Genomic DNA, 48,493 nt, shown 5'->3' with positions numbered 1-48,493 from the left:
CATGGCCGATGCATTCCTTATCGGCGCTTTGGTGAAGGGGTGGGGCGAAGTCTCCCACGGTCTGTACTGGCTAGAGTCAGATGCTGGCTTTTAGTCCCACCACCCCTACAAGTCTAACCATACAAGCTGGCTTGCCAGGGATAGCTATTTAACACTCAACAACTAGGTTGATCGTTAAACGGTTATCTCAGGCAAACCAGCTCCCACAAAGGTCTAGTTATTCTTAGTAGTAGCGGTCAATCACTTTAACTTGCGAGTTGTCCTTGAACGACTCCCAGGCATTGTTAAGTGTATCGAAGACCTGCTCGATAAAGTTGCGATCGGCAGCTGCTTTTTTACCAACATAACCCTGGCCGCGGCGGTACATCTTCAGGCGCGCCGCCAGTTCACGGTTATTGCGGTCGAACTCGGCTTCTTCGGTATGGGGCGCCAGGCAGTCAATTTGCACTTCGCCCGATTTGCCAATCCACAGGATATGGTCGTCGAGTGTGTCTTTCTGCGCTGCGAACATCTCAGCCAATTCATCAATAGTTGGTTGGTTGTTCAGATTCATGTGTAAGCCCCTTGACCAGTTGGCGATCTTCAGTTGATTCGTTAATTCACGTTAGTTGTCTCCGGCTATGAAAACCGGGCGTCAGAAACGGTCTGCCAAATACGGGCAGGGTCTTGAACCTGATGCATGTAGTGTTTCTGATGAACTGCTACGCAATGGTTTCATAACGAAGACAAGCAGCATTTGAGCTTCTTGTACCGATCCTTTCGGGCCGGTCAGCTTCATCAATCTGCCTTGTGGGCAGTGCACATCCGGAAAAACAGCTCGGCGGTCAGACGAGCTTGTTCAAAACGCTTGTTACCAACGCTCCCGATCCGGGAGACGCTTGAATCATGCAAGCTCAAAATGGTTACGTCAACGGTTATGTAGTGATTATTTTTGCTCACTACATATTTTCTGCAGAAGAGAGGGGGGGCTGGGGAAAGGTGACTTGGGCGTCACTTTTTGTGCCGGGGAGTCGAGGGGTTGCGCTGCTGTGGGAGCTGGCAAGCCAGCTCCCACATTGGATTTGTGGTGCTTAGGGGAATGCTATTCGCCGCGGATGTACTGTTCCAGTTGCTGGATCAGTGCCGCCTGCTCGGCGATGGCTTCCTTGACCAGGTCGCCGATGGACAGCAGGCCCAGCAGTTCTCCGTCTTCCACCACTGGCAGGTGGCGCAGGTGGCCATCAGTCATGATGCCCATGCAATCTTCGACGCTTTTGTGGGTGTCCACGGTGATTGCCGGGGAACTCATCACCTGGTGGACCTGGGTGGTCGTCGAGGACAGTCCATGGAGAATCAGTTTGCGCGCGTAGTCGCGCTCACTGATGATGCCGACGACCTTGCCGTCCTTGACCACCGGCAAGGCGCCGACGTTCTTCGCTGCCATCACCACCAACGCTTCAAACACGGTGTGATTCCACTGGATGGTATGGACTTCCTGATTCTTCTGGTCCTTGGACTTGAGCAGTTGTGCGACGGTCTTCATGGTGTCCACCCCGGTTTTGTTATTAGGCAGTGCCTACAGAATCCTCGACCGCTGGCGCCAGGGCAAGAGCCAAAGCGGCGTATATCCGCTTGAAAAGCGTCATTACCTGACTTTTTTTGCAATTTCAGCCCTTGTTTGCCGGTTTTACCGCCCGTTTCGGGCTGGCGGCGGTCTTGCGCTTGGCCGGCTTGCGTTTGTTTTTCCAGGGGGTGGCACCACGACCTGCCGGGCTGGCCTGGCCGCTGATGGTCATTTGCATACCATTGCAGCGGGCCACTTGCTTGCTCATCCAGGCGGCCTGTTTGGCGACAAACTCTTCCAGGCTCATCTCACCGCTCTGCACCATGTCCAGGGCCTGCTCCCAGATGGCGGTGGTGCCGGGATCGGCAATCGCCCTGGGTACCGCGTCAATCAGGCTGAAGGCCGCCGGTGTGGCAGACAGCGCCTTGCCGTTTTTTATCAGGTAACCACGGTCCAGCAGGCCCTGGATGATCCCGGCCCGAGTCGCCTCGGTACCGATGCCGGTGGTGTCCTTGAGCTTTTGTTTGAGCAGCGGGTCTTGCACCAGTTTGGCGACGTTTTTCATCGCCTTGATCAGGTCGCCTTCGGTAAAGGGCTTGGGCGGCTGGGTCCACAGGTCCTTGAGGTTGACCTTGGCCACAGCGTAATCCTGGCCTTGCACCAGCGCCGGCAAAGGCTGCGGCGCCGGCGCCTCACGACCTTTGCTCGGGGCCAGCGCTTCGGGCAACGCACGCTTCCAGCCGGGCTCCACCACCACTTTACCTACGGCGCGCAAGGCTTCGCCGGCACAGTCGAAGTCCGCCTGGGTGCGGTCGTATTCGTGATTGGGCAGGAACTGCGCCAGGTAACGGGCGCGGACCAAGGTGTAGACGGCGCGGTGTTTGCCGGTCAACTGCGCAAGATCTTTGCCGGCGCCGGTAGGAATAATGCCGTGGTGGGCGCTGACCTTGGCGTCGTTCCAGGCGCGGGAGCGGCGCTGCGCATCGAGGTGTGGCATCAACGCGCTCACCGCCGGGTCGGCACGGCCCAGTGCCGCGAGAATCGTCGCCGCGTCGCCATGCTGGCTCACGGGCAGGTAACCGCAGTCGCTGCGCGGGTAGGTGATGACCTTATGGGTTTCGTAGAGGGATTGGGCGATATCCAGGGTTTCCTGGGCGCCGAGCCCGAGTTTCTTCGAGCAGATTTCCTGCAGGGTGCCCAGGTCAAAGGGCAGGGGCGCCACTTCGCGCATGCGTTCGGTGCGCAGCTTCACCAGGCGTGCGCTGGCCGCGTTGCTCATCGCCGTCGCCGCGTGTTGTGCCCGCTCCGGGTTGAGGCAACGGCCCTGGTCGTCACAGATATCGTCGGCGGCGCGCCATTGCGCGATAAAACGCATCTGCTGGTGCAGCAACTCAACATCAATGGCCCAGTAAGCCACCGGGACGAAGTCGGCAATGCTGCGGTCGCGGTCCACCACCAGGCGCAGGGTCGGGGTTTGCACCCGCCCAACGGGCAATACACCTTGATAGCCGGACTGACGGCCGAGCAGGGTAAACAGGCGGCTCATGTTCATGCCGATCAGCCAGTCGGCGCGGGAGCGGCCCAGGGCCGAATGGTAGAGGCTGAAGGTGTCTGCGCCAGGCTTCAACGATGCCAGGGCCTTGCGGATCGAGGCATCGTCGAGCGCCGACAGCCACAGGCGCTGGATCGGCCCGCGATAGCGGCAATGCTCCACCAGTTCGCGGGCGATCATCTCCCCCTCGCGGTCGGCATCGGTGGCGATCACCAGTTCTCGGGCTTCCCCCAGCAGGCGCTTGACCGCCTTGTACTGGCTGGCGGTCTTGGGCTTGACCGTCATCTTCCATTTTTCCGGGACGATGGGCAGGTCGGCCAGCACCCAGCGCTTGTACTTGGCGTCGTAGGCATCGGGCGGGGCGGTTTCCAACAGGTGGCCGATGCACCAGGTGACGGTGACGTCCGTGCCCAGCCAGCAACCGTCGCCCCGGCGCCGGGCGCCGAGCACGGCCGCGATATCCTTGGCCTGGGAGGGTTTTTCACAGAGGAACAGCCGCATGCTCAGCCCATTCGTTACACAGTTGAATGGGCGAAGGATGGGCAAAAGAAGGCAATTGAGCAACCTTTATCTGGATGGATATACAGCAATTTGTGTGGGCGGCGGGAAACCAATGTGGGAGCGGGCTTGCCCGCGATAGGGGGGGGGCCAGTCAGTACATTCATTGACTGACCCACCGCTATCGCGGGCAAGCCCGCTCCCACAAGGGATTTACAGGGTTTGCGGGATATTAGTTTTTATCCAGATCCACGTTCTTGGTTTCCTTCAGGCACAGCAGCCCGACGATCAGGCTCACCCCGGTAATCACCACCGGGTACCACAGCCCGTAGAAGATATCGCCGGTGTACACCACCAAGGCAAACGACACGGTCGGCAGGAACCCGCCAAACCAGCCGTTACCGATGTGGTAGGGCAGGGACATGGAGGTGTAGCGGATCCGCGTCGGGAACAGTTCCACCATCAGTGCGGCGAGTGGGCCGTAGCACATTGCGGCGATCAGGATCAGCGCGACGATCAGCACCACCACCATGGTTTTGTTGACCTGGGCCACGTCTGCCGATTTCGGGTAGCCGGCCAGGGTCACGGCGCCGCGCAGGGCGTCTTCGTCGTAGTCGTCGATGCGCACATCGCCGATGCTGACTTGCACCGCGCTGCCGGCAGGTGCGGCTTCGCTGCTGTAGGGCAGGCCCTGTTTGACCAGGAAGGTCTTGACCTTGTCGCATGGGCTGTCAAACCGCGCCTTGCCCACCGGGTCGAACTGGAAGGTGCAGGTGGCCGGGTCTGCCAGCACGGTGATCGGGGCCTGGCGGCTAGCCTGGTCCATCGCCGGGTTGGTGTAGTGGGCCAGGCCCTTGAAGATCGGGAAGTACAGCGCGGTGGCCAGCAGCAGGCCGACCATCAGTACTGGCTTGCGCCCCCATTTGTCCGAGAGCCAGCCGAAGAAGATAAAGAACGGCGCGCCAATCACCACGCTGATGATCAGCAGCATATTGGCCAGGGCCGGGTCCATCTTCAGGAACTGGGTGAGGAAGAACAGTACATAGAATTGCGCGGCGTAGAAGGTCACGGCCTGGCCGGCGTTGATACTGAACAGCGCAATCAACACCACCTTGAGGTTTTGCCAGTTACCGAACGACTCGCGGATCGGGGCTTTGCTGGCCTTGCCTTCCTCTTTCATTTTCAGGAACGCGGGGGATTCGTGCAGGCTCAAGCGGATCCAGGTGGAAATCCCCAGCAGCACGATGGACAGCAGGAACGGCAGGCGCCAGCCCCAGACTTCAAACTGATCGCCCGTGAAATAACGGCAAGCCAGTACCACCAGCAACGACAGCAACAGGCCGAGGGTCGCGGTGGATTGAATCCAGCTGGTGTGGAAGCCGCGTTTGCCGGCGGGGGCGTGCTCGGCGACATAGGTCGCGGCGCCGCCGTATTCACCGCCCAGGGCCAGGCCCTGGAGCATGCGCAGCACTACCAGGATGATCGGCGCGGCTATACCAATGCTGGCGTAGGTGGGCAACAGGCCCACACAGAAGGTCGCCACGCCCATCAGGACGATGGTGGCGAGGAAGGTGTACTTGCGTCCGATCATGTCCCCCAGGCGGCCGAACACCAGCGCGCCGAACGGCCGCACCACAAAGCCGGCGGCAAAGGCCATCAGGGCGAAGATAAAGGCCGTGGTGTCGTTGACCCCGGCAAAAAATTGCTTGCTGATCACCGCCGCGAGGGCGCCATAGAGGAAAAAGTCATACCACTCGAACACCGTCCCCAGGGACGAGGCGAAGATGACCTTTTGCGACTCCTTGCTGCTGACAGTGGCGCCAGGCATGGCGTCCAGGGGTTGAGCACGTTCTGACATGGGGTAGCCCTCACAGTGATTATTTATTGTTGTTCCACTGTCGGCGCCAACTTCAGCGCCGCTCTTGTCCTGTAGGTGCGAGCAAACTCGCGCCTACAGGTCATGCCGGTGTTGTCTGTTCTCTTTCGGGGGTGAGGTTCCTTGTTTGAGGGGACAGAATCAGTTGCGCGGCTTTTTCCGCGATCATCAGGGTGGGTGAGCAGGTATTGCCGGAGGTGATGCGCGGCATGATCGAGGCATCGGCGATGCGCAGGCCGGGCACGCCGTGCACGCGCAACTGGGCATCGACCACCGCGTCTTTATCCGGGCCCATGCGGCAGGTGCCGACCGGGTGAAAAATCGTGGTGCCGATCCGCGCCGCCGCCTCTTGCAATTGTTCATCGCTTTGCAAGGCCTCACCGGGCAGGTATTCCACCGGGTTGAAGGGGCGCAGGGCCTGGGCGCCGACAATGCGCCGGGTCAGGCGGATGGCATCGGCGGCCACGCGCAAGTCTTCGGGATGGCTCAGGTAGTTGGGCTGGATCAATGGCGGCGTCGCGGGATCGGCCGAGCGGATATCAATGCGTCCGCGGCTCTGCGGGCGCAAGTCGCAAACCGACGCAGTAAATGCCGGGAACGCGTGCAGCGGTTCGCCAAAGCGTTCCAGCGACAGTGGTTGCACGTGGTATTCGAGGTTGGCCGAAGTCTGTTCCGGCCCCGAGCGGGCGAAGGCGCCGAGCTGGCTGGGCGCCATGGACAGCGGGCCGCTGCGGTCATACAGGTATTGCAGGCCCATGCCCATCTTGCCCCACACGGAGCCGGCGATCTGGTTCAGGGTGCGGGCGTTTTCCAGCTTGTAGATCAGCCGCAGTTGCAGGTGGTCCTGCAGATTGCCACCGACCCCTGGCAGTTCGTGCAGGACCTCGATGCCCAAGGGCTTGAGGATGCTCGAAGGCCCTATCCCGGAGCGCTGCAGGATGCCGGGCGAACCCACCGCCCCGGCGCACAGGATGATTTCCTTATGGGCTTTCCAGGTCACCCCTTGCCCTAGCTGGCGGCCCACCACCGCACTGGCACGGCCGTTTTCCAGGAGTACACGGTCGACTTCCACGCCGGTGAGCACCGTGAGGTTGGCGCGCTGGCGGATGGGCTTGAGAAACGCCTTGGCCGCATTCCAGCGTACGCCGCCTTTCTGGTTGACCTGGAAGTAGCCACACCCTTCGTTATCGCCCTGGTTGAAGTCGTCGATGCTGGCGATGCCACTTTGCTTGGCGGCTTCGCGGAAGGCGTCGAGGATCGGCCAGTGCAGGCGCTGTTGCTCCACGCGCCACTCGCCGCTGTCGCCATGTAGGGGCGAGGCGCCGGCAAAATGGTTTTCGCTTTGCTTGAACAGCGGTAATACATCGTCCCAGGCCCAGCCGGGGTTGCCTTCGGCGGCCCAGCCATCGTAGTCGTTGGCCTGGCCGCGCATGTAGATCATGCCGTTGATCGACGAGCAGCCGCCCAGCACCTTGCCCCGTGGATAGCTCAGGGCACGACCTTGCAGGCCGGGTTGGGTTTCGGTCTTGAAGCACCAGTCGGTGCGCGGGTTGCCGATGCAGAACAGGTAGCCGACGGGGATATGGATCCAGGGGTAGTTGTCGCGCCCGCCCGCTTCAAGCAGCAGCACACGATGGGCAGGGTTGGCGGACAGTCGATTGGCCAGCAGGCAGCCCGCAGGGCCGGCGCCTACTACCACGTAATCGTATTGCGCAGGTGCAATAGTCATCTGGGGTCTCGCTTGTTTTTCTTATTGGCTCCATCCTAGTTGTTAGTTTTCGTCTTAAAAATGTTAGTTTTTACCCAGCTGCTGTGCGTTTTTAAACAGCGCTGCGCTCATGGCCGAGAGGGGGGTGACATGTTCGACTGGAATGACCTGCGGTATTTTCTTGAGTTGCAGCGCAGCGGGCGCCTGCTCATCGCCGCCCAGCGCCTGAAAACCACGCATGCCACTGTGGCCCGGCATATCGAGGCCATCGAGAAAAGCCTCGGCACCGCGCTGTTTGTGCAGCATGCCCAGGGGTACGAACTGACGCCGTCGGGCGAAGCACTGCTCAAGCATGCCGAAGCCATGGAGAACGTTGCACTGCTCGCCGAAGAAGAGCTGACCCACTCCGCCGCGCCCCTGGGCAAGATTCGCCTGGGGGTCGCCGAAGGCTTGGGGGTGATGTTCCTTGCCAGCCGCATGGGCGGCCTGTTCGAGCGTTATCCGGGGCTGGAAGTGGAACTGGTGGCGGTGCCGCGTTTTGTCAGCATCCTCAACCGCGAGGCGGAGATCAGCATCCACCTGGAGCGCCCCAGCGTCGATCAACTGGTCACGCGCAAACTCACCGACTACCGCCTGGCCCTCTATGCCAGCCGCAGCTACCTGGCGCGCACGCCAGCCATCGAGAAACGCGAAGACCTGGCCGCCCACGCGTGGATCGACTACGTCGACGACCTGCTATTCAGCCAGGAACTGAAACTCCTCAGCAGCTTTTGCCGCAACCCCCGGGTGGTATTCCACAGCACCAGCGTCATCGCCCAGCACCAGGCGGCGCGCTCGGGGTTGGGGATTGCCGTGTTGCCGTGTTTTGTCGCCGCTGGGGACCCGGACCTGGTGCCGCTATTGCCGGAAGAGGGCATCCAGCGCAGCTACTGGATCAGCTCCCGACGCGAATTGCACAAGTCGGTACGGTTGCGGGTGTTGTGGGATTACGTGGTGGAGTTGTGTGCCAAGGAGCAGGGGCTGCTGTTGGGCGCGTAGCGAAGGGCAAGGGGGATCTACAGAGATCAAATGTGGGAGCTGTCGAGCCCTAGCGAGGCTGCGATGGCGGCGGTACTGCCAGCATTGATGTTGACTGACCTGCCGCCATAGCAGCCTCGCAGGGCGAGACAGCTCCCACATGGGACTGTGTGTGGGCTTAGAGTTTTACTGTCTGGTGTACCTGTTCACCACACGCACGAGCATCGTTGATCATCTTTTCAAACGGCGCGCTGACGATTTCATCATGGCTCAACCAGCGCACTTTCTGGGTCAACCGGTAGTGGTAGCGCAAGCCATCCTTGAGCTGTTCGCCATCGAGTTCCAGGTCATACCACGGCGAGTGGATCTTGCAGCCTTGAACCGGCTTGTCCATCTTCCCGCCGGTCAAGGTAAAGGTGTAGTCGACGGTGTCCGGGTTGCCCATGTACAGGTCGCCCCGTTGCCCGTTGCGGCGGTAGTTGAGCAGGCCGTCCCATTTCTCTTTGAGCGACTGGTCGGTGTAGACGTAGCCTTCGTCGAGTTTTTCCAGGGCGCCCAGGTCGGTCATGCTGGCCTTGACCGTGTAGCTGTCGGGCTGCACGAACCCGGTGGGCTGGCGGGTGACCTGGCAATCGCTGATCTCGCGGCCAAAGTTGTCGCAGATGTTCTGGTCGGTGGCGGTAGCCCCCTGTTCGCGATCAGCCATGCTCAGTTGCATCAGGGGCAGGCGGCTGAAGGTGACGCTGGCGCGGGTCGTGCCATTGCCCTGTTTGTCGTAATGCACCTGCTTGTCCAGGCGGATGCTGGTGTCAGGGCGTGCCAGGGGGATATGTTCCTCACGCACCCGGCCCTGGGCATCGTTGACCAGTACCCAGCGGTCCTGGATATCGGGCAGGGTCTGGCCTGGAGCGAACACCGGGTTGGTCGGGTCCAGCCACCACACCTGGCCGGCCACTTCGGCGCGCACGATGGCATGGTTGGGCGCACCGGTGCCCGGCACCAGCAGCGAATCCACCACATCCCCACGGCTGACCCAGGCAGTCTCGGCCTTGATCCCGCTGGCCTTGAGCATGGCGGTGAGGAGGATGGACAGGTCCTTGCAGTCGCCATAACCGTGCTGTTCGATCTCCTCCAGGTTAAACGGCACATAGCCGCGATCGGTGGCACGCCAGTCACCCAGGTAACGGTAATGGTCGTTGATGTGCTGCATCAGGCCGGCCACTTGCTGCGCCGGGTCCAAGCCCTTCACCGCAGCTACGGCGGCGGCACTGTCAGCCGGCAGCTTGGCCGCGAGGATCTGGTTGTAGCGCTGGGCAAAACCGCCGAAATGTTTTTGCACATCGAGGCTGCTGCCCACTTCGATCCGTGGGATCAGGCGGATATAGGCGTGGCCCGATTCGTTGATGTAGTTGAGATAGGTCGGCGTCTTTTGCTCGATATCCAGGGTCTTGCGATTGACCGAGGGGGTAATGGTGAAGCCGTCCATCAACTCGGCGCGCCACTCGATCGGCCGTTCTGCGGTGAAGCGCGCCTTGAGCCGGTCGCGCCGCGCATTGCTGGGGCCGAACTGCAGGGCGTAGTGGAACTCGGTCATCAGCGGCTTGGCGGGGTGATGTTCGCGCACGGTGTAGCGGATCTGCGTGCCGACCCGCAGGTTGGGGAAGGCCAGGGACGTTTGCTTCAGCCTGGAAAACCCCTGGTCAGGGTTGGGCGCAGTGCGCGTGTCGATCTGTGCTTCGCCGAGCAGCTGTGGCTTGCCGCCGGGCTGGGTGGATTCGGCGTGCAGCACTTCAAAACTATCGCCTTCGGCATAGTTGAAGTCGATTCGCGACAAAATTTCCCGGCCGCTGGGCTTGAGAATGGTGTAGCGGTAGGTGGTGGTGCAATCGGTGCTGGCATCACGGTTGAAGTGGCAGTGCAGCTCGGATTCGTTGGCGAGTGCAGCTTCGGCCATGGGTTGCAACGCGGCATGAGCAGTGTGCGAAACAAGCCCCAGACTGGCGCAAATCAAAGGGCAGTAAAACGAGAAACGGTGCATGGGCGCCTCAGGTGGAACATTGACACAGATACCCTGGCGGGTACCAAGAAGGCGGCAGATGATAATGGATCGCAACACCAAAAACCAGTATTGTCGGACAATAAATATCGCTGAAAGGCCCGAGATAGAGCCTTCGTCTTGGTAAAGGTGGTCAGTCGAGCAGCTCGAAGTCGCTGCTGGCCAGGCGTTCGCCGTTCACCAGCACATGCACCGTATGCCGGCCGGGGTAGTGCTTGCGCGTGGTCATATCGCGGATATGTTGGCCACGCAGCAGGGTATGCCGTTCACCCGCGCCGAGGGTAAAAGCCTTGAGCTTGAACACTTTGGCGGCGCTATGGCCTGCGCTTTTTACATAGTCGATGGCGTAGTCCACCACCAGTTTTTGTGGGGCGCTGGTGGTGGATTCGAGGCTGAACGACAGGTTGATCCGCTCACCCAGGCGAATCACCGGGGGCTCGACCTTGAACTGGTGGATTTTCACCTCGGCCCGCGCCCCGGCCCCCATGATCGTCAGCGCGCGGGTGTTGCCTTGTTTGATCAGGCTGCGCAGGGCGTGGCGGGCGATCCAGGCGGTGTGGGGGTTGTCCAGGGACCAGCTTTCGATGACATCCAGCACCCAATCCGGATGGTCCTTGGTGATGTCATTGAGGTGGTTGGCCACAGACTTGCGTACATACAGACTGCTGTCGGCCTTGAGGTTCTCCAGGATCGACGCGCACAGGCGCGGATCAGCCTGCACCTGGGCCAGGCGAAACGACCATGGCAACCTCGGCCGCGAGCCCTCGCTGGCGAGGCGGCGTACGTGCTCGTTGTCATCCAGCGACCACTGCTGCATCACCGCCAGGGTGCGTTCGAAATCCTTGAGCAGAAAGGCCCGCACAGCAAATTCGGCAGAGCCAAATGTGGTGAAGTACTTGAGCGCCGCCATTGAGCGCTGGAAATCATCCAGGCCATAGCTGGCCACATAATGCCCGAGGAACAGGCTGACAAAACCACTGTTCAGGCGCGGGGCCAGGGCATACAAATGTTCGAGGGTTTGCGGGTAGTCCAGGGGCATCACCGCGTGCAGGCTTTCACTGACCCGAGCCATGCGCTGCATGACCGACAACCCGGCCAGGTCACGCTTGGCGTGCTTGAGAAAGCCCTGGGCATCGAAGGGCGGGTACACCGCGCTCATCTCATCGGCGATGTGTTGCAGGCGTTCGACGTTGAAGATTTCCTTGAGGGCAGGGGCGCTTTGGTCGGTCATGGGCAGTCCGCAGGAGAGGGCGATGGTCGGGCTTTTTCAAAGTAGCACCTTACTCAAGGCCGCGAAGCTCAAAATGTGGGAGCCAGCTCCCACAAGGAATATGCAGGGTGCTCGGTATCTACAGGTACCAGCGATATTCCCGCGCATTGATCTCCTGCTGGAAGGCCAGGTGATCCTGGCGTTTGTTTTCGCAATAGACGTCGACAAACTCCGCCCCCAAGCCCTCGCGCAGGATCGGTTGTTGCTGCATGGCGCGCACCGCCTCGAGCATTTCCAGGGGGAAGTCATGGCCGCTGGTGCGGTCTTCGTTCAGCGGTGCGATAGGCTCCTGTGCGGCGTCCAGGCCGTGCTCCAGCCCGACCAGGATCGCCGCCAGCACCAGGTACGGGTTGGCGTCGGCACTGGCCAACCGATGTTCGATCCGCAGGTTGCGCGGGTCGGACTCGGGAATGCGCACGCAGGCGTCACGGTCCTCATAACCCCAGCAGGCCTTGGTGGCCGCATTGACCGTGCCGCCCAGGCGGCGGAAGGCGTTGTGGTTGGGCGAGAAAATCGGCATGCAGTGCGGCAGCAGTGCCAGGCAACCCGCCACCGCGTGGCGCAACGGCTGTTGCTGGTGCGCCGCCAGCAGGTTGTTGCCGGCGGCGTCATACAGGCTCACATGCACATGCATGCCACTGCCCGGATGTTGCAGGTAGGGCTTGGCCATGAAACTGGCGCGATAGCCATGCTTGAGCGCCACGCCACGGGTACTGCGGCAGAACAGGGCGGCCCAGTCGGCGGCGCGGAGGCCATCGTCGAGGTGACCAAAGTTGATTTCAAACTGGCCGGGGCCCAGTTCGGCAGTGATCACCGTAATGTCGATCCCCTGGGCCTGGGCGGTCTGCACCATATCATCGAGCACCGGCGCAAAACGCGACAGCCGCTCGATATGCAGGGTCGGTTGGTCATCGGGGTCGTCGCTCAACGGGTCCCGGGCAAATTGCGGCAGGCCGTCGTTGAGCTTTTTATCGAACAGGTAGAACTCCAGCTCAAACGCCACCACCGGGTGAATGCCCTTGCGGTGCAGGCGCTCGAGGACTTTGGCCAGGACTTCACGGGGTTCGAATTCGATGGGGGCCTCGGTGCCGTCGGAGGTGATCAGCATTTGCCCCAGAGGCTGGGCTTCCCAGCTCACCGGCTTGAGCGTGCCGGGCACCAGGCGGCGGTTGGCGTCGGGGTCGCCGTCATGGAAGCAGTAGTCGCCAATCTTGAACAGACCGCCCTGGGCGCCCAGCAGCACGGCGTTCTGCGGCAACTTCAGGGGGCTGCCGGCGGCGACTTTTTCCAACATTTCAATCGGGTAGCGCTTGCCGTAGAAACGCCCTGGGATATCCAGGGCGATCAGGTCGACATAACGTACATCCGGATGGTTCTGGCGAAAGGTCCGTACTTCGGCCAGTAACGTGGAGGAATGGCTTTTCACGGGTGACGCTCCTTGGTGTGCCTTAGTTGTAGACCCACAGCACGCGTGCCGGCAGGTCGGTCAGGTTGCCGTAGCGGCAGTGGGCAAAACTGGCGAGGTGAAAGCTGTCGCCCGGGCCGAGAGTCACCGCGTCGGCCTCGCCTTCGACCCACAGGGTCAGGTGGCCTTCGAGTACATAACCGGCCTGCTCGGCGCGGTCGCTCATGGTCTGCTCGCCACTGTTGGCGCCGGGTTCGAGCAGGCTGTCGAGGATCGAAAACGCCCCCTGCATGCTGGGGGAGACGAGGATGTCGGTGATGCCGTTGGCGTAATACACCGTGCGCCGCTCGTTGGGGCGGGTGACCCAATCCACCGCCTTGGGTTTGGGCACGCTGTAGAAATAAGTGGTGGGCACATCGAGGGCATGGCTGATGGCAGTCAGGTCCGCCACGGTAGGTCGCGACAGACCCCGCTCGACCTGGGACAGGAAACCTACCGAACGCTCGATCTTTTGTGCCAATTGAGTGAGGGTGAGTTTCTTATGCTTGCGCAGATCGTGGATCAGGGTCGCCAGGGCGGCAAGTTCTTCTTGTGGTGTCATGAAATTTATGTCGAGAAATTTCATGAAAACTTACAGGAAATATTTCACGCCGGCAATGGTGGAACCCCGTCAGTTTAAAGCGCGGGTGTTTCAAGCCCTTCCGGCATCCTGCATCTCACCTCGGGGATTCCAATCATGGAACCTCGGGGTATTCGCCATCCCAGTCGGGATCAAGGCGCCAGATGCGCTTTTCCAGAGGAGGGTAAGGTGAGTCCAGGCGTTGTTCGAGATTTTTGAACGGCGTTGCGAAAAACATCTGAGGGCAATCTTCCTTGTCACGATATCCAATGAGTGCGCCGTATTCATGCCCGCCAATTTTCCTCAGGGCGCTTGCTACGCTCTGCGGGTTACGTGTGAATTGCGCAGCGGCGGCGTCGGCCAGGTACTTTCGCTGGCGACGGACGCGGGACATGGCAAGGAACATAAGGAAGATCCAGCCCAGACCAACGGGGAGCAAGGATGCGGAGCTCAAACCGATGATTAAAACCAACAGGCCGGAACCTAAGTGTACCCCTTTCATCCGTGTATCAAGACGCATGTCGTTGCTGTGAATCGCGCTGAACAAATGGGCGATAACGCCTTGCATTTCTTCACGGTCGAGAATGGCTGCGGCGCCATAGGTCACACCCATGACCGAGTCCTGCGGGGTGCGTCCGGCGGCAAAGGCGTTGATGCCATCGGCATCAAGCAGGTAAACCATGGGCACCGGGCTGCCGGAGGCGATGGCCATTTCCTCGACAATATCCAACAGCCAGCGATCATTCTCATGGGGATCCAGGCTGATCAGATACCCGCCGTATTGTTCGGCAATGGCGCTGCCGCCGTCCTTCAGCTTGCGGTTTAGGAACCAGTAACTTACCGAGATGAAGAGAAGCATCGCCACACAGATTTCGGCCCAGCCCACGTCGTCGATCGTCTCGGTCGATAGGCCCCATAGCAGTGCCGGGCCGAGCACGATGACCGAGGTCAGCAGCGTGTAATACCTGGAACCGCGCCGAGCTCGATCCTGGTGCGCAAAAAAATTCATGCGGCCATCCGTGGCTGGAATCAGGTAAAGGATACGGTTGGGGCGTTTTGAATCTGCTTGCTGTCTTCAAACACCAGCAAGGTAGCGTCCGAGCCATGTCCGACGGCATCGGCCATCAAGATCGTCGGGAATTGCTGGCGGAAGATGTTGTATTCCATCACCGCGTCGTTGAAAAACTGCCGTGCATACGCGATGCGGTCTTCGGTACTGGTCATTTCATCGTTCAGTTGCATCATTATTTCTGATGCTTGCAGGTCAGGATATTCCTCAAGCGAAACATTCAGGTTATCCATTGCAGTGTTAAGTCGCCCCTCATCTTTGCCTAACTGCACGATTGACCGGGCACTGCCCGGTTCTGCTGCCGCGAGCTTGAGGCAGGCGGCGGCGACGTTGCGGGCCTCGGTGACGGCCACTAGCGTGCCGCGCTCATGGTTCATGTAAGCCTTGGCGGTCTCCACAAGATTGGGGATCAGGTCATGGCGCCGTTTGAGTTGCACTTCGATCTGGCTGAACGCGTTCTTGAATCGATTTCGCAAAGTGACTAGCGAGTTGTAGAGACCGATCAAGTAAAGCGCGATCACACTTAGAGAACCGATCAAGATGACCCAGAAAACGGCGCCGAACATTGGATTTCCTTATCTGTAGGATTAAAGGCGCTGATCATAGCGGATGTCGCCCGTATCGAGCTGCCTTGTCAGAAAGATATGGCTTACTCGCGCTGGTAGGAGTCCACCTGCACCCCGTCAGCATCAAACACATTCACCCGGTTCTCGTCTTTCACATCCCAGATGCTATAGGTCGCGTCGTTACTGTTGTACGGGAAGCTGTACTGGGTATACGACCCCAGTTTTTTCACCACGCGGTTGTTTTTGTCGATCAATACCAAGCCTTCAAACCCATCCATTTCTGCCGAGGCGAGGTTCTTCTGGAAGGGGTTGAGTTTGCTGTAGGTCACGGGCACGCGCAGTTTGCCGTGTACATCAATGGCGCCATAGCGGCTGCCCTTTTGCACCACCGCCATGCCGTTGGAGAACGGGTTGACGTCATCGAATGGCAGGCTCAAAGGCAGCGCCTTGCCCTGTTCGTTGATAAAGCTGTATTTGCGGCTGCCACGGTCCTGGATCAGCAGGGGCTGGCCCTGGACAAACTGGCCGAAGACGGTCGCGCCGGGTGGGTTGAGTTTCTTCATCTGCAGGTTGTAGACGTCGGTCTGTTTCTGGTCGGCGGAGGTGGCGTAGATAAACTCGCCGCTGCCGTTGATTGCGGAGTAGCGCGGTGCCAACAGCTCCTTGCCGCTCAGGCTCCAGGCGCCGTACAACGAGTTCGAGCCATAGGTGGTCTCGCCAGGGCGGGCGATGAACACGTTGCCGATCACACTGGGGTTGACGTACTTCATGGGCACCACGACCTGTAGCTTCTTCACGTCGTAGACCCCATAGGGGCCGTTGGTTTCACGCTCGACAATCATTAGGTCGTCGTTGACCGCGCTGTCGATGATTTCGAAGGGCAGTTCTTTCAACGTTTGCGTACCGGGTACAAAGGCAAAGTACTTGAACTGCAATTCGCTCCAGCCCTCGCCGGAGGATTTTTCGCCGACCATGATGTGGTACACGCCGGGCATCTCGGTGGTATCAATGCGCTTGAAGCGCGGCTTGACCACCCATTGCCCCTTGCTGTCGATAAAACCGCTGCTTTCGCTGGCGCTGTCGTAGGCGATGTAGCGCTCGCGAGGGGTGGTGCTGTTGTGCATGTCCCAATCAAGGGTTTGGGGTTGGAGCGGGTCCAGCACGTAAATCACGATACTGGCGGGGGTGTCTTCGAATTGGTAGGTGGCCTGCACGTTACTCAGCTCGCTGTCGGAGCTGGGCAGGTTGCTGGCGAACTGTTCCAGATGATCCTGCACCGCCGCGGCACTCTTGAAGTCGGCGAAGTTGTCTTCCATACGCAGCAGTTCGTTGTAATAGGCCCGCAGGTTGGCCTTTTGTTCGGCGGTGGGCGAGGAATTGGAGCTGTTGCCGCCGCTGTACAGGGTCTTGCCATCGGCCGTCAGGCCTTGGATCACATAGGATTTGTTTTTCGGCGTTGCCAGTTGCAAGGAGGCGCTGGCGTCGCCCAGATGGGTCAGTTGGTACACCTCGCCACCCTCGGCGGTGGCTTTCGGGTGGGCCCGGTCCAGGACGATTTTATTGAAGCCGGGGTAGGCCTGATACGTCAGGGCCAGGCTGATGCGTTCCAGGGGCTTGTTGAGCTTGAGTTCGGCCTGGGTGGTGTCCTGGTCTTGCTCCTCACTGTCCTCATCCTTGATCGCCACCTCGGCGAACGGCTGCTGCGAGCCGTCGCGAAAGTACAGGGTCTGGATGCGATAGCTGGCTTCGGTTTGCTGATCGGGCAGGGCCCCGCGCTTGAGCACCTCGCGAATCGCCTCGACTTCCAGTTTCAGCCCGGATGCATTGTCGAAGAACAACTGCTGGAACTGCCCCGGTGTGCGCTTGAGGTCGGTCAATGCCGCCTTCAGTTCGGCGGCGGGGAAGGGCACGAACGGCTCCTCATAGTTCAGCTCTTTCTGTTCGCCTGGTGTAGCGGTGGCCGGGCCGATTTCCAGGCGCATGCTTTCGAGCATGGCGATGCGGTTGATGCCGTCGCGCATATCGAGGATCAGGTAATTCAGGCGTTTTTTTGCTTCTGGCAACGGTAGGTCCCGGATGCCATCCACACCGCCCTCATTGAGTTGCGCTTCGCTGTATTCGGGACCGTCAAGCAGGCCGTGGGTGGCGCGGCGGTCCAGCAAGTAATAAGTGGCACCGCCAATCACGGCGATCACGATCAGGGCGCTGGCCAGCAGTTTGGTTCGGGTCAGGGCTGTTTTCATTGTTCTCGGACTCGATGGAGGGCTGGCGCAAGATTAGCAGGCACCGATACCCGTGGCTGTATTGCCGGTGAATGATTGCAGGGCCCTGCTGTCGGAACCTGGGTACGCATTATTTACTGAAGGAATACCCATGAAAGCAACGTCCCTGATTGCCAGCCTGCTGGTTGCCGCCAGCCTGTCCACCGCCAGCGTTACCGTGCAAGCCGAGGACAATCCGCAGAAAACCGTGGAGCCTTCGAACATCAACACCCGAGACTTGAAGGTCGGAGACCGTGCGCCGGATATCCTGGTGCGCAGGGAGTCGGCCCTGGGCGACTGGAAAAAGCGCGGCCTGAAACCGCCCCACGACGACAGCCAGTGGGCGCGGATCAATGATCGTTATGTGCTGGTGAAAATCACCAATGGCACCATCCTCGACATCACCCCTGCCAAATAACGGGTGTGGGGGGAAACGGGCTGATGCCGCTTTTCCCCCCCTTCGCTGCGCGCATTTAAAAATCGCATGCACGAATGCATAAAACAGCCTTTTTTGCTGCTCATCCTGAGGTAAGGTAGCTGCGCAATGCGCCCGTCATGGCGTGTGCTACGACTCTTTTCAGGAAACGAGAGCAGGATGCTGAAAACAATAAAAAACTACCCCCGCAGCGTAAACCTGCTGCTATCGGCCACGCTGGTATTGACCCTGGCCAAGGCGATCACCTTTCCGTACATGGTGATCTACCTGTCCAGTCACTTCGCCCTGGGCATCAGCCAAGTGGGCCTGGTGATCGGCAGCTCGTTGATCGTCGGTTCCCTGTTGAGCGTGTACGGCGGTTTCCTCGTGGACCGGGTCAATAGCTACCGGCTGTTGCTGGGCCTGAGCCTGCTGTTCGTCCTGGGATTCGTCGGCACCTTGCTGGCTCGCGAGCTGTGGCTTTTCTACAGTTGCCTGATCCTGATCAACCTGGCGTATGCGGTGATCGACGTCGCGGTCAAGGCCGGCTTTGCCAGCCTGTTGCCCGTCGACGCGCGCAGCGAAGTGTTTTCCATCAAGTACACCCTGACCAATATCGGCTACGCGGTAGGGCCGTTTCTGGGGGCGATGGTGGCCAAGGTCGATATGAGCTTGCCGTTTGTCTTGTCGGTGCTGCTGGGGATGGGTTTCTTCCTGCTGTACTGGCGCTGGGGCGACCGCAGCCTGGCCACGGTGGACGCCGCGCAAAAACCGGTGCCGTTCCTGGCGGTGGGCCGGGTATTGCTGCGCGATCATCGCCTGGTGTGCTTCACCCTCGGCGGCCTGCTCAGTGCCGTGGTATTCGGGCAGTTCACCGCCTACCTGTCGCAGTACCTGGTGACCACCTCGGACGCCGAATACACCTACACCGTGATCAGCGCCATCCTGACCACCAACGCCCTGCTGGTCATCGCCCTGCAATACGTGATCGGTCGGCAGATCAGCCACCGTCACCTGAGCCGCTGGCTGATCTTCGGGCTGGGAATGTTCATGCTCGGGGTGATGGGTTTTGCGCTGTCCACCAGCGTGTGGTGGTGGGTGGTGTCGATGGCGATCTTCACCGTGGGGGAGATCATCGTGTTTCCCGCCGAATACATGTTTATCGACCGCATCGCCCCTGACCACCTGCGCGGCATGTACTACGGTGCGCAAAACCTCTCCAACCTCGGCGCCGCACTGGGGCCGGTGTTGTGCGGCCTGGTGCTGGCCAGCCTGCCGGCGCACTACATGTTCTACATGTTGGCGGGGTTTATCGTGGCCGGGGGGCTGTTCTACTTTATAGGGGCATCGTTGAAGCCACGCCCGTTGTAGACAAGGCCAAAGCAGCGGAGCTGCGCCCCTGTGGGAGCGAGCTTGCTCGCGATGGCGGTGGGTTAGTCAAGTCACTGTTGGCTGTCTCACCGCCATCGCGGGCAAGCCCGCTCCCACAGGGGTAGGCGTCCCTACAGAAGGGGTGTTGTCAGATGGAGAGCGCGCCGCCCACGGTGTTGCTGTGCAATTCGTAGCGCAGTTCCTCGACCATCGTTGCGACGTCCTGCGGGGTCTTGAGTTTGTTGACGCTGATCCCGGTGACCACCAGGTCCACGCGGCCGCTCTGGGCGTCAAACACTTTCAAAGTCAGTGACGAGTCGCGGCATAGGGTGAATTCGCAGGTCAGCGGCAACAGGGCTTCTTCGATGCAATTACGCAGTTGGGCCAGGGTAAACATGCCAGCCCCCATCAACGACGACGCAGCAACAGGCCCAGTACCAGGCCCACGCCAGCGACGATCGCCACGGTGGCCAGGGGCTTGCGCTGGGCAAAGTCACCAACAGTGTCCAGCGCATCGCCATAGGTCTGTTGCAGTTGGCCGGCCGCCTGGCGCGCTACGCCCTGGGCCTGCAGTTGTTCGTCGTCGGTCATTTCGCCGAGAAAGTCCTGAGCCTTGCCCACGGCTTTTTTCACGCGGCCGGTGACTTGTTCACTGTTCATGCTGCCTCCTTCAAGGGCAAAAAACTCGCCATGACACAGGGCATCAAACCCTGTGCCTACCCTTCAAGGTTAAGCAGCCCATCGCCCGGCAATAAGGCGAATTTGCACTGGTCGCCCTAGTGCATTTGCACCTTATTTCGCACTTTTTGCCCGCCGTTCCCCGGCAAACAACCCGCGTTCCCTGGCCCAGACGATGGCGGCGCTGCGGCTGTGCACGTTGAGCTTGGAGTACACCGTGGCCACATGATTGCGCACGGTATTGGGTGCCAGCTTCAAGCGCGAGGCGATTTCCTTGTCGGCCAGGCCTTCGCAAATCAGCCCCAGCACATCCCGCTCGCGGGCGGTCAGGTCGGTAAAGGCGATGGTCGTCAGGTTGGGGCTGTTGACGCTCTTGGCGTTGGCCAGTTTTTCGATCAGGGTCTGGCTGAACCAGGACGCGTCTTTCATCACTTCCTCGATAGCCGACACCAACTCCAGCTCCGAGCGTTTGCGCTCGGTGATATTCATCATCACCAGCAGGTAACAGGTCGTGTCCTGGATGCTCACGGTGTCGGCCGACACCACGCAATCAATCACCTCATTGCCTTTTTTGCGGATTTTCAGGTCCTGGCCGTCGAGGTTGCCGGCTTTTTCCAGGGTGGCGAACAACTGCGTGCAGGCCTCCTTGCTGTCGATGAAGTCGATATCGCTGATGGACTTCCCAATCAACTCTTCGCTGGTGTAGCCCGTGACGCTCATGAACGCGTCGTTGACGTCCACCACCTGCTGATTGTCCGCGTCGCACACCAGGGTCGGCACCGGCGTCAGGCGGAAGGACTTGGCAAACCGCTCCTCGCTCTGGCGCAGGGCGGTTTCGGCCTTGCGCCGGGGCTCTAGGTCAGTGAAGGAAAACAGCATGCATTCCTCATCGTTCATATCCAGCGGCTGGCCGGCGACAATTACCAGCTTGCTGCCGCCTTCGGGCAGTTTCAGCTCGGCTTGCATCTGCGGGATGGTCGCGCCTTCGCCCAGGCGCTGGATTGCCAGTTCCTTGCGCTCGGCCTGTTCCAGCACGTCCAGCTCGTACACCGAACGGCCGATCACCTGGTCGCGGTTGTAGCCAGTCATCTCCAGGAAGCCCTGGTTGACCTTGATATAGCGCAGATCGCTCAAGCGGCAGATCACCGCCGGCGCCGGGTTGGCGTTGAAGGTCTTTTCAAAGCGCTGCTCGGCGCTGGCCCATTCGGTGGCATCGCTCAAAATCAGCACCAGCAGTTCCGGCTTGCCGGCGCTGTCGGTGAGCGCCAGGCTGCGCAGGCGGTGGACCCAGGTGCGGTCGGTGTCGGCGCTGGGCGTGACTTCGACCACCACATCACTGAACTCTTCGCCGTTGGCCACCCGGCTCAGCGGATAGGCTTCCAGGGGCAGCGGGTGATTGTTGCGGTAGCGCAGGGCAAAGCGCTCGGCGTATTCGGCGGTGTTGGCGCCGAGCCCGGCAATGTCATCCAGGCCATGCATGGCCAGCGCGGCTTCGTTGGCCCAGAGAATGCTCTGGTCGATCTCGGCGAGAATCACCCCATCGGACAGTCCGGAAATGATCTGCTGCAATTGGCGGCGATTGGTTTCTTGGGCGAGAACGGCCTGGCTCATGGTTTCTCCAAAATGGCTACATAACGACATCGGCGCCTGCAACAGGGCATGTCTGGCTTGTGTGGAGTACGACAACTGGCCTTGAGCATAGTGCAGACCGATTCAGCTTGACGGGGTGCGAATGCACCAGTCGTCCTAGTGCATTTGTGCCGAGACCGCAGGCGTCGGCCTGGACAAACTGAAGGTCTACTCATTTGCCCAAGGAACGATTATGACCCCCCTCTATGAAACCCATCGCTCGCCTTTTCGTGTGTCCTGGGGCTCGGTACTGGCCGGCAGTGCAATTGCCCTGGTGACCTACCTGGTACTCAGCGTACTGGGCACCGCCATCGGCGCCAGTGCGGTCGACCCCATGGCGGCTGGCAACCCGTTGAGCGGTTTTGGCACTGGCGCCGGGATCTGGCTGTTTGTCTCCACGCTGTTGGCGATTGGCGTGGGCGCCTTTGTCGCCGGCCGCACAGCCCCGGATCGTGGCGGCTTGCATGGTGTCCTGAGCTGGACCATCACCACCTTGCTCACCACGTGGCTGCTGGCGGCATTGGCCACCAGCGTGGTCGGCGCCGCGGGCAATGTCGTAGGCAAAGGCCTGTCGGCGGCCGGTAGCGGCATTGCCGCCGTGGCCCCCGGCATCAGCGACAGCGTCAAGCAGCAGTTGGACGAAAAGGGCATCAGCCTGGATTGGGATAGCCTGCAGGGCGAACTCGACACCTTGCTCAAGCAAAGCGGCAAGGCTGAACTGGATCCGGCTAACGTCGAGCAAACAGCTAACCAGGCAGCGGCAGACGGTCAGCAATCGGCCACTGATGCCGCCACCAACCCGGCCCAGGCCGCGAGCGAACTCAAGCAATGGTTCGAGCGCGTCAAAGCCTCTGGTGAGCCGGCGTTGAATGCGGCCGACAAAGAGGCGCTGGTGAACATCGTCGCCGCCCGTACTGGCAAGAGCCAGGCCGAGGCCAGCCAGATTGTCGAGAACTATGCCCAGGCCTATCAGCAGGCCGTGCAGAAAGTCGAAGAACTCAAGGCCCAGGCCGAACAAAAGGCCCGCGAGGCCGGTGAAGTGGCGGCCAAGCAACTGTCCCGCGCGGCGTGGAGCACCTTGTTGATGTTGGTACTGGGTGCCGCATTGAGCTTTGGCATCGGTCGCCTGGCCATTTCGACCCGCAAAGTGCCCGTGGCTTGATCAAGGCCCATTGATTCGTAACCGCAACACCTTGCGTGAGCGCGTAAACTGTCTGCTTTTTTCGCGCTCACGCAAAGGTATGCTTTTGACCCCGGTAAAAACCACAGCCCTCCTGCTATTCACCACCCTGTTGGCGGCGTGCGGTACCTCGCCGCCACGCACCCCTGACGACATCTGCGGCATCTTCCGCGAAAAGGACGACTGGTACGACGCAGCCAAAGTCACCCAGAAGCGCTGGGGTGTGCCGATCCAGGTGCCGTTCGCCATCATGTATCAGGAATCGGGCTTCCGGCAGAACGCCAAGACTCCGCGCAAATACCTGCTGTGGATCATCCCCTGGGGCCGCGTCAGCACCGCTGCCGGCTACGCCCAGGCCAAGGATGAAGTGTGGGGCGACTACCAGAAAAGCACCGGCCGCAACTGGGCCAGCCGCCAGGACTTCGACGACGCGATCGACTTTGTCGGCTGGTACATGGACAAGACCGCCAGCATCAACGGCGTATACAAATACGACGCCTATGGCCAGTACCTCAACTACCACGAAGGGTGGGGCGGCTACCGTAACCGCACCTATGCCAGCAAGGCGTGGCTGTTGCCGGTAGCCGGCAAGGTCAAGGCCCGTTCCGATCTGTATGCGCGCCAGTATGCAGGGTGCAAGGCGGATCTGGAGCGGGGGTTCTGGGGGCGGTTCTGGCGGTGGCTGTAAGGCTGGGAGCGGGTAAGGCTCAAGAGCCTTACCCGGTTGTTTACGCGATCAATCTTCCAACGACGGGCACAATCAGCAAGGTGCTCAACGCCATCGAGATCACATTACCGATATAGGGATGAACGTGTGTCGGCAGCCGCCCGGCAATGGCACAGGCCAGCGGCGGCGCGATCAACGCGCCAAGCAACGCACTCGATCCAATCACCATCCAACTCCCGCCATGGGTCAGCACCGCTGCCGGTACGACCGAGACCAGCGGCACGTAGGTGGGATACCAACCGCGCTTGATCCACTGACTGCGCCAGATCAGCACACCCAGAGCCGATGTCAGCGCCTGTGCACCGATCAGTTGCAGCACCAGTCCCGACCCATAGGCGGCACTCAACGGGTTCAAGGCATACGCCAGCAGGACTCCCGCCAGCAGGCCAAGGCTGGCCCACTCATTGCCGAAGAACGGCGCTTCGGAAAAATCGGCCAAGACCCTGCGCAAGCTCCAGCCCAGGCCATAGGTTGGCGGTTTGAGCGGCAATGGTTTGTCTGCGGCGATATAGTCCGAGTGCACCAGAATCGGCACGCGGCGACAGATGACAAAGGCAATCACGCTGCCCGCCGCCATGCCCAGCACGTTACCAATCACCACCGGCAAATCCAGCGGTACACAGACAAAATTGACGATCAGCAAGCACATCGGCGTGACCAGCAGCGCCCCCAACAACGCGCCATTGAGGGTGACTTTCCAACCGCCCCCAAACATCAGCACCATTGCTGCCGGCAGTGAAACAAACGCGGCGAAGGTGGGTTGCCAGGTCTCGGCGGTGACCGTCCAACCCCATAACAGGTTGCTCAGCAGCAGGCCCAGCAGGGAACTGGTCACCAACCACGGCCACAGCCCACTGCCGTAGCAAATCGCAAAGCCTTGCCAGCGCTTGCCGGTGCGGCTGGCCCACCAGGCCAGGTATGCACCGGCCAACAACCCGAGGGAGGCCAGCTCATGCTTGTAGAAGGCCACTTCGCTGACATCTCCCAGTACCCAGCGTAGCCAGGCGATGGGGTCGGGAAATGCTGCCACCATATCGCCGTAGCTAGGCCAGGAGCCTTGGTGCGTGAGGACCGTCCAGACAATCAGCGAGATGCTGATGAGCCCCAATGCGATGATCGCCTTATCGACCCGAGATCGCTCGTTCCCAGGTTTCATGAATAAATTTTCCATGACTCGCCCTCCCTTTAGCGCGGCAGGGCGGGGTGCTGGCAATACCCGAGCATCTGATCGTACAGATCATCGCGCCGGTCACGGTGCAGGTCGTTGAGACTGTTCCAGATCGGCGCACTGCGGGCGCTGGTCAGGTCGATATCGGCGAAGAGGATTTCCTGGCGGTTAGCCGACGCCACTTTGCCGATAGGCCAGCCATTGGTCCCGGCAATCAACGAACACCCCAGGTAGCGTGCATCACGCTCCTCACCGATCCGGCTGGCGGCGGCGATAAACACATTATTGACGTGGGCGGCGGTCATGGTCAGGTACGACGCCATGCATTTACCGGCCTCGTCGAACAGCGGCGGCGGTGTCCACACCCAGTTGTTGAGGCTACAAATAATATCGGCGCCTTGCTGGCTGAGGATGCGTGGTACTTCCGGGAACCAGATGTCCCAGCAGATCAACAGGCCAATGCGCCCGATAGGCGTTTCAAACACCGGAAAGCCCAGGTTGCCAGGGGTGAACCAGAGCTTCTCGAGGTTCCATAGGTGGGCCTTGCGGTACTTACCGATCAACCCATCCGGCCCCAGCAATACCGCAGTATTGAATAACTGCCGACCCTCGATCTCATTCAGGCCCGCCACCAGATACACCTGATGGGTGGCGGCAAACGCCATCCAGGCTTGCACACTGGCCCCGCCGGGAACGGGCTCGGCATGCTCGAATGCGTCCTGGCGGCTGCTGAAGAAGTAACCGCAGTTCGACAACTCGGGCAGTACGATCAGGTTAGCCCCACCATTGACCGCCTCGGCAGCCAAGGCCAGGCTGCGATGCAGATTGCTTTCGCGGTTATCCAGGCCGACCTGGGGGTCGAACTGCACGACAGCGACGCGGACAGGGCTTGTTGGTTGGCTCATTGGGGTGTGACCTCTTATTGTTGTGCAACCGGGGTGGTTGATTTTTTATAAGAGGGGAAAAGATGGCTGAGGTTAAGTCAGGCGCTTCTGGCTGAGGCGTAGTCTGGATCCTTAAGAGTGCACTTGCCAAAGGCGCTTGATTCTGGGAAAAAGCCAGCCAGTGTGAACCCAACGAGATCCCCCATGAGCAACGAAGAACTGCAAATCACCGACATCCGCCAAGGCGACGGTAAAGCCGTGGTCAAGGGGGCGCTGATCACCACTCAATACACCGGCACCCTGGAAGACGGTACGGTGTTTGATTCGTCCTGGGAGCGGGGCAAGCCGTTCCAGTGTGTGATTGGCACCGGGCGTGTGATCAAGGGGTGGGACCGGGGCTTGATGGGGATGAAGGTCGGCGGCGTGCGCAAGCTGTTTGTGCCGGCGCATCTGGCGTATGGCGAGCGGGCGATGGGCGCGCATATCCAGCCCCATAGCAATCTGCATTTCGAGATTGAGTTGCTGGAAGTGCTGACGCGCGATGATTGAAGGTTCGGGGTCGCTCAACTGTTCTTGATATGTTTGAAAAAACGTCGGCAGCTCCCACAACTATTTGTTCTACCGTTCGCCGATCTCTCCTTGAATGCCGGGTATCGCTGCTGATACTGTACAAAAATACAGTATCCGGTAGCCCGCCATGCAGTTGATCGAAAAACTCAGCATCCTCGCCGATGCGGCCAAGTACGACGCGTCCTGCGCCAGCAGCGGGGCGCCCAAGCGCACCTCCGAGGGCAAGGTCGGGCTGGGTTCGAGCGATGGCATGGGCATCTGCCACAGCTACACACCCGATGGGCGCTGTGTGTCGTTGCTCAAGGTGCTGCTGACCAATTTCTGCCTCTACGACTGCCAATACTGTGTCAACCGCCGCTCCAGTGACGTGCCCCGTGCGCGGTTCAACCCGGAGGAGGTGGTGAGCCTGACCCTGGACTTTTACCGGCGTAATTGCGTCAGCGGGCTGTTTCTCAGTTCGGGGATCATTCGTTCGGCGGACTACACCATGGAGCAACTGGTGCGGGTCGCCAAGTTGCTGCGTGAGGAGCATGACTTTCGCGGTTATATCCACCTCAAGACCATCCCCGAAGCGGATCCTGCATTGATTGCCGAGGCCGGGCGGTATGCCGATCGCTTGAGCGTGAACATTGAGTTGCCCACCGATAAAAGCCTGCAGATCCTCGCGCCGGAGAAGCAGATCGGTTCGATCAAGCAGGCGATGCAGACGATTTTCACCGGCGAGCAAACCGTGCTCAACGAGCCCCGGGCACCGCGGTTCGCCCCGGCCGGGCAAAGCACGCAGATGATTGTCGGCGCCGATGACACCGACGACAGCACCATCCTGCACGGTGCCGAGGCGCTGTATGGCAACTTCAAGTTGCGCCGGGTGTACTACTCGGCGTTCAGCCCGATTCCCAATAGCCCGAAAAGCGTGCCCCTGGCGGCGCCGCCGCTGATGCGCGAGCACCGTTTGTACCAGGCCGATTTCCTGCTGCGCAGTTATGGCTTTCGCGCCAACGAACTGTTCGCGGGGCCGGGGGATCTGGCGCTGGATATCGACCCGAAGCTGGCCTGGGCCCTGGAGCATCGCGAGGTGTTCCCGCTGGACCTGAACCGTGCCGAGGCGACGTTGATCGCGCGTATCCCGGGGATTGGCCTGCGTACCACCGAACGCCTGGTGGAGCTGCGCCGGCAACGCAAGATCCGTTTTGAAGACCTGGCGCGTATGCGCTGCGTGTTGACCAAGGCCAAGCCGTTCTTCATCACCAGCGACTACCACCCCCAGCAGGCGGAAAGCACCAGCGTGCTGCTGCGCGAGCAACTGCGCGACCGCCCGCAACCGCAACAGATGGGGTTATGGGGATGATCAGCCTGGAATGCGACAACCTGTTCAGTACCTGGCGCGAGCAGGCGCGCTGGCTGCTCAGCCATCAGATCGACCCCAGCCATGTCAGTTGGGGCGAAGTGGAAGTGGCGGACCTGTTTGCCACCGATGAACACTACCCCACGCACAATGGCCCGTTCCAGGCACGCATTCCCAAGGCGCTGCTGGAGCTGCTGGAAAGTGCCGCCTGTTACCACGGTGAGCAGCGCTGGAGCCTGTTGTATGAAGTGCTGTGGCGCGTCAGCCATGGTGACCGCACGGCGATGATGGCGGGGGATCAACTGGGCAGCGAGTTGCAACGGCGGATCAAGCAGGTAAGGCGTGAGGCCCACCATCTGCATGCGTTTGTGCGTTTTATCGCGCTGCCGGCGGCGGCGGGGCCGGAGTTGCCGGAGTACGTGGCCTGGCACGAACCGGCCCACGATATTTTGCACAGTGCCAGCCAGCATTTTGTCGGGCGCATGGGCCGTCATCGCTGGATGATCGCGACGCCCCTGGATGGGGTGTATTACGACGGTGAGCAGTTGATTCATCAACGCCAGTGCCCGGAGCAATGGCAGCAGTTGGCGCAGAATGTCGAAGATCCACACAGTGCCATGTGGCTGACCTATTACAGCCATATCTTCAACCCGGCGCGGTTGAATCCCAAGGTCATGGAGGGGCACCTGCCGAGCCGGTTCTGGAAGAATTTGCCGGAGGGTAAGTTGATACCGGGGTTGATCAGCGAGGCGCGGACGGGGAAGCAGCGGGATGGGCAGGCGAAGCTGATTGGTGAGCGCCCCGGCAAGCGGATTTCAGGCGGGCACGGTTAAAACATGTGGGAAACATATGGGAAGCATATAGCGGGCTGGCTTGTGTGGGAGCTGGCTTGCCTGCGATAGCATCACCTCGGTATAGCTGATAGACCGAGGCGTCTGCATCGCAGGCAAGCCAGCTCCCACACAGGCAAGCCCACACAAGTCCACCCCCCACATCTAATCTGCATCGTGTGAGGCGATGGGGTTCAGGCCAACTCAGTCGCGGTGTTTTTCACCACCGCCAGCTCCGGATGGGCCACTAGTTTGTCGATGTGCAGCTCATCATTGTTCAACCAGGTTTCCGTCAGCACGCGGTAGTGCTCCATGTCCCGGCAGCGCATGCGCAGGCTGTAGTCGAAGGGGCCGCTGATCAATTGGCACTCGAACACCTGTGGGCAGGCTTTGACGCAGGCTTCGAAGGCTTTTTGCGCCGAGCGCCCGCTCTGGTTCGACAAGGCCACCAGTACCAGCAAGGACAACCCCGGCGAGACCATTTGCACATCAATGATCGCGCCGTAGCCGCGAATCACCCCGCGCCGCTCCAGCTTGCGCACCCGCTCCAGGCAGGGCCTGGGCGTCAGGTGCACCAGCGAAGACAGCTTTTCGTAGGTGATACGCCCCTGATGGCGCAAGACATCAATGATGGCTTCATCAATGCGATCCAGCACTGGGGTGGAATGGGGTCCGTTGGCCTTGGTATCCATGGTCGATTCTGTGTTCACTTCAAGCGGTTGGAGAGAAATTGCTGCAAGCGTTCGCTGGTCGGGTGGTCGAGGATCTCGGCGCTGCCTTGTTCTTCTACGCGGCCCTGGTGCAGGAACAGCACCTGGCTGGAGACTTGCCGGGCAAAGCCCATTTCGTGGGTGACCATAAGCATGGTACGACCTTCCTCGGCCAACGTCTGTATGACTTTGAGGACTTCTCCTACAAGCTCCGGATCCAGCGCCGAGGTCGGTTCATCGAACAGGATAATCTCCGGCTCCATGGCCAGGGCCCGGGCGATGGCCACGCGCTGTTGCTGGCCACCGGAGAGAAACGCCGGGTATTGATCGGCGACCCGGCCCGGCAGGCCGACTTTATCCAGGTACATCCGCGCGCGTTTCTCCGCTTCGGCGGCACTGACGCCCAACACCCGGCGTGGCGCCATGCAGATGTTTTCCAGCACGGTCATGTGGCTCCACAGGTTGAAGTGCTGGAACACCATGGCCAGGCGCGTGCGCAGGTTCTGCAGTTGTGCCTGGTGCGGCGCCTGCACCCCGGCGCGACCCTGGCGCATTTCAATGCTGATGCCGTCCAGGGTGATTACCCCGGCGTCGGGCTGTTCGAGGAAATTGATGCAGCGCAGCATGGTGCTTTTGCCGGAGCCGCTGGCGCCGATCAGGCTGATCACATCGCCCTTGCTGGCGTTGAGCGAAACCCCCTTGAGCACTTCGTGGTCGCCGTAGCTTTTATGCAGGTCTTCGACCTTGAGTTTGACGTTGGCGCCGGCCGCCACCACGTTCGGGCGGGGCGCGGCAGTGTGTGTGGGATGAGCGGCCAGGGCCTGTGCGGACTGATTCATGGGTTAGCCTCGGGTCGGGACAAGAAAGCGCATCCAGCGTCGTTCGGCCAGTCGGAACAGGCCCACCAATGCGAAGGACAGCAGCATGTACAGCAGCGCAGCAATGCCGAAGGCCTGGAACGTGAGGAACGTTTCGGCATTGGCGTCACGGGCCACCTTGAGGATGTCGGCGATGGTTGCGGTAAATGCCAGGGACGTGGCGTGCAGCATCAGGATCATTTCGTTGCTGTAGGCCGGCAATGCGCGGCGCAGCGCGGCGGGGATCACCACGAACAGGTTCATCCGCCAGCCGTGCAGGCCGTAGGCCCGCGCGGCTTCAATTTCGCCATGGGGAATATTGCGAATGGCCCCGGCGAAGATTTCCACGGTGTAGGCGCAGGTGTTGAGCACAAAGGCCAGCAGCGTGCAGTTCAAGGCATTGCGGAAAAACTGATTGAGCAGGGCGTTGTCCTGCACCACTTCCAGGCTGTACAGGCCGGTGTAGCAAATCAGCAACTGGATATACAGCGGCGTGCCGCGAAACAGGTAGGTGTACACCTCCACCGGCCAGCGTAGCCAGAAGTGCTCGCTGACGCGGGCGATTGCCAGGGGGATGGACAGGAAAAACCCGAGGATCACCGACACGATAAACAGCCACAAGGTCATGGCCACCCCGGAAAAACCCGAGCCATCGGTCCACAGGTACGCCAGGCCATATTGCTGGATCAGTTCGATCATCGCGCCACCCCTTTGATGCCGACGTTGTAGCGCCGTTCCAGGCGTTTGAAGATGCGGTTGGAGAGGGTGGTGATCACCAGGTACACCAGGCCCGCAAGGATCAGGAAGTACAACGGGTCATTGGTGGTCTTGCCGGCGTTCTGCGCGGCCTTGACCAGGTCCGCCAGGCCGATGATCGACACCAGCGCCGTGGACTTGAGCAGTACCAGCCAGTTATTGCCCAGCCCCGGCAACGCAAACCGCATCAATTGCGGGAACATCACCAGCCGAAACCGCTGCCAGCGGCTCAAACCGTAGGCGGTCGCTGCTTCCAGTTGGCCCACCGGCACACTGAGCATCGCGCCGCGAAAGTTTTCGGTGAAATACGCACCGTAGATAAAACCCAGGGTGATCACACCGGCGGTGAAGGGATCAATTTCGAAGTAGTTCCAGCCAAGCATCTCGGTCAAGTCATTGAGCCACAGTTGCAGGCTGTAGAAGATCAGCAGGATCAGCACCAGGTCCGGCACGCTGCGGATCAAGGTGGTGTAGAGGGTGGCGGGGATGCGCAACAGTTTATGGCTGGACAGCTTGGCACCGGCGGCGATCAGGCCCAGGCTCAGGCTTAGGACCAGCGCGAGGAACGCCAGCTTGATGGTCATCCAGGCACCCTGGGCCAACAGCGGGCCGAAGCCTTGCAGGTTGAGGAGTTCATTCACGGGAAAGTCTCGATAGAACCGGTAGGAACCTGCCGCAAATGGCGGTGTTTATCGCACCGCCAGCGCTGGCAAGCCGGCTCCTACAGGGGATAGGGCGGGGGATTACTCGTGATAGATATCTTCGTCACCGAAGTACTTCTTCTGGATCAGCGCGTAAGTGCCATCGGCCTGGATGGCTGCGATGCCCTTGTTGATCAGCGCCAGCAGTTCCTGGTCGTTCTTGCGCAGGCCCATGGCAATGTCCAGCGGCAAGGTCGGGTCCTTGAAGGCCGGGCCGGATTGGTAGTCGGCGCCTTCAGGCTTGGACAGGAAGTTGAGCTGGGCTTCGAGCTTGTCGGTCAGCGTCGCGTCGAGGCGGCCGTTTTGCAGGTCGGCATAGTTCTGGTCCTGGGACTGGTATGCCTTGACCTGGGCACCGAGCTTGGCCAGGTGGGCGCGGGCATAGGCTTCCTGCAGCGAGCCCTGGAGCACGCCGACCTGTTTGCCCTTGAGGGATTCGGGGGTGTCGCCGAAACCTGCGCCCTTGCGGGTGATCACCGAGGTGGGGCTGAGGAACAGGCGATCGCTGAAGTCGATCTGTTTTTGCCGGGCCGGGGTCACGGCCATGGAGGACATGATGGCGTCGAACTTGCGCGCACGCAGCGCCGGGATCATGCCGTCGAACTCGTTGTGGACCCAGGTGCACTTGACTTCAAGCTTGGCGCAGATAGCGTTGCCCAGCTCAATGTCGAAACCTTGCAGGCTGCCGTCGGCGGCCACGGATTCAAAGGGTGGGTACTCGGGGAACACGCCGAAACGGATTTCTTTCCATTCCTGGGCCTGGACGGCGGTGGCGCACAAAGGCAGGAGCAGCGCGGCGACGAGTGATCGGAGCGGAGTCATGGTGTTTTCCCTATATTTTGTAATTGATGTCAGGGCAGTAGAAAGGGTGCGGCATGCATTCATTTGCTGACTCTTTGGTCGCGCTCAGAATGCTTCATGATGGTGCGTTTTTTGTGTCGTTTACCTAGTCCTTCGCATGCGGAATACGCTGTTAAAACGCGGATTGCAGCAGAATCGGCTGCGGCACCCTGTATATCGGCTTTTCAAACCGCGGTTTAGGGCCCGCCGCTTGCGCAAAGCGGCAGGCCAGAGCGGTTTCAGGCGCGCTTTTTATGCTGTGCGGTTGGTCGCTGGGCCAGGCGGGCGAACAGGTCCTTGGGGTCGGCCAGGTCCGGTACCAGCTCCAGCTCGCTGCCCACGTCCAGGGCCTTGGCCACATCCAGTACATAACGCAGGGCCGAATAGTCTTCGAGGGCAAAACCTACCGAGTCAAACAGGGTGACCTGGCGCGCATTTTCCCGGCCCGGCTTCTGGCCGTTGATCACTTGCCACAGCTCGATGACCGGCGAATCCTCAGGCATATGCTGGATTTCGCCTTCGATACGGCTTTGTGGTTCGTACTCGACGATCACCCGCGCGCGCTCGACGATGCGCCGGTCCAGTTCGGTCTTGCCGGGGCAGTCGCCGCCCACGGCATTGAGGTGCATGCCGGGCTCGATCATGTCGTCGGTAAGGATGGTGGCGTAGGCCTTGTCGGCGGTGACGGTGGTGACGATATCGGCGCCTTTCACCGCTTCGGCGACGCTACCCGCGAGGGTCAGCTTGATCGTCGGGAAGGCCTTGAGGTTGTTCGCCAGCTTGTGCATGGCCTGGGTATCTATATCGAACAGGCGGATCTCATTGATGCCCAGCAAGGTGTGGAACGCCAGGGCCTGAAACTCACTTTGCGAGCCATTGCCGATCAGCGCCATGCTGCGGCTGTTGTCCCGTGCCAGGTAGCGTGCAACCAGGGCCGAAGTGGCGGCAGTGCGGATCGCCGTGGTCAGGGTCATCTCGCTGAGCAGCACCGGTTTGCCGGTATCCACATCCCCCAGGGCGCCGAATGCCATGACCGTGAGCATGCCGCTCTGGGTATTTTTCGGGTGGCCGTTGACGTATTTGAAGGCATACAGCGAAGCATCCGAGACCGGCATCAGTTCGATCACGCCCTCGGGCGAGTGGTTGGCCAGGCGCGCGCATTTTTCGAATTCATTCCAGCGCAGGTAGTCGGCGCGGATGTACTCGGCCATCTCGGTGATGCAGGTTTGCAGGCCTTTTTGCGATACCAGGTAGCTGAGGTCGTTGACGTCGATATAACGGGTCATGGGAAAACTCCTTATTGGAATGAGGCGCGGGCCGGAAGATGCACTTCGGCCAACATGCAGCGGGCACTGCCGCCGCCGATGCGTTCGATGTTGTCGATATTCACCACGACTGGGTGGGTGTGGCGTTCCACATGCAGGCGCTGCGCCGGCTTGAGCGAGCGCCAGGCGCTGGCCGACATCACCAGCAGCGGCTGGCCGTCGCGGTCGTGGAGTTCCAGCATGTTGCCGGCGAAGGCTTCCAGTTGGTCGAAGTCCAGGGCCAGGATGTCTTTGCCGGTGTCGCGCAGGGAGCGTTCCAGGCCCTGGCGTTCGTGGGTCTCGGGCAGCGCGTCCAGGCACACCACCGACAGGTCGCGGCCGACGCTCATCATCACGTTGCTGTGGTAGATCGGTGCTTGATGGCGGTCGACGGCGTGGAAGGCGCAGACCTGATAGTCCAGGCGCTCGGCAAACTGGCGCAGGGCATCGTGATGGGTGCGCCCGGAGTGGCAGGCGTAGCTGATGCGGTGCTGGCGGTCGAGGACCATGCTGCCAGTGCCTTCGAGGAACATGTTCTGTTGTTCCAGGTGGCTGAAGTCGATGGTGTCTTTGATTGCGAAGCGCTGCTCCAGTACTTGCAGCACGCCTTTATCGCGCTCCAGGCGGCGGTTCTGGCCTTCCATCGGGTACAGCACCAGGCTGCCGTCGGCATGGCTGCTCCACCAGTTATTGGGGAAGATCGAATCCGGGGTATGGGGCGCGGGTGTGTCCTGCACCACCAACACTTCCACACCATGCTGGCGCAGGGTGTCGACATAACCGTCGAACTCTTCCAGCGCTTTGTGCTGTGCGGCCACCGGATCGACGGGCGCGCGCTGAAAGCGGTTGTTGATCGCGGTGTCCGGGTTAAAGGCAAAGTGCGCCGGGCGGATCATCAGGACGGTATTGGTGGTTTGCATGGGGGCACGAGTCCATGGGGTTGGGCATTGAGGCTATTTTGTGCGCTCTGGCCGCAGAATCCCGGCTGAAACAGGGGGGCGGCCCAGCCGGGAAAGCTGAAAAGAGGGGTGTGGCAGCCGAATCGGCTGTCAGGGGGCGCTCAAACCTGTAGGAGCCGACTTGTGTGGGAGCTGGCTTGCCTGCGATAGCATCACCGCGGTGTGGCGGACACACCGAGGTGCCTGCATCGCGGGCAAGCCCGGCTCCCACACAAGCCCACACATGTGTATTGTGGTGGCTGTCATTACGTCACCCGTCAGGAGGAGTCATGTCTACCGCCGTCCGCCTCGCCCAACCCACCGATGCCGAAGGCATCAGCCAGGTCATCCTGGCGGCCCTGCGCAGCAGCAACGCCCGTGACTACCCGGCGGATGTGATTGCGCGGGTGGCGAGCAACTTCACGCCGGAGGCGGTGCTGCAATTGCTCACGCGGCGTACCGTGCTGGTTGCACTCCAGGATCAAGAAATCGTCGCGACCGCCGCCTTGGACGTCAATGTGGTGCGTTCGGTGTTCGTCAACCCGGTGCTGCAAGGGCAGGGCATCGGCCGCCAACTGATGGTCGATATCGAACAGCGGGCCCGTGAGGCTGGGGTCACGGTATTGAGCGTACCGTCGTCCCTCACCGCCGAGCCGTTTTATACCAAGCTGGGGTTCCAGACCGTGCGGGATGTGTACCACGGCAACGAGCGCACCCTGGTGATGGAGAAAGTATTGTCGTCCCGCCACCCCATCGGCGTGTATCGCGACCGTTTGCATCGGGCCCAGGTCGCGGCGTTATGGCAGACGGTGTTTGGTTATGACACCCCGCATAACCGGCCGGAACTGGCGATTGATAGAAAGCTTGCGGTGGAGGACGGGCTGTTCTTTGTCGCCACCCACGGCAAGGCCGTGATCGGCACCTTGATGGCAGGTTACGACGGGCATCGGGGTTGGTTGTATTCGGTGGCCGTGCATCCGGACTATCGCCGGCAAGGCCTGGGCGCGTCGTTGGTGCGCCATGGGGAACAGGCGTTGATCGCCCTGGGCTGCCTGAAGATCAACCTGCAGATCAATCTGGGCAACGATACGGTGGTGGGTTTCTACGAAGCACTGGGGTATGGCGTGGAGCCGAGGATCAGCATGGGCAAGAAGATTGCGCAGAACCTGCCAAAATCCTGAAACCACCTGTAAGCAAATGTGGGAGCGGGCTTGCTCGCGAAAGCGGTGGGTCAGTCACTGATGACGTTGACTGATCCACCGCTTTCGCGAGCAAGCCCGCTCCCACATTTTGTTGCGCAGCGGGGCTTAGACCTTGACGATCCAGCCAGCCGGCGCTTCAACGTCGCCGGACTGCACACCGGTCAGCTCTTTGTAGAGCTTCTGGGTCACTGGGCCGACTTCTTTTTCGCTGTAGAACACGTGCAGCTTGTCTTTGTACTCGATCCCGCCGATAGGCGTGATCACTGCCGCCGTACCGCAGGCGCCGGCTTCCTTGAAGTCTGCCAGCTTGTCGATCAGCACGTCGCCTTCGACCACGTCCAGGCCCAGGCGGGTCTTGGCCAGTTCGATCAGCGACAGGCGGGTGATGCCTGGCAGCACCGACGGCGAGTTCGGGGTGACGAACTTGTTGTCGTGGGTGATCCCGAAGAAGTTGGCCGAACCGACTTCTTCGATTTTCGAGTGGGTGGCCGGGTCCAGGTAGATGCAGTCGGCAAAGTTGGCTTTTTTCGCCAGGGAGCCGGGCATCAGGCTGGCTGCGTAGTTGCCACCGACCTTGGCGGCGCCGGTGCCGTTCGGCGCGGCGCGGTCGTAGCCGGAGATCAGGAAGTTGTGCGGGGTCAGGCCGCCCTTGAAGTAGGCGCCGACCGGGATGCAGAAGATCGAGAAGATGAACTCGGGCGCGGTACGCACGCCGATGTTGTCACCGGTGCCGATCACGAACGGGCGCAGGTACAGCGCGCCGCCAGTGCCGTACGGCGGGATGAACCGCTCGTTGGCGCGGACCACTGCCTTGCATGCCTCGATGAAGGCTTCGGTCGGCACCTGCGGCATCAGCAGGCGGGCGCAGCTGCGTTGCATGCGGGCGGCGTTCTGGTCCGGGCGGAACAGGTTGATCGAACCGTCCTTGCAGCGATAGGCCTTCAGGCCCTCAAAGCACTGCTGGCCATAGTGCAGGGCGGTGGAGCCCTCGCTGATGTGCAGCACGTTGTCTTCGGTCAGGGTGCCTTCTTGCCAGGCGCCGTCTTTCCAGGTCTGGAGAAAACGCTTGTCGGTCTTGATGTAGTCAAAACCCAATTTGTCCCAATTGATGCTTTCGTTACCCATGACACCCTCTATCTCTTTTCAACCGCCTGGTCGAAGGCAGGCTTTTGGTTTATTTCTGGATGGGCGCAACAATACTTCATTCTTGGCCTGTGTGGGAGCGGGCTTGCTCACGAGAGCGGTGGGTCAGTTAACGCCTCTGACACTGACACATTGCTATCGCGGGCAAGCCCGCTCCCAGAGTTGGTCAGAGGTGCAGGGCATGCCCCAGCGCCCGCAGCGCCGCTTCCTGCACGGCTTCACCGAGGGTCGGGTGGGCATGAATGGTGCCTGCCACATCCTCCAGGCGCGCGCCCATTTCCAGGCTCAGGCCAAAGGCCGTGGACAGTTCGGACACGCCAACCCCCACGGCCTGCCAGCCAACAATCAGGTGATTGTCGCGGCGTGCCACCACCCGCACGAAGCCGGTCTTGGACTCCAGGGTCATGGCCCGGCCATTGGCCGCAAACGGGAAGCTCGAGACAATGCAGTCCAGGCCCGCAGCCTTGGCTTCGTCCGGGGTCTTGCCGACCACCACCAGTTCCGGGTCGGTAAAGCACACCGCCGGGATCGCCGCCGGGTTGAACTCGCGGGATTTACCGCTGATCAGCTCCGCGACCATTTCGCCCTGGGCCATGGCCCGGTGCGCCAGCATCGGTTCGCCGCTCAGGTCGCCAATGGCCCACACATTGCGCATGCTGGTCTGGCAACGACTGTCGATCTGGATTGCCGCGCCGTTCATCGTCAGGTTCAAGGCTTCCAGGTTCCAGCCCTGGGTGTTGGGTTTGCGACCGACGGCAACCAGCACCTGGTCGGTGTCGAGGGCCAGGGTCTCGCCATTCGGATCGCGCACTTGTAGGCTGCCACCTTCAAAACCCGTCACGCTGTGCTTGAGGTACAGCTTGACCCCCAACTGCTTGAGGGATTCGGCGACCGGCTGCGTCAGCTCGGCGTCGTAGGCCGGCAGGATGCGGTCCTGGGCTTCGACCACGCTGACTTCGGCCCCGAGTTTGCGATAGGCAATCCCCAGTTCCAGGCCGATATAACCGCCACCCACCACGATCAAGCGTTTTGGCACACTGCTCGGCGCCAAGGCTTCGGTGGACGAAATGATCGGCCCGCCAATCGGCAGCATTGGCAGGTTGACGCTTTTCGAACCGGTGGCCAGCAGCAGGTGCTCGCACTGGATGCGTTGGCCATCCACGTCCACGGTCTTGCCGTCGACGATCTTGGCCCAGCCGTGGATTACCTGCACTTTGTGCTTTTTCAGCAGCGCGGCAACCCCGGTGGTCAGGCGGTCGACAATGCCGTCCTTCCACTCGACGCTCTTGCGGATGTCCAGGGTCGGCACATCCACTTCGATGCCCAGGGCCGAACCCTGGCTGTGGTGCACGGTTTGCTGGAACTGCTCGGCAACGTGGATCAGGGCCTTGGACGGAATGCAGCCGATATTCAGGCAGGTACCGCCCAACGCCTGGCCTTCTACCAGAATGGTCGGGATGCCCAGTTGGCCGGCGCGAATCGCCGCCACATAGCCGCCCGGGCCGCCGCCGATAATCAGCAGCGTGGTATGCAAAGTCTGAGTCATGCCCTTACTCCAGGAACAGGCTGGCGGGTTGTTCGAGCAGGCCACGGATGGCCTGGATGAATTGCGCCGCGTCCATGCCATCGACCACCCGGTGATCGAAGGAGCTGGAGAGGTTCATCATCTTGCGGATCACGATCTGCCCCTTGATCACCATTGGTCGCTCGACGATGCGGTTGACGCCGACAATCGCCACTTCCGGCAGGTTCAGCACCGGGGTGCTGACAATCCCGCCCAACGCGCCGAGGCTGGTCAGGGTGATGGTCGAGCCCGACAGTTCGTCACGGCTGGCCTTGCCATTGCGCGCGGCGTTGGCCAGGCGGGTGATTTCTTCGGCGGTGCCCCACAGGCTGCGCGCCTCGGCGTGACGCACCACGGGCACCATCAGGCCGACATCGCTCTGGGTGGCGACGCCCACATGCACCGCGCCAAGGCGGGTGATGACTTGGGCTTCGTCGTCATAACGCGCGTTGATCTGCGGGAAATCGCGCAAGGCCACAACCATCGCGCGCACCAGGAATGGCAACAACGTCAGCTTGCCGCGGCTGGCGCCGTGTTTTTCATTGAGGTGTACGCGCAAGTCGTCGAGGGCCGTCACGTCGATCTCTTCGACGTAGCTGAAATGTGCGGCGCGGCGCGTGGCGTCCTGCATGCGCTGGGCGATCTTGCGGCGCATGCCGATCACCGGAATCTGCTCTTCGTCGTTACGCTCGGCATACGGGTTGGCGCCGGCCGAGGCGCGGGTGCTGCCCTGTTGCAGATAGGCGTCGAGGTCTTCATGCAGAATACGCCCGGCCGGGCCCGAGCCCTGGACCAGGCGCAGTTGGATCCCGGCGTCCAGCGCATGCTTGCGCACGGCGGGCGAGGCCAGCGGGCGCTCATTGGCGTCGCGGGCCACCGGGGCCTGGGCGGCCACCACCGGCTTGGCGGCCGGTTTGCTTTCAACCGCAGGAGCCTTGATTTCGGCTTTTGGGGCCGGCGCGGCTCCTTCAACCACCGCCGACAACGCCGACTCCCGGGTATTGCCCGCGCCTTCGACTTCAATGCTGATCAGGATACTGCCCACGGCCATGACTTCACCCGGCTCGCCGCCCAGTGATATCACCTTGCCATGGACCGGCGAGGGAATATCCACCATCGCCTTGTCGGTCATCACATCCGCCAGCACCTGGTCTTCCACGACCATATCGCCGACCTTGACGTGCCATACCGACAACTCAACCTCTGCGATGCCTTCGCCAATGTCCGGCATCTTGATAACGTGCGTGCCCATTCAGACCTCCATGACCCGTTGCAAAGCCGCGCCCACACGGGTCGGGCCAGGGAAATACGCCCACTCTTGCGCGTGGGGGTAGGGGGTGTCCCAGCCGGTCACACGCTCGATAGGCGCTTCCAGGTAGTGGAAGCAGTGTTCTTGCACCAACGACACCAGCTCGGCACCAAAACCGCAGGTCCGAGTGGCTTCATGCACCACCATGCAACGGCCGGTCTTTTTCACCGACTTGACGATGGTTTCCAGGTCCAGCGGCCACAGGCTGCGCAGGTCGATGACTTCGGCATCGATGCCGGTTTCTTCGGCGGCCACTTGCGATACGTACACGGTGGTGCCGTAAGTCAGCACCGTGACGGCCGAGCCTGGACGCACGATGGCAGCCACATCCAGCGGCACCGTGTAGTAGCCGTCCGGCACCTGGGCTTGCGGGTGTTTGGACCACGGCGTCACCGGGCGGTCGTGGTGGCCGTCGAACGGGCCGTTGTACAGGCGCTTGGGCTCGAGGAAGATCACCGGGTCATCGTTTTCGATGGAGGCGATCAGCAGGCCCTTGGCGTCATAGGGGTTGGACGGCATCACCGTGCGCAGGCCGCAGACCTGGGTGAACACCGCTTCGATACTCTGGCTGTGGGTCTGGCCGCCGTAGATGCCGCCGCCGCAGGGCATGCGCATGGTCAGCGGTGCAGTGAACTGGCCGGCCGAGCGATAACGCAGGCGCGCCGCTTCCGAGATGATCTGGTCGGTGGCCGGGTACACGTAGTCGGCGAACTGAATTTCAGCCACCGGGCGCAGGCCATAGGCACCCATGCCCACGGCCACGCCGATGATGCCGCTTTCGGAGATCGGCGCATCAAACACCCGCGAGGTGCCGTACTTGCTCTGCAAGCCTTCGGTGCAACGGAACACGCCGCCGAAGTAACCGACGTCCTGGCCGAATACCACCACATTGTCGTCGCGCTCAAGCATCACATCCATGGCCGAGCGCAGGGCCTGGATCATGGTCATGGTGGTCGTGGTCATGGCGGTTTCCAGCTCGATTTTATTGTTGTGATCGTTCATGTCAGATCCCCAACTCTTGACGCTGGCGCTTCAAGTGCTCCGGCATCTCTTTATAAACGTCTTCGAACATGCTCGCGGCGCTTGGAATCTGGCCACCGGCCAGGGTGCCGTACTGTTCGGCTTCTTTCTGCGCGCTGATCACTTCGGCCTCCAGCTGCGCACTGACCGTGGCGTGTTCCTCTTCGGACCACTGGCCAATCTTGATCAGGTGCTGCTTGAGGCGGGCAATCGGGTCGCCCAGCGGGAAGTGGCTCCAGTCGTCGGCAGGCCGGTACTTGGAGGGGTCATCGGAGGTGGAGTGCGGGCCGGCGCGGTAGGTGACCCATTCGATCAGGGTCGGGCCGAGGTTGCGGCGCGCGCGTTCGGCGGCCCAGGCAGAGGCGGCGTACACCGCGATAAAGTCGTTGCCGTCCACCCGCAGGGAGGCGATGCCACAACCCACGCCGCGTCCGGCGAAGGTGGTGGCTTCACCACCGGCGATGGCCTGGAAGGTGGAGATCGCCCACTGGTTGTTGACCACGTTGAGAATCACCGGCGCGCGGTACACGTGGGCGAAGGTCAGGGCGGTGTGGAAGTCCGATTCGGCGGTGGCACCATCGCCGATCCATGCCGAGGCAATCTTGGTATCGCCCTTGATCGCCGAGGCCATGCCCCAGCCCACGCCCTGTACGAACTGGGTGGCGAGGTTGCCGGAAATGGAGAAGAAACCGAAGTCTTTTACCGAGTACATGATCGGCAACTGGCGGCCCTTGAGCGGATCGCGCTCGTTGGACAGCAGTTGGCAGATCAGGTCTACCAGTGGCACTTCACGGGCCATCAGGATGCTTTGCTGGCGGTAGGTGGGGAAGCACATGTCGTCGATGTTCAAGGCCAGGGCCTGGGCGCTGCCGATGGCTTCTTCGCCAAGGCTTTGCATATAGAACGACATCTTTTTCTGACGCTGGGCGACCACCATGCGGTTGTCGAAGATCCGCGTCTTGAGCATGGCACGCATGCCGCGGCGCAAAATGTCTACCGGGACACCTTCGGCCCATGGGCCCAGGGCCTGGCCCTGGTCGTCGAGCACGCGGATCAGGCCCTTGGCCAGGTCGGCGGTGTCGGCGGCTTCTACGTCAATTGCGGGTTTGCGCACCGTACCCGCATCGGTCAGATGCAGGTAGGTAAAGTCGGTCTTGCAACCTGGACGGCCAGAAGGCTCGGGAACGTGCAGGCGCAGCGGTTCGTATTGCTGGGTCATGGCTTTCTACGCTCGATCTTGTGAATTTCTTGTAGTGGGCGCGCTTAGCTGACAGTCAGTCCCCGGGTAGGAGAAATCTTGTCCTACAACAATCATAGGCCGGGGCGTGGAGAATATTTATCTCTGTTTGGTTGCGCCTGAGATCATTTGAGGATAAAAAATCTGCATAAACATAATAAACAGGTGGTTTTGTCTCATGCGCAAGCTGGACCGTATTGATATCGGGATTCTCAACAGCCTTCAGGAGAATGCCCGCATCACCAACGCCGACCTCGCACGTTCGGTCAACCTGTCGCCCACGCCGTGTTTCAACCGGGTCAAGGCGATGGAAGAATTGGGCTTGATCCGTGACCAGGTCACGCTGCTGGACGCCGATTTGCTGGGGCTGCACGTCAATGTGTTTATCCACGTCAGCCTGGAAAAGCAGAACGAGGAAGCCCTGCAGCAATTCGAGGGGGCGATTTCCGACCGGCCGGAGGTGATGGAGTGCTACCTGATGGCCGGCGACCCGGACTACCTGATCCGGGTGCTGGTGCCGACCATCCAGTCGCTGGAACGCTTTATGATGGATTTTCTGACCAAGGTGCCGGGTGTGGCGAACATCCGCTCGAGCTTTGCACTCAAGCAGGTGCGCTACAAGACCGCGCTGCCGCTGCCGGCCAATGGTTTGAACCTAGGCAGCTGACTTATTCATAACGGTAGTCAAGTTGCTCAAGGTCCAGGGTCTGCCTGACGGTCCAGCGCTCTGGCCAGGGTGCCGGTTCGTTTGGCGGGTTGAACACCAGGCTTGAGTCCAGCACGCCGTTGGGGGCTTCAGCCCTGGGCTGGAACGGCTCGCTGATCGGATGCTGCTGGCGCCACTGCTCCCACAGAAAGTCCAGATGGCAATGGTGCAGGAAAAACAGCGGGTCATTGGAAGAGGAGGCGGTGGTCATATCGCCGCCGATCCAGGCATGAACCCTGTTGTGCAATCGGTCTTCACTGACATTTTCCCAACCGCCGGAGGCTTCAGCCACGGGGACTTGCCAGTACGGGGTGCGCGCCAACGTTGAAATCACTTCCAGGGGGCCTGGCAAGGGCTGCTCGGGATTTGCCCCCAGGTCGCGACGCAGACCCTGATCACCCGAATTGTCGTCCCACACCTTGAGTTCGAATGCGCCGTTGAACACGGAAAATGGGCCGGTGGTGACACGTTGGTTTTGCATGTTGTCGCCGTTGCCCCCCATGAAATCGGCGGTGAAGGGGTTGCTGCGACCCTCTAGCTGCCAATCCCAATAGGGCAGGGTGATAGACGGATCATTTGCGGCGGTTTTGAGCGCCAGTTCGAACTGCCGAATCAGGATCCGGTGCCAGGGATAGAACAGCGGGCTTTGGTGGGGGTTGGGGACCAGTGGGTTGGGCCCGCCCATAGAGTTGCGATGGACCTGCACGAAATCGTCATAGCGGCTCTGCAGGCCGGGGCGCAGGACACTTGGAACGTCGTTCTTGAGCCGCAGAATGGCGGTGACAAAGGCTCGTTTCTGCTCCCCGGTCAGGTCGCGGTGGTTACGTCGGATGTCCATGTTTCAGATGCTCCATAGAATGTGGGTTCCTGGAGTATCCGTGGGGGAGGCAGCAGAATGTGGTGTATAGATCTTCCTCTCGTAACGTCGGTAATACGCAATTGTTTCTATTCATACGAGGCGATGTGACTGATAGCGATCATCTGGAAGTGTCTGGTGAGCAAGCCATTATTATAAAAAACGCTTGTCCTTATGGGCAGTAAGGTATCTGCTAAGCTCATGTCTTATTCGGAAGAGCGAGTCATAGAGAATGAGAAACTAGTCCATCTGGCTATTTAAGGCTCTAAGGGTGCTCGCCCGTCTGTTATCGTCGCGGCGTATTCTTGGTCTACTTGACTTATATGAGTAGTTAGCTAAGTAGTGGTTTGCGTGATTTTTTGTTTGTCGGCTCCATAAAACAACGATAGGCCTACATTTTTTTCACAGAACGCTCCACACACTGATGCCATCGAGGCTGTAAAAGTCCTTGAGCCAGTAAGCCTAGGGGAATTGCCATGTCAATGAGATCCATAAGATTGAACTCCCGTACCACCCTGTGTTTTGGCGTGGTGTGCCTGTTGCTTTTAATACAAGGCGCGATGACCCTGGTGAAAGTTGACAAAGTCTATTCGTCCACTGTGCAAATAGAAACTAACTGGCTACCCAGCATTCGTCAGGCTGGAAAGATGGAAAGTACGTTATTGAAACTTCGCTTGGAGTTGCGCAGGTTTGCACTGGATGCTAATCGGCTAAGTTCAACTTCGGTCGGTGCTGTTAAAGAGGCGAGTAGTGCGCTGGTTAAAGTAAGCAATGAGTATGCTTCGTTTGTATCCAGTCCCGAAGAAAAGAATAAATATGATCAAGTCATACGGGATATACAGGCCTATAACCTGAAAGTTGATGAGTTGCTGGCCATGGACAGTTCACATTCGGCTGCTGACTTGAGTGTGTTTTTTAGAGATTACACCAGCCCTCTGGCCGTTAAGCTGCAGTCCATGATTGGGGAATTGTTGGCTATCAACGAAACGGGTGGGCAGGCCGCAGTGGCCACTGCGGCCCATGAATATGATGCTGCCCGATTGTTCACATTGATCCTGATGGTGGCGTCGGTGCTGTTGACCATTGTGGTCGCCCGACTGTTCACCAAAAGTATCATCACGCCGGTTGGCGAACTGTTGGCCGCGACGGCGAAGATTGCCCAGGGAGACTTGCGTGTCGCCATCCAGATCAGCGGCAAGGACGAACTGACCGACCTGCAACAGTCCACTGCAGCCATGCAGATGAGTTTGAAAAGTACTTTGCAGCATATATCCGAAGCATCCGGCCAACTGGCATCGGCTGCTGAAGAGATGAGTTCGATCACCAAGGAGTCCAGTGCCGGTATTGAACGACAAAGTATGGAGACCGATCAGGCCGCCACGGCGGTCAATGAGATGACTGCCGCGGTAGAAGAAGTGGCGCGTAATGCGGTGTCGGCCTCCCAGTCGACCCAGGACTCCCAACGCTCGGCAAAAGTCGGCCAGGAGCGGGTGACCCAGACCATCGCTTCGATTGAAAAATTGAGCGCCACCGTCCAGCAAACCGGGGTCGAAGTAGAGGGGCTGGCCAAACAGGCCCAGGACATTGCAAGGGTGGTGGAAGTCATCCGCTCCATTGCCGAGCAAACCAACCTGCTGGCCCTGAATGCGGCCATCGAAGCGGCCCGGGCCGGCGAGCAGGGGCGCGGCTTTGCGGTGGTGGCCGACGAGGTCAGGGCGTTGGCCCATAGAACGCAGACCTCGACCCAGGAAATCGAACAGATGATCGCGAAGATCCAGAGCTGTTCCAGTGAGGCGGTGCTCTCGATGGGGCTGAACCGAACTGAAGCCGTGGATTCGTTGAAGATCGCCCATGAAGCGGGTGCGGCCATTACTCAAATCACCCACGCGATCGAGGATATCAACGAGCGAAACCTGCTGATCGCCACCGCGTCGGAAGAGCAGGCCCATGTCGCACGCTCTGTCGACCAGAACCTCATCAGCATTCGTGACCTGTCTATCCAGAGCTCGTCGGCCGCCAGTCAAACCTCGATCGCCAGTAATGAACTGTCGAAGCTGGCGATTGATCTCAAACAGATTGTTTCGAGGTTCTCGGTGAACTGAGCCGAGTCGGGCAGGTTGTTTGATCTTGAACTGTGAGGTAATGCCTATGTTGAAATGCATTCCTGCTTCGCAAGTCAGGTTGGGTATGTACGTCCACAAGCTCAACGGCGCCTGGACTGACCATGGTTTTTGGAAAAACAGTTTTTTGCTGACCCGTCTGCAAGACCTGCAGCGTTTGCGTCAGTCACAGGTGCAGAGCCTCTGGATTGATACCGAGAAGGGGGACGACGTGCTGCCGGACGAGCTGCCGCGTTCGCCAGCTGTTACCTCAACGGTCGCTGCACTGGCGCAATCTGCGGTGCCCCCGCGTGTTGATATGAAGGTCGAGGTGGCGCGTGCCGTCAAGGTGTGCGCGCGGGCCAAGAGTGCCGTCGTCGAAATGTTCAGTGACTTGCGCATGGGGGGCGCGATCGACCCTACTCGCGTGGTTAGCCTGGTGGATGAAATTTCCCAGTCGATTTTGCGCCACCCCCATGCCCTGATCAGCCTGGCCCGGTTGAAGCGGGCCGATGAATACACCTATATGCATTCGGTCGCGGTCAGTGGCTTGATGATCGCGTTGGCCAGGCAGTTGGGGCTGTCGCCGGCATTGGTCCAGGAGGCAGGGCTGGCAGGGTTGTTCCATGACGTGGGGAAAATGGCCATCCCGGAGGGCATTTTAAGCAAGGCCGGCAAGCTGACTGAGGCGGAGTTCGAGATTGTGCGCAGCCATCCCCAGGAGGGGGTGAACATGTTGCGCAACAGCCCGCATATCAGCGCCCTGGTATTGGATGTGTGCTTGCATCACCATGAAAAGTGCAACGGCGAGGGTTATCCCCACGGCCTGCGCCAGGATCAGATCAGCTTGTTTGCACACATGGGCGCGGTGTGTGATGTGTACGATGCGGTGACCTCAGAGCGGCCTTATAAACAAGGCTGGGGGCCGGCCGATGCCATTCAGAAAATGGCCGAGTGGAAAGGCCATTTCGATGAGCGGGTGTTCCAGGCGTTTGTCCGGTGCATGGGGATTTACCCGGTGGGCGCCTTGGTGCGCCTGGGGAGCGGGCGTATCGGTGTGGTGATTGAGCAAAGCCAGAAGTCGTTGCTCACGCCACGGGTCAAAGTGTTCTTTTCGGCGCGCTCCCGCTTGCCCATTATCCAGGTGGTGGTGAACCTGGCCGAGCAGCGCGACAAGATTGTCGCTCGCGAGAGCATCGAGGACTGGGGCTTCAAGCATATCGACGAGCTTTGGTCAGGCTTGCCCAAGCCCAAGGGCTCTTACTTCAGTTGAGCCCGATGTGCCGTGTCACAGCTGGTTGATCGGGATTTTCAGGTACACCACGCCATTGTCTTCCGCCGGCGGCATATTCCCCGCTCGTACATTCACCTGGATCGCCGGCAGCAACAGCGTCGGCATGCCCAGTCCGGCATCACGGGTGGTGCGCATTTGCACAAATGCCGCTTCATCCACCCCGTCATGCACATGGATATTGCTCGCTCGCTGTTCAGCCACGCTGGTCAGGCATTTGGCCTCGCGGCCCTCGGGTGGATAGTCATGGCACACGTACAGCCGGGTGTCGCCGGGGAAGGCCAGCAACTTGCGCATCGAGGCATACAACTGGCGCGCATCGCCGCCAGGGAAGTCACAGCGGGCGGTGCCCACGTCGGGCATGAACAGGGTGTCGCCCACCAGGATCAACTGGTCGTCGATCAGGTAGGCCATGTCTGCCGGGGTATGGCCGGGCACGTGCAGGGCCTGGGCCTTGAGGTTGCCGATGTGGAACACCTCGTCGGGGGCGAACAGATGGTCGAACTGCGAACCGTCAACGCGAAACGCCGGCTCCAGGTTGAACAGGTGCTTGAACACGCCCTGCACCTGGCTGATGGACTGGCCAATGGCGATTTTGCCGCCCAAGACACGGCGCAGGTACGGCGCGGCGGACAGGTGGTCGGCGTGGGCGTGGGTTTCCAGCAGCCATTGCACCTGCAAGCCATGGGCCTGGACGAACGCCACGACGTGGTCGGCCTGGCGCGTGTCGGTGCGTCCGGACGCGGGGTCGTAGTTGAGCACCGAGTCGACAATGGCACAGGGTCCACCGTCCGCTTCATAGACGATGTAGGTCCAGGTCGACGAGGCCTCGTCCAGGAAGGGTTGAATCAGCGCAGGCATGACGGTTGTCCCTGATGGCTAAAAAAAGGCGTGATATTCACTTTATGTTTAAACATAATGTTTTGAGCTTAAGTGAGAGAAAGGACCGAAGCAAATGGAATCCAGTCTGAGTGAAGGTGAAGTCGCCCAGTTGCGTGCGTCTGCGTCCAAGGCCTGTACCTTGCTCAAGGCCCTGGCCAATGAGGACCGGCTACTGATCCTCTGCCAGTTGACCCAGGGCGAGCGCAATGTGGGTGAGCTGGAAACCATGACCGGCGTGCGCCAGCCGACGTTGTCCCAGCAACTGGGAATCCTGCGCGACGAAGGGCTGGTGGCGACCCGTCGTGAAGGCAAGTACATCTTTTACGGGTTGGCCAGCCACGAAGTGATTCAAGTGATGAAAACCCTCTCCGGGCTGTACTGCGGGGCGGTGATAAAAAGCTGGGCGTGACGCCATACGGCAACGACCCTTGTGTGCATTGTTGAAATAAGAAAGGCCAGGACTATGAACGACCAACACTGGGGACCGACCATCAGTGGCGACATCGTGGTCATCGGCGGCGGCTCGGCAGGCATTGGCCTGCTGGCCAGCCTGCTCAAGCGCGACCCGCAGCTCAATATCATCCTGATTGAACCCAGCGCCGAACATTACTACCAACCCGCCTGGACCCTGGTGGGCGGCGGCGCCCATGACATCCGCAAGACCATGCGCCCCATGGCCCGGGTATTGCCCGACGGCGTGACCTGGGTACAGGCGGCGGTCAGTCAGTTGCTGCCCGACGAGCAGGCCCTGGTGCTCGACAGCGGCCAGCGTGTGACCTGGAATAACCTCATCGTCTGCCCCGGCCTGCGCCTGGCCTGGGAGAAAATCCAAGGCCTGGAG

The 48,493-nt window shown here is 60.5% G+C and carries 45 protein-coding genes (1 of these 45 only partly in view); 14 read left to right on the top strand and 31 right to left on the bottom strand.

What is annotated here, in order from left to right; genetic code table 11:
- Nucleotides 1-223: 223 nt before the first annotated feature.
- The 5 genes from HBR94_RS20385 to HBR94_RS20365 all read right to left on the bottom strand — a co-directional run bounded on the left by HBR94_RS20385 (nt 224) and on the right by HBR94_RS20365 (nt 7,198).
- On the bottom strand, nt 224-553 hold the full coding sequence (locus tag HBR94_RS20385; RefSeq protein ID WP_029296579.1) for a hypothetical protein: 330 nt from the start codon (nt 551-553) through the stop codon (nt 224-226).
- A 528-nt stretch (nt 554-1,081) separates the two neighbouring features.
- Nucleotides 1,082-1,522, bottom strand: a complete 441-nt coding sequence (locus HBR94_RS20380) for a CBS domain-containing protein (protein WP_057439480.1) — start codon at nt 1,520-1,522, stop codon at nt 1,082-1,084.
- A gap of 124 nt (nt 1,523-1,646) precedes the next feature.
- Nucleotides 1,647-3,596, bottom strand: a complete 1,950-nt coding sequence (locus HBR94_RS20375) for a DNA topoisomerase III (protein WP_057439444.1) — start codon at nt 3,594-3,596, stop codon at nt 1,647-1,649.
- Nucleotides 3,597-3,825: 229 nt separating this feature from the next.
- A complete protein-coding gene (locus tag HBR94_RS20370; protein WP_170045455.1) occupies nt 3,826-5,451 on the bottom strand; it encodes an MFS transporter in 1,626 nt (541 codons plus the stop codon).
- A 100-nt stretch (nt 5,452-5,551) separates the two neighbouring features.
- Nucleotides 5,552-7,198, bottom strand: a complete 1,647-nt coding sequence (locus HBR94_RS20365) for a GMC family oxidoreductase N-terminal domain-containing protein (protein ID WP_057439442.1) — start codon at nt 7,196-7,198, stop codon at nt 5,552-5,554.
- A 129-nt stretch (nt 7,199-7,327) separates the two neighbouring features.
- Between HBR94_RS20365 and HBR94_RS20360 the strand changes: the two genes are divergently transcribed.
- A complete protein-coding gene (locus HBR94_RS20360; RefSeq protein WP_170045454.1) occupies nt 7,328-8,215 on the top strand; it encodes a LysR family transcriptional regulator in 888 nt (295 codons plus the stop codon).
- A gap of 157 nt (nt 8,216-8,372) precedes the next feature.
- Here the strand turns inward: HBR94_RS20360 and HBR94_RS20355 are convergent, their stop codons facing one another.
- From HBR94_RS20355 to HBR94_RS20325, 7 genes are all read right to left on the bottom strand, one after another.
- Nucleotides 8,373-10,232, bottom strand: coding sequence for a DUF3857 domain-containing transglutaminase family protein (locus HBR94_RS20355; RefSeq protein ID WP_170045453.1), 1,860 nt, complete (start codon nt 10,230-10,232; stop codon nt 8,373-8,375).
- Between the two features lie 151 nt (nt 10,233-10,383).
- Nucleotides 10,384-11,481 (bottom strand): DNA alkylation repair protein, encoded by a 1,098-nt coding sequence (locus tag HBR94_RS20350; RefSeq protein WP_057439440.1) that lies wholly within the window; start codon nt 11,479-11,481, stop codon nt 10,384-10,386.
- A 118-nt stretch (nt 11,482-11,599) separates the two neighbouring features.
- A complete protein-coding gene (locus tag HBR94_RS20345) occupies nt 11,600-12,946 on the bottom strand; it encodes a glutamine synthetase family protein (RefSeq protein WP_170045452.1) in 1,347 nt (448 codons plus the stop codon).
- A gap of 22 nt (nt 12,947-12,968) precedes the next feature.
- The gene (locus HBR94_RS20340; protein WP_057439438.1) at nt 12,969-13,526 is read right to left on the bottom strand and encodes an XRE family transcriptional regulator; all 558 of its coding nucleotides are present in this window, start codon (nt 13,524-13,526) and stop codon (nt 12,969-12,971) included.
- A 133-nt stretch (nt 13,527-13,659) separates the two neighbouring features.
- Entirely contained in the window at nt 13,660-14,553 is an 894-nt protein-coding gene (locus tag HBR94_RS20335; RefSeq protein WP_115128537.1) for a M48 family metalloprotease, read from the bottom strand.
- A gap of 20 nt (nt 14,554-14,573) precedes the next feature.
- Nucleotides 14,574-15,179: a LemA family protein gene (locus HBR94_RS20330; RefSeq protein WP_057444126.1), complete on the bottom strand. Its 606-nt coding sequence runs from the start codon at nt 15,177-15,179 to the stop codon at nt 14,574-14,576.
- Between the two features lie 83 nt (nt 15,180-15,262).
- Entirely contained in the window at nt 15,263-17,422 is a 2,160-nt protein-coding gene (locus HBR94_RS20325; RefSeq protein ID WP_170045451.1) for a WG repeat-containing protein, read from the bottom strand.
- 130 nt (nt 17,423-17,552) lie between these two features.
- Here HBR94_RS20325 and HBR94_RS20320 point away from each other — a divergent pair, with 130 nt between their 5' ends.
- Together HBR94_RS20320 and HBR94_RS20315 are read left to right on the top strand one after the other, a co-directional pair.
- Nucleotides 17,553-17,858, top strand: a complete 306-nt coding sequence (locus HBR94_RS20320) for an RcnB family protein (RefSeq protein WP_057439437.1) — start codon at nt 17,553-17,555, stop codon at nt 17,856-17,858.
- A 177-nt stretch (nt 17,859-18,035) separates the two neighbouring features.
- Entirely contained in the window at nt 18,036-19,226 is a 1,191-nt protein-coding gene (locus HBR94_RS20315; protein WP_057959124.1) for an MFS transporter, read from the top strand.
- Between the two features lie 148 nt (nt 19,227-19,374).
- On the opposite strand, the gene HBR94_RS20310 is transcribed toward HBR94_RS20315, so the two are convergent.
- The 3 genes from HBR94_RS20310 to HBR94_RS20300 form a co-directional block, all read right to left on the bottom strand.
- Entirely contained in the window at nt 19,375-19,623 is a 249-nt protein-coding gene (locus HBR94_RS20310; RefSeq protein WP_038441863.1) for a DUF1652 domain-containing protein, read from the bottom strand.
- An 11-nt stretch (nt 19,624-19,634) separates the two neighbouring features.
- Nucleotides 19,635-19,886: a CsbD family protein gene (locus tag HBR94_RS20305; protein WP_057439434.1), complete on the bottom strand. Its 252-nt coding sequence runs from the start codon at nt 19,884-19,886 to the stop codon at nt 19,635-19,637.
- Between the two features lie 132 nt (nt 19,887-20,018).
- Nucleotides 20,019-21,515 carry a helix-turn-helix transcriptional regulator gene (locus HBR94_RS20300; RefSeq protein WP_057439433.1) on the bottom strand — a complete coding sequence of 499 codons (1,497 nt, stop codon included), beginning with the start codon at nt 21,513-21,515 and terminating at the stop codon, nt 20,019-20,021.
- A 211-nt stretch (nt 21,516-21,726) separates the two neighbouring features.
- Here HBR94_RS20300 and HBR94_RS20295 point away from each other — a divergent pair, with 211 nt between their 5' ends.
- On the top strand, nt 21,727-22,695 hold the full coding sequence (locus HBR94_RS20295; protein ID WP_170045450.1) for a hypothetical protein: 969 nt from the start codon (nt 21,727-21,729) through the stop codon (nt 22,693-22,695).
- Between the two features lie 85 nt (nt 22,696-22,780).
- Nucleotides 22,781-23,401, top strand: coding sequence for a hypothetical protein (locus HBR94_RS20290; RefSeq protein WP_225923796.1), 621 nt, complete (start codon nt 22,781-22,783; stop codon nt 23,399-23,401).
- Nucleotides 23,402-23,441: 40 nt separating this feature from the next.
- Here the strand turns inward: HBR94_RS20290 and HBR94_RS20285 are convergent, their stop codons facing one another.
- On the bottom strand, nt 23,442-24,611 hold the full coding sequence (locus tag HBR94_RS20285; protein ID WP_169990470.1) for a hypothetical protein: 1,170 nt from the start codon (nt 24,609-24,611) through the stop codon (nt 23,442-23,444).
- A gap of 14 nt (nt 24,612-24,625) precedes the next feature.
- Nucleotides 24,626-25,513: a nitrilase family protein gene (locus HBR94_RS20280; protein ID WP_057439430.1), complete on the bottom strand. Its 888-nt coding sequence runs from the start codon at nt 25,511-25,513 to the stop codon at nt 24,626-24,628.
- Between the two features lie 183 nt (nt 25,514-25,696).
- On the opposite strand from HBR94_RS20280, the gene HBR94_RS20275 reads away from it, so the two are divergent.
- The 3 genes from HBR94_RS20275 to HBR94_RS20265 all read left to right on the top strand — a co-directional run bounded on the left by HBR94_RS20275 (nt 25,697) and on the right by HBR94_RS20265 (nt 28,240).
- Nucleotides 25,697-26,041, top strand: a complete 345-nt coding sequence (locus tag HBR94_RS20275) for an FKBP-type peptidyl-prolyl cis-trans isomerase (RefSeq protein ID WP_057959126.1) — start codon at nt 25,697-25,699, stop codon at nt 26,039-26,041.
- Nucleotides 26,042-26,189: 148 nt separating this feature from the next.
- The gene (locus HBR94_RS20270) at nt 26,190-27,410 is read left to right on the top strand and encodes a putative DNA modification/repair radical SAM protein (protein WP_057439427.1); all 1,221 of its coding nucleotides are present in this window, start codon (nt 26,190-26,192) and stop codon (nt 27,408-27,410) included.
- Nucleotides 27,407-28,240 carry a TIGR03915 family putative DNA repair protein gene (locus HBR94_RS20265; RefSeq protein ID WP_057439426.1) on the top strand — a complete coding sequence of 278 codons (834 nt, stop codon included), beginning with the start codon at nt 27,407-27,409 and terminating at the stop codon, nt 28,238-28,240. Before HBR94_RS20270 ends, HBR94_RS20265 begins: the two co-directional genes overlap by 4 nt.
- 191 nt (nt 28,241-28,431) lie before the next feature.
- Here HBR94_RS20265 and HBR94_RS20260 read toward each other — a convergent pair whose 3' ends face one another.
- From HBR94_RS20260 to HBR94_RS20230, 7 genes are all read right to left on the bottom strand, one after another.
- Nucleotides 28,432-28,929: an Lrp/AsnC family transcriptional regulator gene (locus HBR94_RS20260; protein ID WP_057439425.1), complete on the bottom strand. Its 498-nt coding sequence runs from the start codon at nt 28,927-28,929 to the stop codon at nt 28,432-28,434.
- Between the two features lie 14 nt (nt 28,930-28,943).
- Nucleotides 28,944-29,786 carry an ATP-binding cassette domain-containing protein gene (locus HBR94_RS20255; RefSeq protein ID WP_225923795.1) on the bottom strand — a complete coding sequence of 281 codons (843 nt, stop codon included), beginning with the start codon at nt 29,784-29,786 and terminating at the stop codon, nt 28,944-28,946.
- 3 nt (nt 29,787-29,789) lie between these two features.
- Entirely contained in the window at nt 29,790-30,503 is a 714-nt protein-coding gene (locus HBR94_RS20250) for an ABC transporter permease (protein WP_057439424.1), read from the bottom strand.
- Nucleotides 30,500-31,201, bottom strand: a complete 702-nt coding sequence (locus tag HBR94_RS20245; protein ID WP_057960092.1) for an ABC transporter permease — start codon at nt 31,199-31,201, stop codon at nt 30,500-30,502. Before HBR94_RS20245 ends, HBR94_RS20250 begins: the two co-directional genes overlap by 4 nt.
- 102 nt (nt 31,202-31,303) lie before the next feature.
- Entirely contained in the window at nt 31,304-32,083 is a 780-nt protein-coding gene (locus HBR94_RS20240; protein WP_057439422.1) for an ABC transporter substrate-binding protein, read from the bottom strand.
- 257 nt (nt 32,084-32,340) lie between these two features.
- Nucleotides 32,341-33,387, bottom strand: coding sequence for an ornithine cyclodeaminase (locus tag HBR94_RS20235; RefSeq protein ID WP_170045449.1), 1,047 nt, complete (start codon nt 33,385-33,387; stop codon nt 32,341-32,343).
- An 11-nt stretch (nt 33,388-33,398) separates the two neighbouring features.
- Nucleotides 33,399-34,325 (bottom strand): arginine deiminase-related protein, encoded by a 927-nt coding sequence (locus tag HBR94_RS20230; RefSeq protein WP_170045448.1) that lies wholly within the window; start codon nt 34,323-34,325, stop codon nt 33,399-33,401.
- Nucleotides 34,326-34,633: 308 nt separating this feature from the next.
- Between HBR94_RS20230 and HBR94_RS20225 the strand changes: the two genes are divergently transcribed.
- Nucleotides 34,634-35,524: a GNAT family acetyltransferase gene (locus HBR94_RS20225; protein ID WP_170045447.1), complete on the top strand. Its 891-nt coding sequence runs from the start codon at nt 34,634-34,636 to the stop codon at nt 35,522-35,524.
- A gap of 126 nt (nt 35,525-35,650) precedes the next feature.
- On the opposite strand, the gene HBR94_RS20220 is transcribed toward HBR94_RS20225, so the two are convergent.
- The 5 genes from HBR94_RS20220 to HBR94_RS20200 form a co-directional block, all read right to left on the bottom strand.
- A complete protein-coding gene (locus tag HBR94_RS20220; RefSeq protein ID WP_057439419.1) occupies nt 35,651-36,670 on the bottom strand; it encodes a branched-chain amino acid aminotransferase in 1,020 nt (339 codons plus the stop codon).
- Between the two features lie 184 nt (nt 36,671-36,854).
- Nucleotides 36,855-38,234: a dihydrolipoyl dehydrogenase gene (lpdA, locus tag HBR94_RS20215; protein ID WP_170045446.1), complete on the bottom strand. Its 1,380-nt coding sequence runs from the start codon at nt 38,232-38,234 to the stop codon at nt 36,855-36,857.
- A 4-nt stretch (nt 38,235-38,238) separates the two neighbouring features.
- Complete coding sequence (locus HBR94_RS20210) at nt 38,239-39,504, bottom strand: dihydrolipoamide acetyltransferase family protein (RefSeq protein WP_115128528.1); 1,266 nt, start codon at nt 39,502-39,504, stop codon at nt 38,239-38,241.
- Nucleotides 39,505-40,563, bottom strand: coding sequence for an alpha-ketoacid dehydrogenase subunit beta (locus HBR94_RS20205; RefSeq protein ID WP_170045445.1), 1,059 nt, complete (start codon nt 40,561-40,563; stop codon nt 39,505-39,507).
- 1 nt (nt 40,564) lies between these two features.
- Nucleotides 40,565-41,800, bottom strand: a complete 1,236-nt coding sequence (locus HBR94_RS20200; protein WP_120733532.1) for a 3-methyl-2-oxobutanoate dehydrogenase (2-methylpropanoyl-transferring) subunit alpha — start codon at nt 41,798-41,800, stop codon at nt 40,565-40,567.
- Nucleotides 41,801-41,996: 196 nt separating this feature from the next.
- Here HBR94_RS20200 and bkdR point away from each other — a divergent pair, with 196 nt between their 5' ends.
- The gene (gene bkdR / locus HBR94_RS20195) at nt 41,997-42,485 is read left to right on the top strand and encodes a Bkd operon transcriptional regulator BkdR (protein ID WP_057439415.1); all 489 of its coding nucleotides are present in this window, start codon (nt 41,997-41,999) and stop codon (nt 42,483-42,485) included.
- A gap of 1 nt (nt 42,486) precedes the next feature.
- Here the strand turns inward: bkdR and HBR94_RS20190 are convergent, their stop codons facing one another.
- Complete coding sequence (locus HBR94_RS20190) at nt 42,487-43,362, bottom strand: tyrosinase family protein (protein ID WP_170045444.1); 876 nt, start codon at nt 43,360-43,362, stop codon at nt 42,487-42,489.
- Between the two features lie 494 nt (nt 43,363-43,856).
- On the opposite strand from HBR94_RS20190, the gene HBR94_RS20185 reads away from it, so the two are divergent.
- Together HBR94_RS20185 and HBR94_RS20180 are read left to right on the top strand one after the other, a co-directional pair.
- Nucleotides 43,857-45,482, top strand: a complete 1,626-nt coding sequence (locus HBR94_RS20185) for a methyl-accepting chemotaxis protein (protein WP_057439414.1) — start codon at nt 43,857-43,859, stop codon at nt 45,480-45,482.
- 46 nt (nt 45,483-45,528) lie between these two features.
- The gene (locus HBR94_RS20180) at nt 45,529-46,752 is read left to right on the top strand and encodes an HD-GYP domain-containing protein (protein ID WP_169961116.1); all 1,224 of its coding nucleotides are present in this window, start codon (nt 45,529-45,531) and stop codon (nt 46,750-46,752) included.
- Between the two features lie 15 nt (nt 46,753-46,767).
- Here HBR94_RS20180 and HBR94_RS20175 read toward each other — a convergent pair whose 3' ends face one another.
- Complete coding sequence (locus tag HBR94_RS20175; RefSeq protein ID WP_115128525.1) at nt 46,768-47,631, bottom strand: MBL fold metallo-hydrolase; 864 nt, start codon at nt 47,629-47,631, stop codon at nt 46,768-46,770.
- 94 nt (nt 47,632-47,725) lie between these two features.
- On the opposite strand from HBR94_RS20175, the gene HBR94_RS20170 reads away from it, so the two are divergent.
- Nucleotides 47,726-48,061, top strand: coding sequence for a metalloregulator ArsR/SmtB family transcription factor (locus HBR94_RS20170; protein WP_032860171.1), 336 nt, complete (start codon nt 47,726-47,728; stop codon nt 48,059-48,061).
- Between the two features lie 54 nt (nt 48,062-48,115).
- Nucleotides 48,116-48,493, top strand: the 5' end (the start) of a protein-coding gene (locus tag HBR94_RS20165) for an FAD/NAD(P)-binding oxidoreductase (RefSeq protein WP_170045443.1). The gene runs 867 nt beyond the window's last position; the window shows 378 of its 1,245 coding nt (coding positions 1-378); it begins with the start codon at nt 48,116-48,118; the stop codon falls past the right edge of the window.

This window comes from Pseudomonas sp. WS 5412, from assembly GCF_012985615.1.
Taxonomy (GTDB): Bacteria; Pseudomonadota; Gammaproteobacteria; order Pseudomonadales; family Pseudomonadaceae; genus Aquipseudomonas; species Aquipseudomonas shahriarae.
The sequence above is the reverse complement of the archived record's forward strand: the minus strand, read 5'-3'. Positions and strand labels throughout refer to the sequence as shown.

Excerpts from the sequence above, each read along its gene's own strand:
- HBR94_RS20305 (WP_057439434.1), bottom strand. The coding sequence starts at position 19,886 with ATGAACAGTGAACAAGTCACCGGCCGCGTGAAAAAAGCCGTGGGCAAG.
- HBR94_RS20350 (WP_057439440.1), bottom strand. The coding sequence starts at position 11,481 with ATGACCGACCAAAGCGCCCCTGCCCTCAAGGAAATCTTCAACGTCGAA.
- HBR94_RS20280 (WP_057439430.1), bottom strand. The coding sequence starts at position 25,513 with ATGAGCCAACCAACAAGCCCTGTCCGCGTCGCTGTCGTGCAGTTCGAC.
- HBR94_RS20370 (WP_170045455.1), bottom strand. The coding sequence starts at position 5,451 with ATGTCAGAACGTGCTCAACCCCTGGACGCCATGCCTGGCGCCACTGTC.
- HBR94_RS20275 (WP_057959126.1), top strand. The coding sequence starts at position 25,697 with ATGAGCAACGAAGAACTGCAAATCACCGACATCCGCCAAGGCGACGGT.
- HBR94_RS20230 (WP_170045448.1), bottom strand. The coding sequence starts at position 34,325 with ATGCAAACCACCAATACCGTCCTGATGATCCGCCCGGCGCACTTTGCC.
- HBR94_RS20375 (WP_057439444.1), bottom strand. The coding sequence starts at position 3,596 with ATGCGGCTGTTCCTCTGTGAAAAACCCTCCCAGGCCAAGGATATCGCG.
- HBR94_RS20270 (WP_057439427.1), top strand. The coding sequence starts at position 26,190 with ATGCAGTTGATCGAAAAACTCAGCATCCTCGCCGATGCGGCCAAGTAC.
- HBR94_RS20310 (WP_038441863.1), bottom strand. The coding sequence starts at position 19,623 with ATGTTTACCCTGGCCCAACTGCGTAATTGCATCGAAGAAGCCCTGTTG.
- HBR94_RS20235 (WP_170045449.1), bottom strand. The coding sequence starts at position 33,387 with ATGACCCGTTATATCGACGTCAACGACCTCAGCTACCTGGTATCGCAA.
- HBR94_RS20185 (WP_057439414.1), top strand. The coding sequence starts at position 43,857 with ATGTCAATGAGATCCATAAGATTGAACTCCCGTACCACCCTGTGTTTT.
- HBR94_RS20285 (WP_169990470.1), bottom strand. The coding sequence starts at position 24,611 with ATGGAAAATTTATTCATGAAACCTGGGAACGAGCGATCTCGGGTCGAT.
- HBR94_RS20240 (WP_057439422.1), bottom strand. The coding sequence starts at position 32,083 with ATGACTCCGCTCCGATCACTCGTCGCCGCGCTGCTCCTGCCTTTGTGC.
- HBR94_RS20360 (WP_170045454.1), top strand. The coding sequence starts at position 7,328 with ATGTTCGACTGGAATGACCTGCGGTATTTTCTTGAGTTGCAGCGCAGC.
- HBR94_RS20385 (WP_029296579.1), bottom strand. The coding sequence starts at position 553 with ATGAATCTGAACAACCAACCAACTATTGATGAATTGGCTGAGATGTTC.
- HBR94_RS20295 (WP_170045450.1), top strand. The coding sequence starts at position 21,727 with ATGACCCCCCTCTATGAAACCCATCGCTCGCCTTTTCGTGTGTCCTGG.
- HBR94_RS20250 (WP_057439424.1), bottom strand. The coding sequence starts at position 30,503 with ATGATCGAACTGATCCAGCAATATGGCCTGGCGTACCTGTGGACCGAT.
- HBR94_RS20325 (WP_170045451.1), bottom strand. The coding sequence starts at position 17,422 with ATGAAAACAGCCCTGACCCGAACCAAACTGCTGGCCAGCGCCCTGATC.
- HBR94_RS20170 (WP_032860171.1), top strand. The coding sequence starts at position 47,726 with ATGGAATCCAGTCTGAGTGAAGGTGAAGTCGCCCAGTTGCGTGCGTCT.
- HBR94_RS20220 (WP_057439419.1), bottom strand. The coding sequence starts at position 36,670 with ATGGGTAACGAAAGCATCAATTGGGACAAATTGGGTTTTGACTACATC.
- HBR94_RS20190 (WP_170045444.1), bottom strand. The coding sequence starts at position 43,362 with ATGGACATCCGACGTAACCACCGCGACCTGACCGGGGAGCAGAAACGA.
- HBR94_RS20180 (WP_169961116.1), top strand. The coding sequence starts at position 45,529 with ATGTTGAAATGCATTCCTGCTTCGCAAGTCAGGTTGGGTATGTACGTC.
- HBR94_RS20365 (WP_057439442.1), bottom strand. The coding sequence starts at position 7,198 with ATGACTATTGCACCTGCGCAATACGATTACGTGGTAGTAGGCGCCGGC.
- HBR94_RS20330 (WP_057444126.1), bottom strand. The coding sequence starts at position 15,179 with ATGTTCGGCGCCGTTTTCTGGGTCATCTTGATCGGTTCTCTAAGTGTG.
- HBR94_RS20200 (WP_120733532.1), bottom strand. The coding sequence starts at position 41,800 with ATGACCCAGCAATACGAACCGCTGCGCCTGCACGTTCCCGAGCCTTCT.
- HBR94_RS20205 (WP_170045445.1), bottom strand. The coding sequence starts at position 40,563 with ATGAACGATCACAACAATAAAATCGAGCTGGAAACCGCCATGACCACG.
- lpdA (WP_170045446.1), bottom strand. The coding sequence starts at position 38,234 with ATGACTCAGACTTTGCATACCACGCTGCTGATTATCGGCGGCGGCCCG.
- HBR94_RS20380 (WP_057439480.1), bottom strand. The coding sequence starts at position 1,522 with ATGAAGACCGTCGCACAACTGCTCAAGTCCAAGGACCAGAAGAATCAG.
- HBR94_RS20340 (WP_057439438.1), bottom strand. The coding sequence starts at position 13,526 with ATGACACCACAAGAAGAACTTGCCGCCCTGGCGACCCTGATCCACGAT.
- bkdR (WP_057439415.1), top strand. The coding sequence starts at position 41,997 with ATGCGCAAGCTGGACCGTATTGATATCGGGATTCTCAACAGCCTTCAG.
- HBR94_RS20260 (WP_057439425.1), bottom strand. The coding sequence starts at position 28,929 with ATGGATACCAAGGCCAACGGACCCCATTCCACCCCAGTGCTGGATCGC.
- HBR94_RS20315 (WP_057959124.1), top strand. The coding sequence starts at position 18,036 with ATGCTGAAAACAATAAAAAACTACCCCCGCAGCGTAAACCTGCTGCTA.
- HBR94_RS20300 (WP_057439433.1), bottom strand. The coding sequence starts at position 21,515 with ATGAGCCAGGCCGTTCTCGCCCAAGAAACCAATCGCCGCCAATTGCAG.
- HBR94_RS20335 (WP_115128537.1), bottom strand. The coding sequence starts at position 14,553 with ATGAATTTTTTTGCGCACCAGGATCGAGCTCGGCGCGGTTCCAGGTAT.
- HBR94_RS20265 (WP_057439426.1), top strand. The coding sequence starts at position 27,407 with ATGATCAGCCTGGAATGCGACAACCTGTTCAGTACCTGGCGCGAGCAG.
- HBR94_RS20355 (WP_170045453.1), bottom strand. The coding sequence starts at position 10,232 with ATGCACCGTTTCTCGTTTTACTGCCCTTTGATTTGCGCCAGTCTGGGG.
- HBR94_RS20175 (WP_115128525.1), bottom strand. The coding sequence starts at position 47,631 with ATGCCTGCGCTGATTCAACCCTTCCTGGACGAGGCCTCGTCGACCTGG.
- HBR94_RS20255 (WP_225923795.1), bottom strand. The coding sequence starts at position 29,786 with ATGAATCAGTCCGCACAGGCCCTGGCCGCTCATCCCACACACACTGCC.
- HBR94_RS20225 (WP_170045447.1), top strand. The coding sequence starts at position 34,634 with ATGTCTACCGCCGTCCGCCTCGCCCAACCCACCGATGCCGAAGGCATC.
- HBR94_RS20320 (WP_057439437.1), top strand. The coding sequence starts at position 17,553 with ATGAAAGCAACGTCCCTGATTGCCAGCCTGCTGGTTGCCGCCAGCCTG.
- HBR94_RS20210 (WP_115128528.1), bottom strand. The coding sequence starts at position 39,504 with ATGGGCACGCACGTTATCAAGATGCCGGACATTGGCGAAGGCATCGCA.